This window comes from Neptuniibacter marinus (assembly GCF_001597725.1).
In the GTDB taxonomy this organism is placed as follows: Bacteria; Pseudomonadota; Gammaproteobacteria; order Pseudomonadales; family Balneatricaceae; genus Neptuniibacter; species Neptuniibacter marinus.
This window is the reverse complement of record NZ_LUTR01000001.1, coordinates 288358-346028: the sequence shown is the minus strand read 5'-3', so window position 1 is coordinate 346028 and position 57671 is coordinate 288358. Positions and strand designations below refer to the sequence as shown.

51 protein-coding genes (2 of these 51 only partly in view) are annotated in these 57671 nt (G+C 42.1%); 33 read left to right on the top strand and 18 right to left on the bottom strand.

Features of this window, described 5'->3' with window-relative positions:
* A protein-coding gene (cysK, locus tag A3774_RS01545) for a cysteine synthase A (protein WP_067862318.1) crosses the window boundary here: on the bottom strand, window positions 1–643 show its 5' portion. Its footprint begins 326 nt before the window's first position; only the first 643 of its 969 coding nucleotides appear in the window; the start codon lies at window positions 641–643; its stop codon lies off the left edge, out of view.
* A 205-nt stretch (window positions 644–848) separates the two neighbouring features.
* Here cysK and A3774_RS01540 point away from each other — a divergent pair, with 205 nt between their 5' ends.
* Window positions 849–1319, top strand: coding sequence for a tetratricopeptide repeat protein (locus tag A3774_RS01540; RefSeq protein ID WP_067862316.1), 471 nt, complete (start codon window positions 849–851; stop codon window positions 1317–1319).
* 15 nt (window positions 1320–1334) lie between these two features.
* Here the strand turns inward: A3774_RS01540 and A3774_RS01535 are convergent, their stop codons facing one another.
* The 5 genes from A3774_RS01535 to A3774_RS01515 all read right to left on the bottom strand — a co-directional run bounded on the left by A3774_RS01535 (window position 1335) and on the right by A3774_RS01515 (window position 7002).
* Window positions 1335–1922, bottom strand: coding sequence for a tRNA-uridine aminocarboxypropyltransferase (locus tag A3774_RS01535; RefSeq protein WP_067862314.1), 588 nt, complete (start codon window positions 1920–1922; stop codon window positions 1335–1337).
* Window positions 1923–1925: 3 nt separating this feature from the next.
* On the bottom strand, window positions 1926–3341 hold the full coding sequence (locus tag A3774_RS01530) for a DUF4139 domain-containing protein (RefSeq protein WP_067862312.1): 1416 nt from the start codon (window positions 3339–3341) through the stop codon (window positions 1926–1928).
* Between the two features lie 89 nt (window positions 3342–3430).
* Complete coding sequence (locus tag A3774_RS01525; protein WP_067862310.1) at window positions 3431–5452, bottom strand: SUMF1/EgtB/PvdO family nonheme iron enzyme; 2022 nt, start codon at window positions 5450–5452, stop codon at window positions 3431–3433.
* Window positions 5453–5652: 200 nt separating this feature from the next.
* The gene (gene kdsA / locus A3774_RS01520) at window positions 5653–6501 is read right to left on the bottom strand and encodes a 3-deoxy-8-phosphooctulonate synthase (protein WP_067862308.1); all 849 of its coding nucleotides are present in this window, start codon (window positions 6499–6501) and stop codon (window positions 5653–5655) included.
* Window positions 6502–6576: 75 nt separating this feature from the next.
* Window positions 6577–7002, bottom strand: a complete 426-nt coding sequence (locus A3774_RS01515) for a hypothetical protein (protein ID WP_067862306.1) — start codon at window positions 7000–7002, stop codon at window positions 6577–6579.
* Between the two features lie 230 nt (window positions 7003–7232).
* Between A3774_RS01515 and A3774_RS01510 the strand changes: the two genes are divergently transcribed.
* Window positions 7233–7748 carry a HugZ family pyridoxamine 5'-phosphate oxidase gene (locus A3774_RS01510; RefSeq protein WP_067862304.1) on the top strand — a complete coding sequence of 172 codons (516 nt, stop codon included), beginning with the start codon at window positions 7233–7235 and terminating at the stop codon, window positions 7746–7748.
* 52 nt (window positions 7749–7800) lie between these two features.
* Here the strand turns inward: A3774_RS01510 and A3774_RS01505 are convergent, their stop codons facing one another.
* Window positions 7801–8010, bottom strand: coding sequence for a DUF2788 domain-containing protein (locus A3774_RS01505; RefSeq protein ID WP_067862302.1), 210 nt, complete (start codon window positions 8008–8010; stop codon window positions 7801–7803).
* A 591-nt stretch (window positions 8011–8601) separates the two neighbouring features.
* Here A3774_RS01505 and nrdA point away from each other — a divergent pair.
* The 8 genes from nrdA (at window position 8602) to A3774_RS01470 (ending at window position 17853) form a co-directional block, all read left to right on the top strand.
* Window positions 8602–10866: a class 1a ribonucleoside-diphosphate reductase subunit alpha gene (gene nrdA, locus A3774_RS01500; RefSeq protein WP_067862300.1), complete on the top strand. Its 2265-nt coding sequence runs from the start codon at window positions 8602–8604 to the stop codon at window positions 10864–10866.
* A gap of 94 nt (window positions 10867–10960) precedes the next feature.
* Entirely contained in the window at window positions 10961–12091 is a 1131-nt protein-coding gene (gene nrdB, locus A3774_RS01495; RefSeq protein ID WP_067862298.1) for a class Ia ribonucleoside-diphosphate reductase subunit beta, read from the top strand.
* A gap of 11 nt (window positions 12092–12102) precedes the next feature.
* A complete protein-coding gene (gene yfaE / locus A3774_RS01490; protein ID WP_067862296.1) occupies window positions 12103–12369 on the top strand; it encodes a class I ribonucleotide reductase maintenance protein YfaE in 267 nt (88 codons plus the stop codon).
* Between the two features lie 105 nt (window positions 12370–12474).
* Window positions 12475–12648: a hypothetical protein gene (locus A3774_RS16720; protein WP_197467987.1), complete on the top strand. Its 174-nt coding sequence runs from the start codon at window positions 12475–12477 to the stop codon at window positions 12646–12648.
* A 702-nt stretch (window positions 12649–13350) separates the two neighbouring features.
* Window positions 13351–14577, top strand: a complete 1227-nt coding sequence (locus tag A3774_RS01485; protein ID WP_067862294.1) for a hypothetical protein — start codon at window positions 13351–13353, stop codon at window positions 14575–14577.
* A gap of 243 nt (window positions 14578–14820) precedes the next feature.
* Complete coding sequence (locus A3774_RS01480; protein WP_067862292.1) at window positions 14821–15789, top strand: alpha/beta hydrolase; 969 nt, start codon at window positions 14821–14823, stop codon at window positions 15787–15789.
* A 338-nt stretch (window positions 15790–16127) separates the two neighbouring features.
* The gene (locus A3774_RS01475; protein WP_067862290.1) at window positions 16128–17420 is read left to right on the top strand and encodes a DEAD/DEAH box helicase; all 1293 of its coding nucleotides are present in this window, start codon (window positions 16128–16130) and stop codon (window positions 17418–17420) included.
* Window positions 17421–17670: 250 nt separating this feature from the next.
* On the top strand, window positions 17671–17853 hold the full coding sequence (locus A3774_RS01470) for a PCP reductase family protein (RefSeq protein ID WP_067862288.1): 183 nt from the start codon (window positions 17671–17673) through the stop codon (window positions 17851–17853).
* A gap of 154 nt (window positions 17854–18007) precedes the next feature.
* Here A3774_RS01470 and cysG read toward each other — a convergent pair whose 3' ends face one another.
* The 5 genes from cysG to A3774_RS01445 all read right to left on the bottom strand — a co-directional run bounded on the left by cysG (window position 18008) and on the right by A3774_RS01445 (window position 23537).
* Complete coding sequence (cysG, locus tag A3774_RS01465; protein WP_067862286.1) at window positions 18008–19432, bottom strand: siroheme synthase CysG; 1425 nt, start codon at window positions 19430–19432, stop codon at window positions 18008–18010.
* 366 nt (window positions 19433–19798) lie between these two features.
* The gene (locus A3774_RS01460; RefSeq protein ID WP_067862284.1) at window positions 19799–20521 is read right to left on the bottom strand and encodes a phosphoadenylyl-sulfate reductase; all 723 of its coding nucleotides are present in this window, start codon (window positions 20519–20521) and stop codon (window positions 19799–19801) included.
* A gap of 38 nt (window positions 20522–20559) precedes the next feature.
* Window positions 20560–21048, bottom strand: a complete 489-nt coding sequence (locus A3774_RS01455; RefSeq protein ID WP_067862282.1) for a DUF934 domain-containing protein — start codon at window positions 21046–21048, stop codon at window positions 20560–20562.
* Window positions 21032–22690, bottom strand: coding sequence for a nitrite/sulfite reductase (locus A3774_RS01450; protein WP_067862280.1), 1659 nt, complete (start codon window positions 22688–22690; stop codon window positions 21032–21034). Before A3774_RS01450 ends, A3774_RS01455 begins: the two co-directional genes overlap by 17 nt.
* A 61-nt stretch (window positions 22691–22751) precedes the next feature.
* Window positions 22752–23537, bottom strand: a complete 786-nt coding sequence (locus tag A3774_RS01445) for a sulfite exporter TauE/SafE family protein (RefSeq protein WP_067862278.1) — start codon at window positions 23535–23537, stop codon at window positions 22752–22754.
* 292 nt (window positions 23538–23829) lie between these two features.
* Between A3774_RS01445 and cysD the strand changes: the two genes are divergently transcribed.
* From cysD to A3774_RS01385, 12 genes are all read left to right on the top strand, one after another.
* Window positions 23830–24747, top strand: a complete 918-nt coding sequence (gene cysD / locus A3774_RS01440) for a sulfate adenylyltransferase subunit CysD (RefSeq protein WP_067862276.1) — start codon at window positions 23830–23832, stop codon at window positions 24745–24747.
* Window positions 24748–24873: 126 nt separating this feature from the next.
* Entirely contained in the window at window positions 24874–26571 is a 1698-nt protein-coding gene (gene cysN / locus A3774_RS01435) for a sulfate adenylyltransferase subunit CysN (protein WP_067862274.1), read from the top strand.
* 181 nt (window positions 26572–26752) lie between these two features.
* Window positions 26753–27334, top strand: coding sequence for an electron transport complex subunit RsxA (gene rsxA / locus A3774_RS01430; protein WP_067862272.1), 582 nt, complete (start codon window positions 26753–26755; stop codon window positions 27332–27334).
* 10 nt (window positions 27335–27344) lie between these two features.
* Window positions 27345–27944 (top strand): electron transport complex subunit RsxB, encoded by a 600-nt coding sequence (rsxB, locus tag A3774_RS01425; protein ID WP_067862270.1) that lies wholly within the window; start codon window positions 27345–27347, stop codon window positions 27942–27944.
* Window positions 27941–30883, top strand: coding sequence for an electron transport complex subunit RsxC (gene rsxC / locus A3774_RS01420; RefSeq protein ID WP_067862268.1), 2943 nt, complete (start codon window positions 27941–27943; stop codon window positions 30881–30883). Before rsxB ends, rsxC begins: the two co-directional genes overlap by 4 nt.
* A 14-nt stretch (window positions 30884–30897) precedes the next feature.
* Window positions 30898–31959 carry an electron transport complex subunit RsxD gene (gene rsxD / locus A3774_RS01415; RefSeq protein ID WP_067862265.1) on the top strand — a complete coding sequence of 354 codons (1062 nt, stop codon included), beginning with the start codon at window positions 30898–30900 and terminating at the stop codon, window positions 31957–31959.
* Window positions 31959–32606 (top strand): electron transport complex subunit RsxG, encoded by a 648-nt coding sequence (gene rsxG / locus A3774_RS01410; RefSeq protein ID WP_067862263.1) that lies wholly within the window; start codon window positions 31959–31961, stop codon window positions 32604–32606. The genes rsxD and rsxG overlap by 1 nt, the downstream gene beginning before the upstream one ends.
* Window positions 32606–33307 carry an electron transport complex subunit E gene (locus A3774_RS01405; protein ID WP_067862261.1) on the top strand — a complete coding sequence of 234 codons (702 nt, stop codon included), beginning with the start codon at window positions 32606–32608 and terminating at the stop codon, window positions 33305–33307. The genes rsxG and A3774_RS01405 overlap by 1 nt, the downstream gene beginning before the upstream one ends.
* Window positions 33308–33436: 129 nt before the next feature.
* On the top strand, window positions 33437–34417 hold the full coding sequence (locus tag A3774_RS01400; RefSeq protein WP_067862259.1) for a response regulator: 981 nt from the start codon (window positions 33437–33439) through the stop codon (window positions 34415–34417).
* Entirely contained in the window at window positions 34414–35376 is a 963-nt protein-coding gene (locus tag A3774_RS01395; protein WP_067862257.1) for a sensor domain-containing diguanylate cyclase, read from the top strand. Before A3774_RS01400 ends, A3774_RS01395 begins: the two co-directional genes overlap by 4 nt.
* Before the next feature lie 25 nt (window positions 35377–35401).
* Window positions 35402–36037, top strand: a complete 636-nt coding sequence (nth, locus tag A3774_RS01390) for an endonuclease III (RefSeq protein ID WP_067862255.1) — start codon at window positions 35402–35404, stop codon at window positions 36035–36037.
* Between the two features lie 691 nt (window positions 36038–36728).
* Window positions 36729–36995, top strand: coding sequence for a GIY-YIG nuclease family protein (locus A3774_RS01385; RefSeq protein WP_067862253.1), 267 nt, complete (start codon window positions 36729–36731; stop codon window positions 36993–36995).
* Between the two features lie 98 nt (window positions 36996–37093).
* Here A3774_RS01385 and ccoG read toward each other — a convergent pair whose 3' ends face one another.
* Complete coding sequence (gene ccoG / locus A3774_RS01380; protein WP_067862251.1) at window positions 37094–38500, bottom strand: cytochrome c oxidase accessory protein CcoG; 1407 nt, start codon at window positions 38498–38500, stop codon at window positions 37094–37096.
* A 106-nt stretch (window positions 38501–38606) separates the two neighbouring features.
* On the opposite strand from ccoG, the gene A3774_RS01375 reads away from it, so the two are divergent.
* The 6 genes from A3774_RS01375 (at window position 38607) to A3774_RS01350 (ending at window position 44353) form a co-directional block, all read left to right on the top strand.
* Entirely contained in the window at window positions 38607–40052 is a 1446-nt protein-coding gene (locus A3774_RS01375; RefSeq protein ID WP_067862249.1) for an aminotransferase-like domain-containing protein, read from the top strand.
* A 143-nt stretch (window positions 40053–40195) separates the two neighbouring features.
* Entirely contained in the window at window positions 40196–40777 is a 582-nt protein-coding gene (locus A3774_RS01370; protein WP_067862247.1) for a DUF2796 domain-containing protein, read from the top strand.
* Window positions 40778–40804: 27 nt separating this feature from the next.
* Entirely contained in the window at window positions 40805–41509 is a 705-nt protein-coding gene (locus tag A3774_RS01365) for an ABC transporter ATP-binding protein (RefSeq protein ID WP_067862245.1), read from the top strand.
* Entirely contained in the window at window positions 41506–42765 is a 1260-nt protein-coding gene (locus A3774_RS01360) for an ABC transporter permease (protein WP_067862243.1), read from the top strand. The genes A3774_RS01365 and A3774_RS01360 overlap by 4 nt, the downstream gene beginning before the upstream one ends.
* A gap of 13 nt (window positions 42766–42778) precedes the next feature.
* Window positions 42779–43312 carry a DUF3299 domain-containing protein gene (locus tag A3774_RS01355; protein ID WP_067862241.1) on the top strand — a complete coding sequence of 178 codons (534 nt, stop codon included), beginning with the start codon at window positions 42779–42781 and terminating at the stop codon, window positions 43310–43312.
* 102 nt (window positions 43313–43414) lie between these two features.
* Window positions 43415–44353 (top strand): nucleoside recognition domain-containing protein, encoded by a 939-nt coding sequence (locus tag A3774_RS01350; RefSeq protein ID WP_067862239.1) that lies wholly within the window; start codon window positions 43415–43417, stop codon window positions 44351–44353.
* Here the strand turns inward: A3774_RS01350 and A3774_RS01345 are convergent.
* Together A3774_RS01345 and purT are read right to left on the bottom strand one after the other, a co-directional pair.
* Window positions 44350–44550 (bottom strand): transcriptional regulator, encoded by a 201-nt coding sequence (locus A3774_RS01345; RefSeq protein ID WP_067862236.1) that lies wholly within the window; start codon window positions 44548–44550, stop codon window positions 44350–44352. The genes A3774_RS01350 and A3774_RS01345 overlap by 4 nt on opposite strands.
* Window positions 44551–44669: 119 nt before the next feature.
* Window positions 44670–45851, bottom strand: coding sequence for a formate-dependent phosphoribosylglycinamide formyltransferase (purT, locus tag A3774_RS01340; RefSeq protein ID WP_067862234.1), 1182 nt, complete (start codon window positions 45849–45851; stop codon window positions 44670–44672).
* A gap of 610 nt (window positions 45852–46461) precedes the next feature.
* Here purT and A3774_RS01335 point away from each other — a divergent pair.
* The gene (locus tag A3774_RS01335; protein WP_067862232.1) at window positions 46462–46866 is read left to right on the top strand and encodes a phnA protein; all 405 of its coding nucleotides are present in this window, start codon (window positions 46462–46464) and stop codon (window positions 46864–46866) included.
* 9 nt (window positions 46867–46875) lie between these two features.
* Here A3774_RS01335 and A3774_RS01330 read toward each other — a convergent pair whose 3' ends face one another.
* From A3774_RS01330 to A3774_RS01320, 3 genes are all read right to left on the bottom strand, one after another.
* Window positions 46876–47889: an asparaginase domain-containing protein gene (locus tag A3774_RS01330; RefSeq protein ID WP_067862230.1), complete on the bottom strand. Its 1014-nt coding sequence runs from the start codon at window positions 47887–47889 to the stop codon at window positions 46876–46878.
* A 77-nt stretch (window positions 47890–47966) separates the two neighbouring features.
* On the bottom strand, window positions 47967–50417 hold the full coding sequence (locus tag A3774_RS01325; protein ID WP_067862228.1) for an EAL domain-containing protein: 2451 nt from the start codon (window positions 50415–50417) through the stop codon (window positions 47967–47969).
* Window positions 50418–50430: 13 nt separating this feature from the next.
* Window positions 50431–52080 carry a FecR domain-containing protein gene (locus A3774_RS01320; protein ID WP_067862226.1) on the bottom strand — a complete coding sequence of 550 codons (1650 nt, stop codon included), beginning with the start codon at window positions 52078–52080 and terminating at the stop codon, window positions 50431–50433.
* A gap of 271 nt (window positions 52081–52351) precedes the next feature.
* Between A3774_RS01320 and A3774_RS01315 the strand changes: the two genes are divergently transcribed.
* The 4 genes from A3774_RS01315 to A3774_RS01300 form a co-directional block, all read left to right on the top strand.
* Window positions 52352–53185: a hypothetical protein gene (locus A3774_RS01315; RefSeq protein WP_067862224.1), complete on the top strand. Its 834-nt coding sequence runs from the start codon at window positions 52352–52354 to the stop codon at window positions 53183–53185.
* Between the two features lie 257 nt (window positions 53186–53442).
* Complete coding sequence (locus A3774_RS01310) at window positions 53443–55848, top strand: putative bifunctional diguanylate cyclase/phosphodiesterase (RefSeq protein WP_156473639.1); 2406 nt, start codon at window positions 53443–53445, stop codon at window positions 55846–55848.
* A gap of 84 nt (window positions 55849–55932) precedes the next feature.
* Window positions 55933–56364, top strand: a complete 432-nt coding sequence (locus A3774_RS01305; protein WP_067862220.1) for a hypothetical protein — start codon at window positions 55933–55935, stop codon at window positions 56362–56364.
* A 70-nt stretch (window positions 56365–56434) separates the two neighbouring features.
* Window positions 56435–57671, top strand: the 5' portion of a protein-coding gene (locus A3774_RS01300) for a TolC family protein (protein ID WP_067862218.1). It continues 71 nt past the right edge of the window; 1237 of the gene's 1308 nt are visible here — the first part of the coding sequence; the start codon lies at window positions 56435–56437; the stop codon falls past the right edge of the window.

The window sequence follows — 57671 nt, the reverse complement described above, 5'->3', positions numbered from 1 at the left end:
TAAGTGTCTGCGAAATAACGGGTGAATCAACCGGCTCTACCGCAACAGAGGTGATTGCTTTACCTTGCTGGTTTTTAATATAACGAGAGATACCGGTAATGGTGCCGCCCGTACCTACACCTGCAACAACAACATCCACCGCACCATCGGTGTCGTTCCAGATTTCAGGACCTGTTGTTTTTTCGTGGATCTCTGGATTAGCTGGGTTCTCAAATTGTTGCAGCATGATATGAGTATCAGGGTTTTTATCTACAATCTCTTGTGCTTTATCAATAGCACCTTTCATGCCTTTTGCTGGTTCAGTTAAGACAATGTTGGCGCCGAGTGCCTTCATGATTTTACGGCGTTCAAGGCTCATGGAGGATGGCATCGTAAATATAATATCGTAACCACGGGAGGCTGCTACGAATGCCAGCGCGATACCGGTATTGCCGCTGGTGGGTTCAACCATAGTTATCCCTTGTTTAAGAACGCCGCTTTTTTCTGCAGACCAGATCATATTAGCGCCAATACGACATTTTACAGAACCTGCAGGGTTGCGGGACTCAATTTTACCGAAAATATTTAGCCCAGGAGCGAGGCGCTTAAGATGTACTAGCGGCGTATTACCAATGGTAAGGGAGTTATCTTCGTAAATTTTCATTTTGCTACCCTAGAATCCTTTTGATGGCCTATATATCTAAAATGAATATAAGCGCTGATTTTTATGTTTGATTGATAATATAAGTTTTAGCGTAGAAGCATATATTGTATCAAGTGGTTTTTAGATGAAGTTTTTCTCCATAAGATTACCGGTAGTTGATATTATGGCTTTTTAATTGCTGTGATAGTTGTAGTAGGAGAAGGTTATGCGCTTTATTTCGAGGCTGTTAGCGCCGCTTGTTTTTGTGGTCGCTTATGCTCTATTTCGTTCATCTATGCAGCAAAAGTCTCTTAAAAAGCATAACTTCGTTATGAAGCTGTTTCGTTTCTGTGCTGATAACGGCCATAAGAAAGCATTGAGCGTTTATGGCCATCTTTTGCACTTTAAAGGGGATGGTATACAAAACCGGATTCAGGGTGGCATATATTTGCAACAAGCTGCGGAAAAGGGTGATGAAAAAGCGCAGTATCAGATGGGGCGTATTTTTGAGAATGGGTATGAACATTATTTTCAGCCGAATGCTGAAAAATCGCTAAGTTTCTATACTAAAGCGGCAGAGCAGGGACACCAATTAGCGATTAAACGTTTAGTTGATACTTATGCTCAAGGAGAGCTAGAGCAGGTAGCTGATTCTCTTAAAGCTGATTATTGGCGAGCGAAGCAATCGCCGTTATAAGAGGCGGCTTTGCCATTAATGGCGCTTTGATTGTTTGTAGTGCGTGATAAATGCATCAAAGGCTTGAGTCAGTTGGGTGGCAGGACTAAGTTCATCGCACAGCTTTAGCAGTTCAATGACCGTTTCCGCTGTACATAAATGATCAGGGTCGGGATTTCGTCTTAGGTCATATCTGCTGGGCGTTTTTGGATCAAAGGCTAGAAGAGGTAATTGATCTAACCAAGGGCTTTTTCGGACAATTTTTCGAACCTCCTTCCATGTGCCATCGGGCACAATAATTAGGGTTTCATGCCCAGTATTCAGTTTGATTTCCTGCTGCCGGACTTTAAGTTCTTCCCTATCGGCGGGAAAGAGTAGCCAAGCATCAGTGTTTTTATCTTCGATCTGTTGAATTAGCTCGAGTGGTGGTTCATTTCGTTTCCACAGATAAGCTTGGGTGTTTTGAATGGTATTTAAGATGATCTTACTAGTGGTCGTAGGTCTTGAGGGTTCGTTCTCGTGGAGAAGGAGTGCAAGCTTTACGCGACTTGTTGTTGGAGTGCTCTGGCTGCAACAGCACCAGTTTGAGATAAGGCCGCAGCCAGAGCAATAATGAGTTAGCAAGGTTTACCGTTTCTCCATCTTAACGTGGAAGCGAAGAACCTTTTCTCCTTTTGCAGGGACTTTTATTTTCCATTGGGCACTGCCGCCAAGTACTTTTTCGAACTCGATGTTGCTGCTTTCCATCTCCCAAACGAGAGGGAAGTTTGCCGTCATAACTAAATCCGCAGGGGTGGAGCGGCTGTTAGTAATGCGAAGTTCTTGTCCCACTTTAAAACCATTAAACACTGTGCTGAAGTGGATCTGTTTACGGTGGATCGATAGGTCAAAGGCTTTGCCTTGAGTCACTTCGACTTCATCCCCTTCCCCGGTATGGTTGATACTGCTGCCGCCCATAAACTGAAGTTGGCCTTTGCTATCAGGGCTGAAGGTTCTGATTTTTCCTGCCGGTAGCGGCATACCTAAATGAGACTTTTGATCATTCAAAAATTTGAGGGTTAAGTTAGGTTTAACGCGATGCTGGTTACGTTCCAGTGTTGGGTAAACCAAAAATTCATAATCATAACTACGGCTGACGGGCACTTTTTCTGCGGTGAGGAAGGATACCTGTTTCACTTGGCCATTTAATAGATCTACTTTGCGCGGCAAACTAAACAGATGGAAATCGCCAATGCTTTCTCCACTTAGTGATTTAGGTGCGGCGGCTCCGCGAGCCATTACCATATTAGAGAAATCTTCTTGCAGTGCGGTTGCATGGCGTGCGCCTGGATTATTTAAGTCTCCTGCCACTAAAGAGATCTGAGCGTCTTTAAAATCAGCACCAGTGTTGTTTGTTAGGCTGGCTAAACCATCAAGAGTGACTTGTGTGCCCGCTTCGTTAAGCGTCATAACGTAATCCATGTCCCAACTTAATCCGCTCGTTAGGTAGCTTATACCTGTTAGTTGGGCTTTAGATGTGCCAGACGAACGGAAACTTACGCTTGGTTTAGCGAGCAGTTGGCTTGGCAGGTTTGGAAAAATAAAACGCCAGCCGTTATTTAGAGGGATGCTTTCAAAACTGTTATTACGTTTAATCAATGCGCGGCTGCCATCGATGCTCAGCAATTTCACTGAGCTGATAATCTCTTTTCCGGATACGGGATTTAAGCGTGCAAGTTTTAGCTCTTTGCCAACAAAATGTTGCAGTAAATTCTGTTGGTTAAGCAGGTTGGTATTCAGGTTTTGCTCAAGTATTTTACCGGCATTGTCTATGAGTAAGCTTTCGACTTGTAGCTGTTTGCTTACATCTTCAAGGGTCACCGATTGTCCGGTTTTTAAAGGGGGTAATTCGCGAGTTTCACGGACTAAACCTAAATTTTGGTTGTATAAGGTTAGGTCGATAGATTCTCTCTGTTCAGAGCTTATCTGTAATGTAGTGGCTTGCGCGGATAAAACGGTGAATCCCGCGAGGCAAAGAGCAAGACTGATTTTGTTAATTTGCATATGGAATATTCCCTGAGAACGAGTCCCTAATCTATCAATGTTAGAATGAACCTAGGCTTTCTGGTTGTTGCTCTAAAGCGTTCCGTTCTTTATTCAAAGTCTAGTGCGACTCTGAAGCCCCAGCTGTTACGTTTTGAGTCTACTGGATGCCGGTAGCGGCTGGCGGGTCGAATTAAACGATCAATCTCAAACCAAGAACCCCCTCGCATAACTCGGCTTTCACAAACTTTTTCCGTATAAGCTGAGCCATTTCTAGGTGTTGTTTTGTAGCTGTTGGTATAGCAGTCTGCCACCCATTCATCAACATTTCCTGTCATGTCATGTAGACCCCAATGGTTAGCGGGGAAGCTGCCAACGGGCATAGGCTTAACGCCATCAAATTCGCTACCGCATCCGGAACAGACTGCCATGTTAGGTTTGAGTTCATCGCCCCACCAGTAAGTGCTTAGGGTTCCAGCTCGTGCCGCGTATTCCCATTCTGCTTCGGTTGGTAGGCGATAAGGATGACCTGTCTCGTGGCTAAGCCATTCGACATAGGCAGAGGCGTCCCGCCAAGTTACATTGATTACTGGCTGGTTGCCTCGGCCCCAGCCTTCATCGTCAGGTAGAGGGCGTTTAGTTGCTTTGGCGAAGGTGTCGTATTCAGCAAAAGTCACTTCAAAGCGTGATAAAGCAAAAGGTTTACGGATTTTAACAAGATGCACAGGTTTTTCGTTATCGTCTCCAATCCCTGCTTGATCACCCATACGAAATTCGCCGGAGGGTAGTAATACCATCTCAGGGCCGTAGGTTGTGTTGTCGATCTGATCTTTAAAAATCTGTTGACCCGGTGTGTCAGGTTCTGCTGCCTTTAGCATTTTCCGAGCAGATAATAATTCTTGTTCAAGTAATGAGTTGTTTTGTAATGCGTCGTTTAGCTCTTGCTCGGCTCGGCTTTGTATCTCTTGTTGAGCTTGTAGAGAATCGTACATTTGCTGTAAAGCTTCTTGTTGTTTGGCAATTTGTAAAGTTTGGAAGTCTTTTTCTTTAAAGTTTATTAACTCTGAAACGGCCCAGCCCGATAGGTAACCAGCAATAAAAATACAGCAGCCGATCAGTGTGTAAATTACAATCTTGGGAGGTGCGGTTAGTAGCTTTTTTGATCGTTTAACTGTGCTTTTTAGCTTGTCTTTTATAGATGAGGGTGAGCTATTCTCGTCGTCTGTTTCACTTTCTATTCCTGCGTTAGGCTGCTCTTTTTCTGACTCATCGTTACTATCTTCTTCAGCTTTGGGCGGGAAGATAGCTTTCATTAACTCTGTGCAGCTAGCGAAACGTTCCTCTGTATCAGTGGAAAATGCTTTTTGGAGTTCTGCCCATTGTTCATCGTCTAAATCTGTTGGTTGTTCTAACTGCTTTCGTACCCGATCTGCTTCCGACTCATTTACATCAAAGGGTGGCTTGCCGGTAAATACTTCGTAAATGATAGCGGCAAAAGAATATACATCAGTTTTACGAGTCAGTTTGCCCGGATGGAAGGCTTCGGGAGATTGATAGGCTTTGTAGCTGGGTGGGGCTGTTAGTAGATCGGCAATTGATTCTAGTGTTTCTCTTAAGGCAGATAAGGTCAGTTTAACCCCGCCTTTTCGGTTTATATAAATAGCATCAGGTGATAAACAAGCGTGTGGACTGCGTAGTTTTTGGAAGTTCATGTCAACAGCATAAGCGACCTGTCGGAGTAGACCTAGCCGTTGAGCTATTTGAAGTTGCTGCCCCGCTTTAATGAATCCGCTAAGTGTTAGGCCATCCAGTTTTTCATAAGATAGGAGTAGTAGTCCGCCTTTGTGGGGGAAAAAACCATAACATTCTGCAATATGTTTATTTTGCAGTTGTTTGCTTAGGGCTGCATGTTTTTTAATCCCTTCTGCAAAACTGGTTTGTTTTAGGAGGGTGGGGTTGATAATCAAGAGGGTAACAAGCGGATTACCGGCAACATCAATATCCTTGGCCTGCCATAATTGGCCAACAAGGTGTGTTGAGCTATTACCTATCAGTTGAAAACGGTGATGCTCAGGCCCCAGTATAGCGCCTTCTTGTAACGACTGATAAATTGAATCTGCAGTATCACTCATGGAACATTAAAACCTATCCTTAGTTTGTATACGCTTATCATCGATAAGAGTGTAGCAATAAGTCAGTAGCTAATAGTCTGGTACTGAGTTGGATAAGAGGTTTATTAGCTAACCAATGAATTATAAAAGAGTAAGCCCATAGTTCAATAATGGGCTTATTTCTTTGTCATATATAGGACTTATAGCAAGGTCAGGCGCTTTTATATAGAGGTATCTAAGTGGGGGAAGCTTTTTACTAGTTCATCCACTGCTTTCATTTGCGCTAAATAAGGTTCAAGTGTGCTGAGAGGAAGAGCGCAAGGGCCGTCGCATTTAGCTTGATTTGGATCTGGGTGAGCTTCTAAAAAGAGCCCTGCAATACCTTGCGATAAACCTGCACGAGAAAGTTGCGCAACCAGTGCTCGGCGGCCACCGGCGGAATCGGCGCGCCCACCAGGCATTTGCAGTGCATGGGTAGCATCAAACATGACTGGATAGCCAAACTCTTTCATTATGGAAAAACCGAGCATATCCACTACTAAGTTGTTATAGCCAAAGCTTGAACCGCGCTCGCAGAGAATGAGTTGATCATTACCGGCTTCTTCGCATTTATGCAAAATGTGTTTCATCTCTTGAGGTGCGAGGAATTGTGCTTTTTTTATGTTGATTACTGCATTGGTTGTAGCCATTGCTTCAACAAGATCAGTCTGACGAGAGAGGAAGGCTGGTAGCTGGATAATATCGCACACTTCTGCAACAGGAGCGGCTTGATAGGGCTCATGTAGATCGGTAATTAAGGGAACGTCAAAGGTTTCCTTAATCTCTTGTAATATTTTTAGGCCTTCATCAAGGCCAGGGCCACGAAATGATGTGAGAGAGGAGCGGTTGGCTTTGTCGAAAGAGGCCTTAAAAACGTAAGGGATGTTGAGTTTTGTCGTAACTTCAACGTAGTGCTCGGCAATTTTCATTGCTAAATCACGGGATTCTAAAACATTCATACCACCAAATAGCACCATAGGTTTGTCATTGGCTATTTCAATGTTTGCGACCGTTATGGTTTTTTGCTGCATAGCTATCAATCGTCCATCATCACTGGAAAAGAAGCATTATAACCCTATCTATAATGACAACAACTGATCTAGTTGTTATGAGTCGACTGGATCTTCTACGCAGGGGAAAAGATGTGCATATTTTCCTATCCACTCCAAAGCTGCATCTTGATTGGAGATTGTGCGCCCCTCAACCTTGAGTACATGGTTGCGATAGCGTTGTATGTAGCATAGTTGTTCAAGCATGCGAATTCTATTTAGAGCATCAGAACCATTAAATGTGATGCCTAGTTCGTAGCCATTAGGTGTGTTTTCACAGCTATCAATTGTTCCACTTACTTCCAGTTGTGATGCAATGCTGGGTATTTTTATGGCGATAGCTTCACCTGAGTGGAAAGGTTTTTCTGAGTGGCAGACTAATTGGAGCTGAGATGTGCCAGATATAGTTTGATGTGACTCTTGTAAATCAAGTTCTATAGGAAACTCATCTGGATGGCGGATAAATATTTTTTGCTCGCCCATGACAAACACCTTGATCGACACTGTCTGCGTAGTTGTTGATATCAACCCTACGCGATTAATGAACCTGCGACTTCTAAAGGTTTAGACCGAAAGCAATGTAATCGTTCACAAACCTAGCAGGACTTCTTCATGTGTTCCACTTATAGTATCGACCATAATGGAGGAGTTTTAATAGTATATTCTTTTTTTATAAGAGATTTATGGTTTTAAGCTGAATTGGAGAACGGGTAATGAGCGATGTTGAGTCTGACAAATTAATGTTGCTGGAGACTAATTGTAGAAATTTACAGCAAGCAAGTAGTACCTTATTACTCTCAACTTTGGGGGAGGATTTTCCAGAAATTAGCTATGCGCCTTTTGTGCGTGATGAGGAGGGTGATTTTTATATTTTCATTAGCGAGCTAGCGGCCCATACACAAAATTTATTACGTAACCCTTTAGCTTCCGTAATGTTTATAGCGGATGAAGAAGGAAGCCGGAACTTATTTGCTCGCGAACGTCTGACGTTTAAATGTGAAGCCCATGAAGTGCTCTCGAGTGAGAGTCATTATCCATTGCTGCTCGATAAGTTAGAAAAAAAGTTTGGTAATGTCGTTGGTATGTTAAGAAGTTTGCCTGATTTTTACCTTTTTTGTCTCCGGCCTATTGAGGGGCGGTATGTGGTTGGCTTTGGTAGTGCTTATGTGGTTAAGCCGAAGACAGGTGAGCTGGAACATATATCAGAAGCTGTATTGAAAAAGTCTTAGCTGCCAGTGTTACAAGGATTCTTGGTTCTATCGCTCTATTGATAGCGATGTTTTAGAAGGAGCCGCCCTCCATCAATTCTACAATAATTGTTTTAACTAGGAAGGCTGCTAAGCCTAAACCCAGCGCAAAAAATAAGATGATGGTGCCAAACTTACCAGCTTTCGATTTTTTTGCTAAGTCGTAGATAATAAAAAAGATAAAGCCTGCAAAGACAACTAGACCTATGTTGAGTGCAATATTTTCAATTTCTGCCAAGCGCATATAGCCACCTCATTGCTTAAGCTAAAACGTGGGCCCAAATTATACAGTAAAGATAGTATGAAGGGTACTTGGGTTGACTTCAGTATCTAAATAGGATCAGTGCTATAAACCTGAATAAGTTGTGTTATCAAGGTTTAAATATGGTGGTTGCTCTGATAAATTACACTAAAAATAGTGCATAAGGATCCTGCGAAATGATGGGGGAATTACATTATTTTTTTGCTTGCTTTTGGCACGTATTTTGATGCTTCTTTTTTGATTAATTTTTTTTAAAAAAATGTCATCTAGGTGGTTATGTAATGGATTCGCTGTAAGCCCCGCTATATGGATGTTTTAGCATTTATTTAATGGTTCCTACACCCTCCAAAGTCCAAAATCAAGTGTTGCAATAAACACTGGGATCACTATATTTAGTGCCTTGAGTCATTGATGCTACTACATGTTGTGTCTGGCTGAATAAGTAGAGTAGATAAAGCTGAGAGCCGCACTATTATAGGTTCCGCTTTTTAAAGGGGTGTTCTTTTGCCCTATTATGAAGCGTAATACAGCGTACTAACTAACAATTATAAAGTCTTCAAATTGGAAGGTCGCATGCAGCAAGATCTGATGGTAACGAAAAGGGATGGACGCCAAGAACTGGTTGATCTGGAAAAGATTCATAAGGTTGTTATCTGGGCTGCGGAAGGATTAAATGCCGTATCACCTTCTGAAGTAGAATTAAAAGCACATTTGCAGTTTTTTGAAGGTATGCGTACTTTCGATATTCACGAGACACTTATTAAGTCCGCTGCGGATTTAATATCAGAAGACTCTCCCGATTATCAGTATTTAGCCGCACGTTTAGCTATTTTTCATCTGCGTAAACGTGCCTTTGGTCAGTATGAGCCTCCTCATCTTTATGCCCATGTTAAAAAGCAGGTTGAAGACGGGCGTTATGATAAGCATCTGTTAGAAGATTATTCAGAAGCAGATTGGGATGTTCTTAATGGCTACTTAAAACATAAGCGTGATATGAACTTTTCCTATTCAGCTGTTAAGCAGCTAGAAGGGAAGTATCTTGTACAAAACCGAGTTACCGGTGAAGTTTACGAAAGCCCACAGATTCTTTATATGCTGGTGGCGGCTTGTCTTTTTGCCGATTATCCGGCGGAGACACGTTTGGATTATGTCAAACGTTTCTATGATGCGACGTCCTTATTTAAAATCTCACTGCCTACTCCTATTATGGCTGGTGTGCGTACGCCAACACGTCAGTTTAGTTCTTGTGTTCTGATTGAATGTGGTGACAGCTTAGACTCAATTAATGCTACGTCTGCATCTATTGTTAAATATGTTTCTCAGCGTGCAGGTATTGGTATTAATGCCGGTCGTATTCGAGCTCTAGGTAGCCCGATTCGCAACGGTGAGGCCTATCACACGGGTTGTATTCCTTTTTACAAGCATTTCCAGACAGCGGTTAAATCCTGTTCACAGGGTGGTGTTCGTGGTGGGGCTGCGACGCTGTTTTACCCCATTTGGCATTTAGAAGTGGAATCACTTCTGGTATTGAAAAATAACAGAGGCGTTGAAGAAAACCGTGTTCGCCATTTAGATTACGGTGTGCAGATTAATAAATTGATGTACACCCGCTTGATCAAAGGCGGTGATATTACACTGTTTAGTCCCCATGAAGTGCCAGGTTTGTATGAAGCATTTTTTGCTGATCAAGATGAGTTTGAACGTTTGTATGTTAAGTATGAGAACGACCCATCGATCCGCAAAGAAACCATTAAAGCGGTTGAACTGTTTGGTATTTTAGCGGCGGAACGTGCACAAACGGGCCGTATCTACATTCAGAACGTGGACCACTGTAATACACATAGTCCGTTTGATCCTGCTGTCGCGCCGGTTAAACAATCTAACCTGTGTCTTGAGATCGCATTGCCAACTAAGCCTTTGCAGCATGTAAACGATCCAGAAGGTGAGATTGCGCTTTGTACTTTGTCTGCTTTTAACTTAGGTGCTCTTAATGACCTTAGTGAACTAGAGAACCTTGCTGATCTAGTGGTACGTGCCTTAGATAACTTATTGGATTATCAAGATTACCCGATTCCTGCGGCTCATACATCGACAATGAATCGCCGCCCTCTAGGTGTAGGTGTGACTAACTTTGCTTATTATTTAGCGAAGAACGGTGTTAAGTATTCAGATGGTTCAGCTAATGGTTTAGTGCACAAAACATTTGAAGCAGTGCAGTACTTCCTACTTAAGGCTTCAAATGCATTAGCTAAAGAACGTGGCCCATGTTCAAAATTTAATGAGACCGTTTACTCTAAGGGTATTCTTCCTATTGATACCTATAAGCGTGAAGTGGATGAGTTCTGTGAAGAGCCGTTACATTACTTCTGGGAAACTTTACGCGAAGATATACGTGAGTTTGGCCTGCGTAACAGTACTCTAACGGCGTTAATGCCATGTGAAACTTCCTCCCAGATTACTAATTCGACAAATGGTATCGAACCACCGCGTGGTTACGTTTCTGTGAAGGCAAGTAAAGATGGGATCATGAAACAGGTTGTTCCTGGATATACTGAGTTACGTGAACAGTATGAACTACTTTGGGATCTTCCTAATAATACAGGCTATCTACAGTTGGTGGGGATTATGCAGAAGTTTGTCGATCAATCGATCTCTGCTAATACCAACTATGATCCTGCCCGTTTCCCAAATGATAAAGTGCCGATGAAGCAGTTATTGCAGGATTTATTGACGGCTTATAAATACGGGGTTAAGACTTTGTATTATCACAACACGCGCGACGGTGCTTCAGATCAAGCGGATGATGCTGGGTGCGAAGGTGGAGCATGCAAGCTTTAATCTGCATGCATTTCCCGATTAGATAGGTAGAGCTTGCCTGTAATCCTTATATTACAGGCGTCATAATTATAAAATTTCAGGAACGAATATATCGATGGCGTACACCACGTTCAGTCACAGTACTCATGATGCAACTAAAGAACCGATGTTTTTTGGCCGAAGCGTCAACGTTGCTCGATATGACAAGCAGAAATATCCAATTTTTGAAAAGTTAATCGAAAAGCAGCTTTCATTTTTCTGGCGTCCTGAGGAGGTAGATCTATCTACTGACCGTAAAGACTTTATAAATATGCCGGAACATGAAAAGCATATCTTTTTGAGTAACTTAAAATATCAAACCTTGCTAGATTCTGTACAAGGGCGCTCACCTAATATTGCATTTTTGCCTGTTGTATCTTTGCCCGAGCTAGAGACATGGTTTGAAACATGGGCATTTAGTGAAACGATCCACAGTCGCTCTTATACTCACATAATCCGTAATATAATCACTGAGCCATCAGAGGTGTTTGATGAGATCGTAACGAATCCCGAAATTATTCGCCGCGCTGATTCCGTTACACGTTTATATGATGAGTTTATTAACCTTTCCAGTGCCTACAGCATTCATGGCGAAGGTTTGCACACCATTAATGGTAAAGTGTTTGACACCTCATTACGCAATTTGAAGAAAAAGCTTTACCTCACGTTGGTCTCTATCAATGTACTTGAAGCGATCCGTTTCTATGTCAGTTTTGCCTGCTCTTTTGCTTTTGCAGAGCGAGCTATTATGGAAGGTAACGCTAAAATTATTAAACTGATTGCTCGTGATGAAGCACTTCATCTAACGGGGACTCAGCATATGTTGAATATTATGGCATCTGGTGCAGATGATCCTGTGTTTAAAGAGATTGCGAAGGAATGCGAGCCTGAAGTTTATGGGATTTTTAAGGAAGCTGCCCAACAAGAGAAAGATTGGGCAACATACTTATTCCGTGAAGGTTCAATGATTGGTCTAAACGCTAAAATCTTATCGGACTATGTAGAGTACATTACAAATGTTCGTATGAAAGCGCTGAATTTAGAAGAGATCTTCCCTGCTTGTCAGAACCCACTCCCTTGGATGAATGCTTGGTTAGTGAGTGACAATGTTCAGGTTGCACCGCAGGAAGCAGAAATAAGCTCATACTTAGTTGGTCAAATTGACAACGAAATGGGCGATGATGATTTTGACGGCTTTGATCTTTAAGGACATATTATATGGCTGGCCCATCAAGGATCAAAGTTAATAACCACCATACCTTTTATTATCAGTATGAAACTACGTTGTTGGATGCGCTAGAGGTTCAAGAGATACCTGCACCTTACAACTGTCGTGGCGGTTATTGTGGTTGTTGCAAAGTGCGCTTAATCGAAGGTGAAGTTGAATATGTGCAAGAAAGCTTATTAGATCTTCAGGATGATGAAATTCTAACTTGCTGCTGTATTCCTAAAACACATATAGAGCTAGAACTGCCGGAAGAGTAGAAATTAAAAAGCCTTATAAGCTGGCACTTATAAGGCTTTGCATATCCTCCAAAGGAGCCCGAAGAACTATCTTTGGAGGGCCAGTATGGTTAACTGGACTCGCAGATGAATTATCTCGTTAGTCATGCTTGGTGTCTACAAGTTCTTCTCTTTTTTAGGAGTTTAGTCATGGCTAAAACTCAAAAAGGGAAAAAGAAGGTGCATGTACCGGGTCACACTCGAACTGTAAAAGGTAAGAAGGTGAAGGTTCCTGAGCATTACCGTTCTACTCCAAACTGATAATCACTGTTAAGTGAATTTAAAACGGTGTTGCTCTCGGGTTTCACCGTTTTTCTCGTTTCTTTTGCACAGGCTAAAAAATAAACTGTCAAGTGTGCAGGTCTTACTTTCAAAAAATAGATAAATTTTTATTGATTTGTTTAACTTATTGAAATTAAAGGTTTAATTTTTCTTGGATTAAAAATTAAACGATTGGCTAGAAACAAGGTAATTTGTGCGTTTGAGCAATCTACCCCAAAACTATGCACTAAGTTATCCACAGTATGTGTGGGTAAAAAAGTCATATAATAATTTATATATAACTTCCAAATTTATGGCTTTTTTGAAGATGAGTTGTGCGCAGTTCGGCTATTAATCTGAATTACAGCTAAGCCCCTAACTTCATATTTAATGAAGAAAACAGTTTAGAGGAAATAGCTATAAATGCTTTAGCCTATTATTTATAATGGTGCCCGCATTTAGATACGATATAACGCTTTTACAAGATCAATATGGAAGCGGTATATAAATCTGAGCTGAGAAAGCTCCGCGATTTTGATTTAAGAGGTGATTAGTGAGTATTTTTCATGCATAAATTTGCGTAATTAATTGAGTTTCTTAAGTAAAAGAGTACCCTGTACAATAAATGCTCAATACGAGCTCTGTTCGCTTTTAATCTTCGGATTTTTCAATCGATTATAACTGCCGCATAGGAATTTAAGGATGAAGTTCCCCTGTATTCAATACCGCCTATTTTTTGTCTTTTTTATGGGTTTGTTGGTTTATCCAACAGCCTCTAATGCTGAGATTATTACCCAAGGATTTACAAATCTTACGGGTACTGCAGAGCGAATGATCTCTTATCGCCATCAAGAACGGTTTTTTATTACTGATGATGGAACTCAGCATTTAATGCTTAATCTTGGTGATCGAGAGAGTGAATCTAAAGGTGCTCTTGCTTTAATGACTAAGCAGGCTGGTCAAACTGATTGGGAAGAGGCCGTTGATTTAAATTGCAGTAATAATGAGTCCACTGCTGATATGGTGTTGGAGAATAATCGACTTCATATTGTTTACAGTTGTAATAAAGAGATCTGGTATTCCCGTTTGAGCTACGACGCTTTGACGTCCACATGGTGGAATTTGAAGAAAAAAAGAATCTTTAGGAGCTTAACCCAAACGCCCAGTGCGCCTACGATTGCTATCACTTCAGATCAGAAACTACATGTTGTATTTACTCGGGCTACTTTAAATAAAGTTGTGCAGTTGGTTAGTTATTCAAGTAATAACCCTTTGTTTAGATGGACATCAAACGGTACCTTTGGCACTGAAAACAAACGCCCCGGCAAAGCTGGACGTCTTTTGAATATTGGGGAAGGTATCGCTTTAATTTATACCGATGTTTCAGATGTTAGTGGTGCTGCGCGTAGCACGTTGAACTTTACTCAGTTAGCTGAAAATGACGCTTGGAGTGATCCGGTAGTCTTGGAAGCAACTGATGCTGGTTTTCATGACCCTTACGGAAGCCACTATAGTGCCGCGGTTGACGATCAAGGAAATATCCATCTAGTTTGGCCGGTTGAGAAGCGCTTAGTGTATTACCGTTATGACCAAGGCAGCTCAACGTGGAGCGCAGATTATATTTTAGATAACCCTCATAATGCGGTATATAGCCAAGTTGCTAAACATATTGATGGCCGTATATTTCTAGTTTTCAATGTAGGTGAGCAGTTACAAGTGGTTGAAAGTGATGATTATGGTCTTACTTTTAGCCATACCGCTTTTTTAATTCATCCTACAGGTGATCCTGTTTATGATTGGGCGCAGCCACGCGTTGAAACCCCTGCTGTATTTTCTGGCGTATTAGATGTTTTACAACAGTTATCTACAGAGCCAACTGAAACTACAGAAGCGGTTGAGCGGTTGTATCTATTTTCACTAACACTGTAATTCATTGATTCACTCTTTATTCAGTTGATTAATCTGATACTGGTGGCGTTATTATGGTTTTTTGTAGTTGTAGACTCCATAAATAGAGAACTTTTAAGCCAAATTCATGTCTAACTAGTGTGGATTGGCTATGGTTTTGGGTTCTTCTTTAACATTAATTATTATTGGTATGCGCTTTATATTGGCCTATGTAGGGATGAAAATTCATTTTGGTACACAGGTTAAAAGATTAGGAGTTATTAGATGCTTTTCAAGAATATAGTAATCCAGCGATTGATCTTATTATTCAGTTTTCTCAGCTTGAGTGCTTGTGTGACTGGGCAAACATCTACAGATTATGGGGCAAGTGATATAAAAACATTTAAAAATATATCCTACGGTCCTGATCGAGCGAATAAATTTGATGTATATACACGTGATGGTTTAAGTAATGCCCCTGTTGTTTTTATGGTGCATGGTGGTGCATGGAAAATGGGCGATAAAGAATCAAAAAGCGTAATTCAGAATAAGTTAGAGCGTTGGCTTCCTGCTGGATTTATTTTTATTTCGGTGAACTATCGTTTATTACCTAGAGCTACTGATCCTGTGCAGCAGGCGGAAGATGTACGTAACGCGTTAATCTATGCTCAAAATAAAGCTAAAAGTTGGGGTGGAAATCCAGAAAAGTTCATCTTAATGGGTCATTCTGCCGGTGCTCACCTTCTTGGTTTAGTGTCATCTTCTATCAGTGCGCACAAAGCAATGGGTGGTCAGTCTTGGTTAGGCACCATTTTGTTGGATAGTGCTGTGTTAGATGTACCTACTATCATGGGTGCAAGACATTATGGCTTTTATGACGATGCCTTTGGTGCAAGTTCAGATTTTTGGGTTAAGGCATCGCCTTTACATCAGTTGAAATCAGATGCGCCACCTTTCTTAATTACTTGTTCTTCAACCCGTAAAGGTGCGTGCACCCAAGCTAACGCTTTTGCAGCTAAAGCTAGTTCGATAGGCGTTAAAGCAACGGTTGTGAGCAAGAAGCTTTCCCATAAAGAGATGAATGAGGCATTAGGTGGTAATAATGACTATACATCTAAGGTTGAAGCTTTTATGAGTGGCTTAGATGCTAATGCGAAGGCGATGATTATGAGTGAACCGGCGATTACTGCTGAAGAAGAACCGCGCAAAGGGTTGTTGCAGCGCTGGAGAGAGAAGCGTCAGGCTGCGCAATAATCTGTTTCTTTTTCGCATAATAAAAAACCAGACATCTGATGTCTGGTTTTTTGTTTTTGCGCTGTTGGTTCAATCTTTAGTTAGATATGTGACATGCCTCGAAAATAATATTGTTCCCTTCTGCTTGAATCGGTTGAATACCAGTATCTCTTTCTAGTTTTAAATCTTTTATGTTATCAGTGAGGTCATCATAAGCAGTGTCTATACAGGCTTTTTGTAATGAGAGTGACTAATAGATAAAGGTTGAGGTTTAATACATCGTAGTTAAAACGCTGCGTTGTTGAGAAGAGATAAGGTAAAATAAGATTCAAATGATTTTCTGGATGGTTTCTACCTGAATGAGCGATGTAGCCTTTTTTTCCGATTTAGCTTTGTGTCCTGAACTGCAATCAACCTTGCAGATGCTTGGTTATAAAAAGCCAACGCCGATTCAAGCAAAGGCGATCCCACTGGTTTTACGAGGTGAAGACCTTCTTGCTGAGGCACAAACGGGTACGGGGAAGACAGCTAGTTTTGCCTTACCTATTATTGAGATGCTTAGCAAGACGGCTCCGTCACCTGAATACAGGCATGTTAGAGCTTTAGTGCTTGCGCCTACACGAGAGCTCGCTATTCAGGTTGGTGATAGCACACTGGAATACGGGCAGGCTTTAGGCATGCGAGTGATCTCTATCTATGGTGGTGTGCGGGTTGATAATCAGATTCGAAAATTAAAACGTGGGGCGGATATACTGGTCGCAACTCCAGGTCGTTTATTGGATCTTATTCAGCAAAAGGTGATTAGCTTAGCTCATTTAGAGTTCCTAGTTTTAGATGAAGCGGATCGTATGTTGGATCTAGGCTTTATCGAACCGATTCAGAAAATCATGGAGTATGCGGCAGAGCCCCGCCAAACCTTGTTGTTTTCTGCCACCGCGGACGAAAGCATCGAAGTGCTGGCTGATTTTTATCTAAATAACCCCAAAAAAGTCAAAGTAAATCCCCGTAACTCGACGGCAAGTCAGATCAAGCAGTTTGCATATGCGGTTGATAATAGTGATAAAGCCGATGTGTTGAGTTACTTAATTAAAGAGGGGAAATGGGGACAGGCTTTAGTATTTGTTCGTACTAAAAAGCGGGTCGATGAAGTAACTGATTACCTGAAAAAAGAGGGAATCGATGCAGCGGCTATACATGGGGATAAAACTCAGCGGGAAAGAATCCGCATGTTGGGTGAATTTATCTCAGGGGAGCTGCAAATTTTAGTAGCTACAGATGTGGCTGCCCGTGGTCTTGATATCGAATCTCTGCCTCATGTAGTGAACTATGATCTACCTAATGTTCCTGAGGCTTATGTACATCGTATTGGCCGTACAGGACGAGCGGGGGAGAAGGGTGAAGCTATCTCCTTAGTGTCCCCAGCTGAGCGCGAATTTTTGAAACGAATAGAAGGGTTGATTAAGCAGAAAATAAAACTACGTCCAGTTCCTTATATAGAGAATGGAGCTTTTATCGAGTCCTCTGAAAGTTTAAGGCCTCCTAAGAAAAAGCGTTCGAAGCCGCAGCGCAATAAAGACAAATACCCGCCACAAGAGAAGTATGAAAGCACCTTATCTGTCAAAGCGGTAAGACCTTCCTTGTTTAAAAAATAGCCATCAATATCGGAGTGAATTTGCTCTTATTCACTGCTCTAGCGGGGATGTGTTAGATTGTGAACATATTCCTATAGCCCCTGTTAATAGGGCTTTTAAGCGTTATCCCCCCAAGCAATGCACAGAGTTATCAACAGAAAAAATGGATAACTCTTTATTGTTTCTTAGGGTTATTCTTCCGCTTGGTTTATCTTTATGTCGGCGTATAATGCAGGGCTTCGTAATATAGTTCTATAGAGTGGTGTAAAGAATGGCAGAAAAACTAGAGTGGGAACCGGCAGCCAAGGAGCGAGTTGATGCAGCGCCTTTTTTTGTACGAAAACTAATTCGCCACAAGGTTGAAAAAGCAGCACGTAATAATGGTTTAACTAAGGTAACGGTTGAGCTACTTGATCAAGTTAAACAAAAGCAGATGGATTCACAGAGTAAATAATCACCCCTAGTCAGATTTCTATTTTGCCCTAAATAGGGTGGCTAAGGGGTTCTATGGGCTTCTATCTGGTGGCTATGGCAATTTATTAAATAGATAGCCCCTATTAAGCAGCGTAGTGCATCCTTTAAGGCTGATCACTACGCGTTAGTGCTTATTACTCCTCTGCCTTTACAGGCGTGAGATTTTGCGCCAGTACCTCTTCTCCAAACCAGCTAAGGTTCTCATGAAGGGAAACAACTTCTCCTACAATAATTAATGCGGGAGCGGGTAATTGGGCTTTCTCTTGTAGCTCAGGTAATGTGTCTAACGTGCCTGTTAAAACCTTCTGATCTGCCAATGTCCCACGGGAAACAATTGCTGCTGGTGTATCTCCAGGCTTGCCATGTTCGATAAGTTTTTTGCTTAGAATCGGTAAGGTATGAAGACCCATATAGAAGACAACAGTTTGATTAGGATGAACCAGTTCGTGGAAGTTTAGATCGGTAGTGCGGTTTTTGAGCTGACCCGTAACAAACTTGACCGATTGCGCATAATTTCTATGGGTTAACGGAATGCCTGCGAAGGTGGAGCACGCGCTTGCTGCGGTTATACCGGGTACAACTTGGAAAGGGATGTTATTGGCTTTAAGGGTTTCTAGCTCTTCACCGCCGCGGCCAAAGATAAAGGGGTCTCCTCCCTTTAAGCGTACAACTCGTTTCCCTTGTTGTGCATGGTTTACCAATAGATCGTTGATACCTTCCTGAGGCAGGGCATGGTTATCACGTTTTTTACCAACAAAGATAAGATCAGCATCGCGTCGGCAGAGATCTAATACGGCCTCAGAGACAAGAGCATCGTAAAGCACTACATCGGCTTGCTGCATTAAACGTAAAGCTTTAAAGGTGAGCAGCTCAGGATCACCTGGACCTCCACCTACAAGATAAACTTCGCCGACTTGATGGTCAGGGTCATCATGTGCGATTTTATTTTCTATGAGCTCTATAGCTTCAGCATCGCGACCAGCAAATACCTTTTCAGCGATTTGTCCTTGTAGAACATTTTCCCAAAAGACGCGGCGATGATTAACAGTACTGAACTTTGCTTTTACACGATCCCGGAAATGATTGGCAATGCTTGCTAGTTTGCCGTAGGACTTAGGAATCCATGTTTCTAAGCGCGCTCTTAACAGTCTTGCAAGTACAGGAGCGCTACCCCCAGATGATATACCTATCACTACTGGAGAACGGTCAACGATCGCTGGGAATACAAATGTACATAGTTTTGGGCTGTCTACGACATTGACGGGTAGGTTGCGATCAATCGCATCAAAATGTACGCGCTCATTTAGTGTTTGATCATCGGTTGCGGCGATTACAAGAATTTTATCTTTAAGTAGATCTGCGTGGTATTCGCCTATAATGGATAGCCCTGAGGACTCATCCAATAGTTGTTGGAGCTCATCGCATACATGGTGGGCTATGACCGTTACACTCGCACCTGATCGACAAAGCAGGCGGGCTTTGCGTAAAGCTACATTGCCACCGCCGACGAGTAGTACATTTTGATCAGTGAGTTTGAAAAAAAGAGGTAAATAATCCACAAATGTTACTCCAGCATTAAAGCAGATTCTCAGTCTCTATAGTTTAACAGTAGATGCCAAATTAGGGGTTATCAAACTGAGAGATTAAAGGGAGAATACGAAAATATATAGTATAGGGAAGATGCTGCATGGGGTCTTTATATAATCTAATAAGATATTTGTTATTTTTACTGCTGTATTCATAGGAGCAGATGGGTTTATTAGATTTAAGCTGTTATTAGCGAACTGTAAGACATAAATCTGCAACCTATCTAATGGTAGAGCAACGTCTTTAAATTTAAAGGCGCTGCAACTTTGTGAGTTGTAAGATAGGTGCAGAATTGTGGTCTCCTGTCCAAGTCAAACTCCGTTTGACCTAGAGCCGGTTTAATTCTTAAAATTTAAGGGCGTGGCCGGATGTAAACCACATTCGCGATTTTCAGGGTTTTCCCACCACCAGCGACCCGAACGAACATCTTCACCCATAGATATGGCACGGGTGCAAGGTGCGCAACCAATACTCGGATAATGTTTATCGTGTAGTTCGTTGTAAGGAACGTTGTTGGCTTTTATATAGGCCCAAACTTCTTTTTCTGACCAATCAGCTAGAGGGTTGAGTTTGTGCATATTATTGCCTTCATCCCACTCTTCAAATTGAATCTCGTCACGGGTTACAGATTGCTCGCGGCGTAAACCTGTAATCCATGATTTTTTGTCTGCTAAAGCGCGTTTTAGCGGCTTGATTTTACGAACAAAGCAGCAGCCTTTACGCAGAGTTTGTGATTCATAAAAAGCATTGACTCCGTTTTCAGCAACAAAGCCTTCCACATCCGCAGATTCGGGGTAATACACATCAACCTTTAGGTTGGGGTAGTGGGCTTGAACATCCGTCAAAAGTTTAAGCGTTTCTTCAGGTAGGCGGCCTGTATCTAACACGAAGTTTCTGATGTTAGGGCAGTTTTTACTGATTAAATCAGCGATAACAACATCTTCGGCGCCAAGACTGTTAGCAAAGACAATTGAACCATCATAGTCGCTGAAGCCTTTGTTGAGTAAGGCCGCTGCTGCAATGACTTTGCTTTGTAATTCGGAACTAATTTGTTCACTCATGATAGGGACCCTCACCGTCACTATTATTCGGCCAATGCTTATTGGTGATATACCGCACGAATATTATCGGTAGCGCTCTGGTAAAAATTACTGATCTCACCAAATGCATCTAGCATCTCAGGTTTAAATTGATCATCAGCAACTTGTATAGCGGTAAAACCGCAGCGTTCCATATAAGCAAGTCGATCTCTGCCAATATCACCGGTCGCACGAATTTCACCTTTATAGCCCGCGCGAACGAGTATGCGAGCAATGCTAAAACCTCGGCCATCGCGGAAAATAGGAAAGTCGATAGCAATCATAGGAAATTGATCAAGGTTTTCCTGAAGCTCGGTTAGGTCGTCATCGCCATTTACTTGAAGTGCGATTTGTCCATTATGCTCGGCGAGTCGCGCTTTATGTTCTAAATACAAAGCATAAGGTACGATAATATCGCCTGAGCTTAGTGTTGCTTCTGGTGCGAAACTTTCTTCATTTAGTAAAGACCAGTTATCTGCAACTACTTCACGATTAATTAGCAGGGGCATATACGTACTCCTTAAATGGTGCCATTCCAATACGTTGGAATGTGTCGATAAAGCGTTCATTCTCAAAACGATTTTCAACGTAAACTTCAATTACTTTTTGGAGAGTATCTGCGACTTCGTCTGAGGCAACAGATTTACCCATTACTTTACCTAAGGCAGCATTGGAGCCATCGTCACCACCTAAGGTGATTTGATACCAATCTTCACCTTTTTTATCTACACCTAGAATGCCGATGTGGCCAACGTGGTGATGAGAACAGGCATTGATACAACCGGACATGTTAAGCTTCAGATCACCTAGATCGTGGACATAATCCATATCTTCAAATTTACGGTTGATCTGGTCTGCAATACCGAGTGTTTTAGCGTTAGCTAAGGCGCAGAAGTCACCCCCTGGGCAAACGGTCATATCGGTTAATGTGCCAATATTAGGTCGTGCAAGGTTGGCGTCTGTCAGTATTTGCCAAACTGCATATAACTCACTGTTTTTAACATCAGCCAAAACTAAGTTTTGGTTGTGTGTCGCACGAATTTCACCAAAGCTATATTTATCTGCTAAATCAGCAATAAGGTCTAACTGTTGGTCAGTGACATCGCCGGCTGGTTTTAGATAAGGTTTTAGCGATATATAAGTAATGCGGTAGCCCGTTACTTTATGGTTAACCGTATTACGTTCATACCAAGTCCGAAACGCATCATCCTCAACAAGCTTTTGCTCAAGTGTCGTATCGTCCTTAGCTGTTTGATCATACTCAAACGGAGTAAAGAACGTTTTTACCCGATCAATCTCTGTACTAGGTAGTTTTAAATCTGTATCACGTATCTGTTCCCATTCGGCGTCAACTAGCTCACGGAACTGATCAATCCCCATGCTCTGAACTAATATTTTGATACGGGCTTTATATTTGTTATCACGGCGACCGTTTAGGTTGTACACACGCACGATCGCTTCTAAGTATGACAGCAAATCTTCTTTCGCAAGGAACGGACGAATCTGTTTACCGATGACCGGTGTACGGCCTAAACCACCACCAACAAGGACTTCAAATCCTACTTCACCAGCTTCGTTTTTGACGATGTGTAAGCCGATGTCGTGTACTTGTGTCGCTGCTCGGTCAGTAGGGCTTGCTGATACCGCAATTTTGAATTTACGTGGTAGATAAGCAAACTCTGGATGTAGAGAAGACCACTGACGAATAATCTCACAGTAAGGGCGAGGGTCTTCAATCTCATCTTCAATTACGCCAGCAAATTGGTCTGTTGTTGTGTTACGGATACAGTTACCGGATGTTTGGATAGCGTGCATCTGTACGCTAGCTAATTCGGCTAGAATATCAGGCACTTCCTCTAATTTAGGCCAATTGAACTGAATATTGGTCCGTGTTGTGAAATGCGCATAACCTTTATCGTAAGTGCGGGCAATATGTGCCAGTTTACGTAGTTGGGTTGAGTTATACATGCCATATGGGCCTGCAACACGCAACATAGGTGCGTGGCGTTGCACGTACAGCCCATTCATTAGGCGAAGTGCTAAGAAGTCATCTTCTGATAGCTCTCCGGCCAAATAACGGCGGGTCTGATCTCTATATTGCTCAACGCGTTCATTAACCAATTGTTGGTCAACTTCGTTATACTGATACATAACTAACTATTTCCCTTGTTTAGCTGATTTATGAGCTAAACACCTCACTTTTAGGGTTTATTTAACCTGCAATTACGAAACGCAGGCCGATGGCGAACAAAACTGATCCCATAATAGGTTGTATAACCGTTGGAGATAGGCGAGTGCCAATATGGCTGCCTAAAAATACTCCAGGTAAAGAACCTAGTAATAGGTAAACCAGTAGGCTTAGATCTACACTGCCCATCTGGTAGTGACCTGCGCCCGCAATTGCTGTTAGTACAACTGCGTGAACGAGATCTGTACCCACAATGTTTTGCATGCTCATTCGTGGGTATAAAACGATTAATAATGCGGTGCCTAATGCGCCAGCGCCTACAGACGATAGCGTTACTAAGCAGCCTAAAATAAGACCCATTATTATTGTGAAAAAAGGGCGCCATTTTTTGGCATGTTTGGCCGCGGCGCTATGTTGCCACTTTATGGCTTGATTGCGAATCTTATTTCTTAAAAAAACGGCAATAGAGGTTAAGACAAGAGAGATTCCTAATGTCAGGTTCATTAGATGTTCTATCTTTTCTAGTCCGCCTAGCCCTTCTAAGTAATTTAATGTGAATAGGCTTCCTGGAATACTTCCCGCAAGTAAAAATAAGACAACTTTCCATGCAATTAGTTTCTTGCGGGCATAAGTTATTGCGCCACCAAATTTAGTCACGGCTGCGTAAAGTAAATCAGTGCTGACAGCTATAATTGGTGGAATGCCAAATACTACGATAAGTATAGGCGTCATTAGTGCGCCCCCACCAATACCGGTGAGTCCCACAATAAAGCCAACAACTAATCCAGCAAAGCTGTATGCAAGTTCCATGAGTATACCTATCCACAAATAACTGGCGGCATAATATAGTTGTTTTGTTATAACTCAAAATACTAATTAGAAATCTTGTTATATCAAAAAGGAATAAATGGTGTGGTGTGTAGATTGGTAGCATAAATAGGTTTGGTTAGTGTATTTTATATTCTTTTTGGTTATTAAAATGTAATTATATATTCTTTTGTGTTTTATGTGGGGAGCTGCCATAATGCGCCGCAACATTGGATAGCTATACCTGTGCATTCAGGTTCTAGCCCATACCGTTTAATAGAAAGAGTATTTACTGATGAGTGCCTTACCTGAACATCGCTTAACGCACCTGAAACAATTGGAAGCTGAGAGCATCCATATCATCCGTGAAGTAGCCGCAGAATTCGATAACCCAGTCATGCTTTATTCGGTTGGTAAGGATTCTGCTGTGATGCTGCATTTGGCGCGTAAAGCGTTTGCGCCAGGTAAACCTCCTTTTCCGCTTATGCATGTGGATACCACATGGAAATTCAGAGAGATGATTGAGTTTCGCGACAAAATGGCTGCGGAAGCGGGTATGGATTTGATTGTTCATATCAACCAGGAAGGGGTTGATATGGGTATTAACCCATTTGTACATGGCTCTTCTAAGCACACTGATATCATGAAGACTCAAGGCCTTAAGCAGGCTTTAGATAAGTATAAATTTGATGCTGCTTTTGGTGGTGCCCGTCGTGACGAAGAAAAGTCGAGAGCGAAAGAACGTGTATTCTCCTTTCGTGACCAAAACCACCGTTGGGACCCTAAAGTTCAGCGTCCAGAACTTTGGAATGTATTTAATACCCGTGTTGATAAAGGTGAAAGTATTCGCGTATTCCCTCTGTCGAACTGGACTGAACTAGATATTTGGCAGTACATCTATTTAGAAGATATCTCGATTGTTCCTCTTTATTACTCAGCAAAACGTCCTGTTGTTGAACGTGATGGCATGATGATTATGGTGGATGATGATCGCTTACCTTTAAAAGAGGGTGAAGTACCAGAGATGAAGAGCGTGCGTTTCCGTACATTGGGTTGTTACCCCCTAACCGGTGCCGTGGAATCAGAAGCTGTCACTTTGCCTGATATTATTCAAGAGATGCTACTAACGACTACCTCTGAGCGCCAAGGTCGTGCAATTGATCACGATAGTTCAGGTTCGATGGAGAAGAAAAAGATGGAAGGCTACTTCTAGGCTTTATCTTGATAACTTTGTGACGACTGGCGCTGTGTGTTTTTACCCGCGCTAGGGTGTTAATACTGAAATGATTATTTAGGCGTTATGTCTGTATAGGCATAGGGCTTCTCCGAGGAGAAAAAAATGAGTTACCACAGTGATCTGATTGCCACTGATATTCAAGAGTATCTGCATCAGCATGAAAATAAAGAACTGCTACGCTTTTTGACCTGCGGTAGTGTAGATGACGGTAAATCTACATTGATTGGACGTTTGCTGCATGATTCAAAAATGATCTACGAAGATCAACTTGCAGCGATCCAAAAAGATAATGAGCGAGTGGGTAATGCAGGTGAAGAGTTGGATTTAGCGCTCTTGGTTGATGGCCTTCAAGCGGAGCGTGAGCAAGGGATCACTATTGATGTAGCTTATCGTTATTTTTCTACCTCAAAACGTAAATTTATCATAGCGGATACACCGGGGCATGAGCAGTATACTCGTAATATGGCAACCGGTGCCTCTACTTGTGATCTGGCGATTATTTTGATTGACGCTCGTTACGGTGTGCAAGTCCAGACAAGACGTCATAGTTTTATTGTTTCTTTGTTAGGGCTTAAACATACCATTGTTGCTATCAACAAAATGGATCTAGTGGATTACAGCGAAGAGCGCTTTGAAGAGATTAAAGCCGAATATTTGGCATTTTCCGAGCAGCTTGATCTACCAGATATTCAATTTGTGCCAATTTCTGCACTTAAAGGTGATAACGTTGTGACTGCATCAGAGCCAATGAGTTGGTTTGATGGCAATCCTCTAATGGAAACCTTAGAGAATGTTGAGATTGCAAACGATAAAAACTTCGATGAACTTCGTTTCCCTGTACAGTTTGTCAACCGCCCTAACTTAGATTTTCGTGGTTATTGTGGTACGTTGACCTCTGGTATAGTGCGTCCAGGGGATGAAGTGACCGTTTTACCATCAGGTAAATCGAGCAAAGTGAAGTCGATTGTTACCTTTGAAGGTGAAATTGAAGAAGCTTTCCCACCAATGGCAGTAACACTGACATTGGAAGATGAAATTGATATATCACGTGGTGATATATTAGTTCATGCCGACGCAGTGCCAGGAAGTACGAATCGGTTTGATGCCATGGTTGTTTGGATGTCTGAAGAGGCGATGCAAGCAGGCCGTCAATATGAAGTTAAATTGAATACAACCCGTGTTGCGGGTGGTATTAGCAATGTTCATAACCGCATTGATGTTAATACGTTGGAAGAAAGTACTGTTAGTACCCTTGAGTTAAATGAAATTGGTCGGTGTGAAATTACGCTTGAGCGTCCAGTAGTTGCCGATGATTATCGCTCTCATCACGGCACCGGATCATTTATTATTGTTGATCGTTTAACCAATGCAACGGTTGCTGCGGGAATGATCATTAATGATGGTTCGCAGCAAGTGATAGATCTAGACAGTAACCTTGTTAGTGAGTCAAAAGTATCAGCTGCTGACCGCGTGATTCGTTTAGGCCAGCAGGCGGCTACTATTACTGTATCTGGTGGTACTGACGAACAGCGTCAAACGATACTATTTAGTTTAGAAGCGGTATTGTTTGAGCAAGGTCGTGCTGTTGTTGCCTTTAATCAAGCTCAATTATCGAGCTTGAATGGTAATCTATCGGCATTAGATGGGTTATTAAATAAAGCAGGTTTGATTTCAATACTTGAAACTGATGCAGGTATTGAGGGGGCACTTAACCTTCAATTAGATCAGTTAGCAGGTGATACAGCATCTGCTCAGTTGGAAGCTGCGATAGAGAAGCTAAAGCAGCAAGCATTGATCTAAATAGTGCATAAGGGAGGTCATTTGGCCTTCCTGTTCTTTGCGCTAAGTCAGGATTGCCCTATACCTAAACTTTATCAGAAGCGGTAAACTTTAGAGTATTCTGGTTTTATTTTAAGTGGTCGCTTTCGAGCGTGAGCTTTCGATCGCATTTCGTAAATGCTATTTAGTTAGTTATAGGTTTATGACAGATTATCTTCTGGTTGTTATCAGCACGGTACTGGTGAATAACTTCGTACTGGTTCAGTTTTTAGGGCTGTGTCCTTTTATGGGGGTTTCTAATAAGTTGGAGACTGCTATGGGCATGTCTCTGGCAACGACCTTCGTACTGACGCTGTCATCGGTATGTAGCTATTTGGCATTCACTTATTTGCTCCAGCCCTTAGACTTAGCGTTTCTGCAAACAATTACTTTTATTTTAGTGATAGCGGTTGTTGTGCAGTTCACTGAGATGGTTGTGCGTAAAACGAGCCCCTTACTCTATAAAGTATTGGGAATCTTTCTACCATTGATCACGACTAACTGTGCCGTTTTAGGGGTCGCTTTACTGAATATCAAGAAAGTGAATGGCTTTATTGATTCCATTGTTTATGGCTTTGGAGCAGCGGTTGGTTTTTCTTTAGCATTAATCCTATTTTCAGCGATGCGTGAACGTATCGCTGTAGCTGATGTGCCAGCACCCTTCCAAGGTGCTGCTATTGGTATGGTGACCGCGGGTCTAATGTCTTTAGCCTTTATGGGCTTCACTGGTCTGGTTCAGATTTAGGGAGCACATAATGGATTACATCTTAATTGCCGTTCTTGCTCTGTTGGGGCTGGCTTTAGCTTTCGGATTATTGCTTGGTTTTGCTTCGGTGCGTTTTCGTGTTGAAGGGAATCCTATTGTCGATCAAATTGATTCAATCCTGCCGCAGACGCAATGCGGCCAGTGCGGTTATCCAGGCTGCCGACCTTACGCAGAGGCAATTGCTAACGGAGATGCTATCAATAAATGTCCTCCCGGAGGGCAAAGTACAGTGGAAGCGCTGGCAGATCTACTTGATGTCGAAGCGATTCCTCTTGATGGTGGTGTCGAAGAAGAACCGATCAAAACGGTTGCTTATATTCGTGAAGATGAATGTATAGGTTGTACTAAGTGTATTCAGGCCTGCCCAGTAGACGCTATTTTAGGTGCGGCAAAACAGATGCATACCGTGATTGTCTCGGAATGTACGGGGTGTGATCTCTGTGTTGAGCCTTGTCCGGTAGATTGTATAGATATGTTGCCAGTTGAAACGACTCTGAATACTTGGAAGTGGGATATGCCTAAGCCGGGTGTACAGCTTATTGTAACCGACCTTCGTGGCGAAGTAGCAGAAGAGGGGGCGGTTCAATGAGCACTCAGTTCTCTTTTCATGGTGGTGTGCACCCGCCTGAAAATAAGCAGCGTAGCACAGGCTTGGCAATTCAAACTGCGCCAATCCCTGCTGAACTTGTTGTTCCACTGTCACAGCATATAGGTGCGCCATCTGAAGTTGTTGTTGCTGTCGGTGATCCTGTTCTAAAAGGGCAAGTGATTGCTGAAGCGGTCGGGCGTATCAGTGTTAATGTCCATGCGCCAAGTTCAGGTAAGGTTATCGCCATTGAAAAGCGGTCTGTTCCGCATATTTCAGGAATGCAGGCTCCCTGTATTGTGATTGAAGCGGATGGGAAAGATCAGTGGTGCGATCACCAGGGTTTAGATGATTATACGGCTATATCTAAGCAGGCGCTGATTGACTTTATTCGGCATCATGGCATAAGCGGTATGGGCGGTGCAGGCTTTCCGACTGATGTGAAACTGCATCTGGGTGATGATCATATTGTTAATACACTTGTGCTTAATGCCATGGAGTGTGAACCTTATATCACCGCTGATGATATGTTGCTGCGAGAGCATGCCGACAATGTAATTAAAGGTATTGAGATTATTGCTCATCTTCTAAACCCTCATCATGTGATGATTGGTATTGAAGATAATAAACCTCAAGCTATTCGCGCATTAGAGTTAGCGGCTAAAAATACCTCTTTGAATCTGGATATTATAGTTGTTCCTACTATCTATCCATCAGGTGGTGAAAAACAACTGATTAAACTGCTGACGGGTATTGAAGTACCTAGTGGCCGCATTCCTGCTGATGTAGGTATTGTTTGTCAAAATGTTGGTACTGCAGCAGCGATCTATGAAGCGGTATATGAAGGTATGCCGTTGATCTCTCGTATTGTGACGCTAACAGGAGAAGCCTTAGCCCATCCACACAATATGAGAGCGTTAATTGGCACGCCTTTAAAAACACTGCTTGACGCTGCAGGCGTGAATGAGCAAGCGCTGTATCGGATGGTTATTGGTGGGCCAATGATGGGGTTCACTGTAGATGATCAGTCTATACCCATGATTAAAACAACTAACTGTATTATCGCTGCCACTTATGCTGAGATGCCGCCAGCACCGCCAGCTAACCCATGTATCCGATGTGGTATGTGCGAACAGGTTTGCCCCGCTGAGTTATTGCCGCAGCAGCTCTATTGGTTTGCTAAAGGGAAAGAGTTTGAAAAAGCGAAGCATCACAATCTGTTTGATTGTATTGAATGCGGTGCTTGCTCTTATGTTTGCCCCAGTAATCTACCTTTGGTGCAATATTATCGTTTTGCAAAAGCAGAGATTCGTGAAGAGGAGTCTGAGCAGCGGAAAGCGGATCATGCAAGACAGCGCTTTGAGGCAAGGCAAGCCCGTCTAGAGCAAGAGAAGATAGAAAAAGAACTGCGCAGAAAACAGCGAGCAGAAGATGCGGCTAAAGCCCAAGCAGTGAAAAAAGATAAAGCTGAGCTGCATTCAGAATCTGAACAGGCGGTTTCAGCCGAGCCTGACCTTAAAACATTAAAAACGGCTGCAGCTGTTTCTCGAACTAAATTGAAGAAAGCGCAAAAAGCTTTACAAAATGCCGAAGAAAAAGGGCTTGAGGGTCAAGATAAGCTCAAAGTTACAGTGACTGAGCTAGAAGCAAAAGCGCAAGCCGCTCAAGAAGCTTATGATCAAGCGTTGAATGCCCCAGCCGTTTCCGAACCAGTAGTAGATATTAAACAGCTTAAGACCAATGCTGCGGTCGCACGGACAAAGTTAAAGCAAGCGGAAAAAGCGCTCGCGAAAGCTGAGGAAAGTGGTGAAGGTGATTTAGCTGATCTTAAAGCTAAACTAGTCGAGCAGAAAGCTAAAACTGAAACGGCTCAAGCGGCTTATGATGCAGCTGAATCAGGTGGCCAGTCGCCGGCTCAGGACAGTGCTAAGCTCGATGAGCTTAAAGCTGAAATGGAAGCTGCATTAGGTAAAGTTGAAAAAGCACGTAAAGCTCTTGATGTTGCCATTGCTGGAAGTAGCCCCGCTGTTGAAAAAATGAAGTTAGGGGTCGAAAAACTTCAGTCTAAATATGAAGCTTGTAAAGCGGAGTATGAGAAAGAGACGTCTCAAAATAGCTCAGTTACCATCAAGCCACTTTCTGCAGAACAGATTGCAGCGTTGAAAGTTGATGCGGAGGCATTACAGGCCAAAGTAGCTAAAGCTCAAACAGCCTTAGATCAAGCAGTAGCATCTTCTAGTCCAGCGGCAGACAAAATGAAAGCTGGAGTGGAAAAACTACAAGCTAAGTATGAAGAAGCTCAAGCCTGTTATGAACAAGCGCTAGCTCCTTCTACTGGGAGTAATACTTCCCAGTTAGACGAGCTAAAGGCAGAGATAGAAACACTCTCCACTAAAGTCAAGAAGGCTAAAAGTGCATTAGTTAATGCACAGGCGTCAAATAGTCCTGCAGCAGAAAAAATGCAGGCAGGTGTTGAAAAGCTTCAGTCAAAGTTGGATCAGTTAACGCAGGCGTTTGTACAGGCTGGTGGTGTGCCTGTTGAGCCAGAACCTATTGATCCTAAAGCGTTAAAACAGCAAGTCTCTATTATGAGAACTAAACTGAAGAAAGCACAAGCTGCTTTAGATGAAGCGGAAGATGATAATCAGTCTGAACTTAAAGCTGAAGTAGAGCGTCTTACTCTTGCGCATGAAGAGGCGAAAGTTAAGTTGGATGAATATGAGAAGATCCAGCTCGATAAAGCCGCTGCAGAAGGGGTTGATCTCAAACAGTTGAAAGTCGATGCCGCTATGGCGCGAGCAGCGGTGACTAAAGCTGAAAGAGCCGCAGAGAAAGCGCGAGAAGAACAAACGGATGATCTGACAGATATAGAGCAGCAGTTAATCGTTGCACAACAGAAATCTGAACAATTGAACCAGACACTAAGTCGTTTTACTGATTGAGGAAGATTTAACCAATGGCGCTGATACGTACCAGCTCACCTCATCTTCATAAAGCTGTTAACGCTACAGATGTGATGCGTTTAGTTGTGCTTGCTACTTTGCCAGGCTTGGCCGCAATGACCTTCTTTTTTGGCTGGGGTACCTTAATTAACGTCATTTGGGCTTGTTTGTTAGCGGTCGTATTTGAAGCTATTGTGGTTAAAATGCGTAAGCGCCCATTGGGTTTCTATCTTAAAGATTACAGTGCTGTAGTCACTGCGTTATTGCTAGGACTTGCTTTACCTCCTTTCCTGCCGTGGTGGGTGACGATGGTCGGGGTGTTTGTTGCTATTGTGATTGCTAAGCATTTGTATGGGGGGTTAGGGCAAAACCCTTTTAACCCCGCTATGGTTGCTTATGCGCTATTACTTATTTCCTTTCCTGTCTCTATGACCAGCTGGACTATGCCATTTTTGATGGTTGAGGATGGTCAAAGCTGGCATGTTATGGGATTTGTTGACACGTTTAAGCTTATCTTCTCAGGTATCGAACCCGCCATGATCGATAGTTATTCAGGGGCAACGCCTTTGGATGCCATGCGTCATCGAGGTGGACAAACTACAGAAGAGGTATGGGCGAATGCGCCTGTGTTAGCGCAAGGTATGGGCGCTTGGCATGCGGTTAGTGCGGCTTACTTTATGGGTGGGATATTTCTGATATACCGTAAAGTATTAACGATTCATACACCTTTAGCTATTCTTGCGACCTTAGGGCTTATAGCAGCAGTATTTTATGCTATCGATCCCTATCAATTTGCTGATCCATTTTTTCACCTTACCGCAGGCGCAACAATGCTGGGGGCTTTCTTTATTGCCACTGATCCTGTGACATCCGCTACAAGTAACAAAGGTAAGGTTGTCTATGGTATAGGCATAGGTCTTTTGATTTTTGTTATTCGTGATTGGGGAGGCTATCCAGATGCGGTTGCTTTTGCCGTATTGTTGATGAATCTTTCAGCTCCATTTATTGATCAATACACTCAGCCTCGTTCTTATGGGCATGCAAAAGCTAAACGCGGCATGAAAGGAGGTGCCTAATGCAGATGTTAAGCGCTCTCCGTACTAGCACTATCGCGATTAGTTTATTCGCTGTCGTTTGTGCTGCTGTTATAGCAACGACACAAGTAACAACCGTTGACCTTATTGCTCAAAATGAGAGAGAGCAGAAGGCGAAAGCACTATATGAGATTGTGCCTCGCTCATCTATAGATAATGATTTACTTGAAGATACGGTTGAAATAGTCTCGCCTACTTTGCAGGGCCATTCAGCCCCTGTAACTGTTTATCGAGCGCGTAAAAATGGTGTCGTTACCTCGGTTATTTTACCTTTAGTTGCCCCTGATGGTTATAGTGGAATCATTACGTTGATCGCAGGCATTAATGCAGATGGCTCTGTGGCGGGAGTTCGTGTATTAACCCATAAAGAAACACCCGGATTGGGTGATAAAGTTGATACTAAAAAATCTGATTGGGTGTATAGCTTTAACGGATTGTCTAAACAAGGTAGTAGTGACTCGCGTTGGGCCGTTAAGAAAGATGGTGGCGAATTTGATCAGTTTACGGGTGCAACGATTACACCGAGAGCGATTGTTGGCGCGGTATCGCGCGCACTTGATTATTTTGCCGAACACCGCACAGAGTTATTAGATCTAACTGAAGACAAAATTACAGAGGTCGCTCGCTAATGGCTACTGATTATAGAAAAATCACTCATGATGGATTGTGGGGCAATAACCCTGCACTGGTTCAGTTACTTGGCCTATGTCCGCTTTTAGCTGTAACCGGCTCTGTTGTTAATGCTATAGGTCTGGGGGTAGCAAGTACCTTGGTTTTGATGGGATCTAATCTAACGGTTTCTGCTTTCCGTAAATTTGTCCCGGATTCTGTTCGCTTGCCTATTTTTGTGATGATAATTGCTTCGTTTGTAACGGCGATTGAATTACTAATGAAGGCCTTTACTTATGAGCTCTATCTTATCTTAGGGATTTTTATTCCCCTGATTGTGACTAACTGCGCAATCATGGGGCGTGCGGATGCTTTTGCTTGTAAAAATCCAGTTAAGGCCTCACTGCTTGATGGCTTAATGATGGGGTTGGGGTTTACCGCAGTATTAGTACTACTGGGTGCAATGAGGGAAGCATTAGGCTTAGGAATGATTTTTAGTGACATGCATCTTCTTTTTGGCCCTATAGCTGAAAATTGGAAAATAATTTTAGTTGAAGACTATCCCGGTTTTCTTTTTGCTATTTTACCGCCCGGTGCTTTTGTTGGTATGGGGCTGATTATAGCGCTAAAAAATATTATTGATGCACGTATACAAGCACGTAAAGCTGAACGGGAAACTGGTCCAAGCCCGCGCCGTGAGCGTGTGCGTGTGACTGGATAATGTAATAAGTTATATATGCTATAATGATTGAGCGTTCAGTAATTATACGTAGAGTTAATTGTGTTCTTTTAGGCTATCCTTTAGGCTTACCTACTAAAGCATTTTCTTAAGTTGTATCTAAGGTGTAATGTGAACCAGCCTGTTCCGGTTGTAATTTGTGATGATTCGAGCTTAGCACGTAAGCAAATGGCTTCTGTCCTGAGTGGATGGAATGTTGAGGTGACGTTTGCTGAACATGGTTTGGCAGGGCTTGAAGCCGTTCGGGCAGGAAAAGGCGATATTCTATTTCTTGATTTAACTATGCCGCTTATGGATGGTTATCAGGTTTTAGAGCGGATCCGTAAAGATGACCTACCCACCATGGTTATCGTTATTTCTGGTGATGTCCAATCAGAAGCCAGAGAGCGTGTGCTGGCATTAGGTGCCCTTGAATTCATCAGTAAGCCAACAACCCCAGAGAAGATTGCTGAAGTTTTAAATCGTTTTGGGCTTCTGACTGAGTTAGAGCAGACAGCTGAGAGCTCCTCTGAAGAACCGTCTGAGATCGGACTACCTGAATATTATAAAGAGATAGCCAATATAGCGATGGGGCAAGCCGGAGAGATGCTTGCTAGGCTACTGAATACATTCGTCCATCTTCCAATTCCCGTTGTAGCTATGGTTGACCCGCAAAGCTTACAGAGCAGGCTTGTCACTGCTCAAGATAATGAGTATGAGCTGATTAGCCAAGGTTTTATCGGTGGCGGCGTTGCAGGAGAAGCATTTTTATTAATTGAAAAAAGTAATTTTGATAAAGTTGCTACACTTATGGATCTCCAAGATTCAGGGACGTTCCGAACGTCTGAGCTTCTTATGTCATTATCAAATGCCTTGATCGGTGCTTTCCTAACCAGTTTTGCAAAGCAGCTCGATATTGAATTTAGTAAAGCAACTCCTTATATCCTACGTGACTTTCTTGGGTTCGATGAGCAAGCAGAGAATTGGGATGAAAGCTTGATGATCACAATCGATTATCAGATGGATGAGCATGATACCCGCTGTGAGCTTATGTTAGTGTTTACACAGGACTCACTCGTTAAACTACAAACTATAGCGAGTTACTTCTCATGAATGGGACCGCCTTAAATGAGATTGACGATCTGCACTGGACTTTAGGTTTAATCCAGAATTTGGAGGTAGGTTTAGTTGTTATTGATCGTCAAGCCTGCATTAAATTGTGGAATGGCTTTATGGCAAACCATTCAGGTATCCCAGCTCAAAATGTTGCAGGTGAAAACCTTTTCAAAAGGTTTCCAGAATTGCCAGCGAATTGGTTAAATCAGAAACTCGAGTCAGTTTTTTTATTAAGAAATCCCGCTTATATTTCGTGGGAGCAGCGTCCTTATCTTTTTCATTTTAAGAATAACCGTCCTATTACAGGTTATTCTAAATTTATGTATCAAAATATTACCTTGATTCCGCTAACCTCTCCAACAGGCGATGTTGATCATATAGGTATTTTGATCTACGACGTAACAGATACCGCAACAGGGCAAATTGCATTAGAAGACGCTAACAAAAAGCTGAAAAAATTAAGCCGCGAAGACCGGCTAACCGGTTTATATAACCGTGGGTACTGGGAAGAGTGTTTAAACCAAGAGTATGCGCGTTATAGCCGAACAGAGTCTGTTAGCTCACTCGTTATGTTTGATATTGATCACTTTAAGAAAGTGAATGATACCTATGGCCATCAGGCGGGTGATGAGGTTATTCGCGTAATATCTCAGGCCTTACAGGCGCAGGCACGTAAGACTGATATTGCCGGACGTTATGGTGGTGAGGAATTTGGGGCTATCCTCACTGGTACTAACGGTATCAATGCGATGATCTTTGCGGAAAGGTTACGTGAAAATGTTGCGTCACTCTGCGTGCAATATGGTGAGCATCAGATTAACTGCTCTATTAGTTTAGGCGTGTCTGAAATTGATCTAGAAGTTCAGAGTGCTACTGCTTGGTTAGAGCAAGCAGATAAGGCCTTATATAAATCCAAACAAAATGGACGCAATAAGGTTACTCTTTTTGACTCATAAAATTTTTAATGCCTAATTACAAATAATGAACCAACAAAAGCGATACGAAATATTTTCTCGTTGGCGAGACGAGAACCCTCATCCCACCACTGAGCTAGAGTATAGCTCCCCTTTTGAGTTGCTGATTGCTGTTATTTTGTCTGCCCAATCCACCGATGTTGGGGTCAATAAAGCGACTCGAAAGTTGTATCCCGTTGCCAATACTCCCGAAGCAATCTATGCCTTAGGTGTTGATGGCTTAAAGGAATATATAAAAACCATTGGCTTATTTAATACCAAAGCTGAAAATGTAATCAAAACCTGCAAAATGCTGGTGGAGCTACATGATTCAGTTGTACCTGATACGCGTGAAGCCTTAGAGGCCTTGCCAGGTGTGGGGCGTAAAACCGCCAATGTCGTTTTAAATACTGCTTTTGGGCAGCCTGCGATGGCTGTTGATACGCATATCTTCCGGGTATCTAACCGCACTAAAATTGCACCGGGAAAAAATGTTAATGAAGTTGAGCAGAAGCTTATGCGTTTTATTCCTAAGGAGTTCCTGATTGATGCCCACCACTGGCTAATTCTTCATGGCCGTTATATTTGTGTGGCTAGAAAACCCAAATGCGGTGCCTGCCTTATTGAAGACCTCTGTGAGTATAAAGATAAAACTGATATCTAAGTCGGTATTTATTTTCAATAGATTTTCACCTTTAGCTCCGTACTCGTTTCTGTTTAGCTAACTCACTATTTAGTTGTTATAACCTCTTGATTTCATGGGAATGTAATAGTGCAGCTAAGTGGGTGTTAAAGTTACTCAGTTTATCTGTGCATAAGTTGTTGGATAAGTTTTGGGTAGATTGCTGGAAGCCTTGTTTTATAAGGCATTGAGCTTTTTGGTGTTTATCTGATCTTTTTAGAAAGTTTATTTTAATCAATAGGTTATGGTTTTTGTTGTTTGAATATAAAAGATGGCTTAGATTTTTATCCACACTATGTAGCTATTATATATAGGTGTGGACTTAATTTTTTATCTTGACTTTTTTAACCCTAGAAAACGCGGCCTTTTTAAGGAAAGTATGTCCTTACATTCCTTTTTAAAATATTTATATGCTTAGAAATGTAAATAAGATTTTGATCTAGATATCTAAGCTATTTCGGTAGCTCATCAGGTCATTTCAGGGAGCGTTGTCATAAAGCAGGGATCAGTATTGTCTAGTGTGGGTTGTGCGGCTTTTGACTCAAAGCCTTTACACAAATTGTGTCGGTTTATTTTCTGTTATCCTAAGGTTAGTTACTGTTAGAGAGATGGTCGATAGCATCAATTTTCATGTAAAATCCTACGAAACTTTAATGCGATGATTAGATAATAAATGGTTAAGGATACAGGCCTGAGTCGTTGGTATGTCTATATAGTGAAATGTGTTGATGGCACATTATATACAGGAGTAACAACTGATATAGAGCGCCGCTTACGTCAGCATAATGGTGATTTAGTGGGAGGGGCTAAATACACACGAGTGCGCCGACCGGTTCAGATGGTATGGCGTGAAGAGCAACCCGATCAATCATCAGCCTGTCAACGTGAAGCGGCGATCAAAAAGTTATCTAGGGCTGAAAAGCTGCGCCTTGTAGATTGATCGTTCGAGTTTTCCTCTTAGTTTATATTTGCTAAATCATAATTTTGATCGGTCTCTCTAGTATGTTTGTTAACTCTTCGCCTAGTGGTAAGGCCTAATTATCTAGGCGCTAAAAATGTACTATTTTTCGAAGCGCTGAAGGAATCTGATGTCAGCATAAAGGTAATATCTGTTTTCGCTGGTAGCATGTGATTTGGCGCACAAACTTTGTAAAGTGTTGTTGTACTTTGATCGATCAAATTCAGATGATTAGGGCCGATGAGTTGTAAAGGAATGGAAGAGCTTGGGGCGGTAATAGCAACGGAAATCTGCTTTATGCGAGAAGTGAAAGCTTCGAGTTCAAGATGGTAGTGATTACAGATTAGCCCTTCAGTGACTTGATAAAGTGAAGCTCTATCCCGAGCAATTTCTATGATCAATTCAGTCTTATTTTGTAGTGTATAAGTGACTCCCCAAGCTGTGGCAATACAGATGCTTAAGTAACCTAGTAGTCGTGGTCTTAGTAAAGAGCGGGTTTTATCTTTCTGAGACTCAATAAGGTTTGATGTTGAGAGTGCCTGTTCTGAATAAAAGTCAATCAGGCCCGTTTTTTTACCTAATTTAACCATTACAGAATCACAGGCATCAATACAAGCTGCACAATCGATACAAGCGGCTTGAAGGCCATTTCGTATATCAATTCCTGTAGGGCATACTTGGACGCAAATCCCACAATCTACGCAGTCCCCAGCGTTTTCTTCTTGGCCTCTTAAGTGCTGTCTAGGCTCCCCGCGAGCAGGGTTGTAGGCCACAGTGTAAGTTTTTTCATCAAACATAACCCCTTGAAAACGTGAATAGGGGCACATATGCAAACAAACCTTCTCTCTTACTAAGCCAGCATTAGCGTAGGTTAAGAGGGACATAATAATGATCCATGATAGACCGAAAAGGGAGAGATCAAAATGAAGCAGATCTTGGATTAATTGATCTATAGGTGTGAAGTAGCCGCAGAAGGTAATAGCCGTAATAAAGGATAGTATTAACCAAAGACTATGTTTGATAACCCGCCTAAAGAGCCTTTGGCTATTGAGTGATTGCTGATCTGATCGAGAGCGTTTTGCAGCACGGCCCTCAATTAAATCTTCGATACGAATAAATAACCAAGTCCATATTGATTGTGGGCAAGCAAATCCGCACCAAACACGTCCCCAACCGACCGCCATAAAGAATAGCAAACTGGCCCCGCAAATCATGATGCCCGCAAGCGCAGGTAGGTCATACCAAGATAGTTCAGTGCCAAACAGAAAAATGCGGTGTGCATCAAAGTCGAACATGATGAGCGGCTGCCCGTTTATACGTACCCATGCCAGGGTAAAAAATAGAGCCAGTAAAGGCCAGCTGGTTAAGCGTCGTAAATTTTGATAGAAGCCTTCAATAAGCTTTACATGGAACTTTCCATTTCCAGGCAGAGGAGCTGATTCACAAATGGAGGTTAAGGGGATTTGATTACTACTAGATGGTTTCATCAGGACGCACTTTTCTAATTACTGATAGCTGCACAATGTACAGAAATTAAAATATAGGAACAGGTATAGAAAAATAATTTATAATAGGTACAGATGAGGAGGCTAAATGAAATACCTATATCAAGAACTGGAACAAGAAATCGCTGAACACATACATTTAGGCCTGCTCCCATCGGGCGCTAAGCTGCCCTCTATCCGAGCTCAGTGTGAGGATAGGGGCCTTTCTAAAGCCACAGTGATTCATGCTTACCAGCGCTTAGAAGCTGCAGGTCTTGTGGAGGTAAGAACAAAGTCAGGCTATTTTGTCTCGGTTCAGCTGAATACCAAGGCAAAGATATCCTCACAAAGTCCCTCTTTAATGCAGATCACAGCGGAACCTCATCTGATTGATATGAGTGACGTGATGAGAGATATCATGACGCACAACGCTGCTTTTGATATAACGCCTCAAATTGATAAACGATCACAGCGTCCTGCAGGTATCACTGAGCTAAATCGTTGCTTATCAAGGGCCTTACGACAACAGGGGGGGGCTGAACATCAATACTATGATGAGCCAGCAGGCTCACTTTATTTACGTCAGCAAATTGCTAACCGGTATCAGCGTTTGGGTTGTAGGTTTGATGAGCCGGATGTCTTAATTACAGCGGGTTGCCAGCATGCATTATCTTTAGCATTACAATCCTGTTGTCAGGCAGGGGATATAGTCGCAGTTGAATCCCCCGGGTTTTATGGGGTGCTGCAGTTATTAGAAAGCCTTGGTTTACAAGTACTTGAAATCCCCGTTACGTCAACGGAGGGTATTTCTATAGATGCTTTAGCTGAGGCTTTATCTAAATGGAAAATAGCTGCTTGTGTAGTAACTCCTGCATTTGCAACGCCTTTAGGCTCAGTGATGCCTGATGCTGAACGTAAGCGGTTGATTCAATTAGCGGAACAGTTTGGCTTTACTATTGTTGAAGATGATATTTATGGGGATCTATCATTTGGTGCGCGTCTTCCCCCATTAAAACAGCTGGATCGGAATGATAATGTCATTTTATGTGGCTCTTACTCTAAATCACTTTCAAGAGAGTTGAGGCTAGGTTGGGTTGTTTCGAGTAGAGAGAAATCCTCTTTAATGTTTTTAAAAATGGTCAATATGCTTGCCTTAAGCCGTTTTACGCAGCAGGGATTAGTTGATTTTTTGGATGATGGTTCTTACGAAAAGCATCTGCGTAAATATAAGTACTTACTTAAAGAGCAGCGAGATCAGTTGATTGATCTACTGTTTTTATATTGGCGTGAACTTGGCGAGATAAGAGTGAGCCAGCCTCAGGGAGGGCTTGCGTTATGGGTTGAGCTTGAAGAGCACTATAAAGTAGATAACTGTTATTTGGATGCCCGTAGGGAAGGTATAGTGATCACTCCAGGTAACTTATTTACAGCACAAGATCAGTATCGAAATTGTTTACGTATTAGCTTTGCTCACCACTGGAATGCGTCGCGAAAGAATGCAATTAAACGGTTGGGTGAGATTCTATTGGATAAATGCAGCGCTGATAAACCATAAGAAGCTGGATTATCCCTCTTTAAAGCTATTTTTTGGCAGCGATCGATTATTCTTTGATCCTCAAGATAGCTTGAGCTTGTTGTCATAAGCCGGCGTAAAACTGTATAGTAATGTTATATTATATCATTTTATTGGAGGGCATCATGTTCCAGCGTGTCCATTACATTTCTATAGGTAGTGCTTTAATTTCATGCATGTTAAGCCCTATTGCTACAGCACTTGAAGCGCATGTGCATGGGGAAGCAGTGTTAAATATCGCAACAGATCAAGGTGATGTAGAAGCTGTGCTTCGCTCGCCAATGGCGAATATCGTAGGGTTTGAATACGAAGCAAAGTCGGCTGAAGATAAAGCGACTCAAGAGAAAGCCTTAAAGCTATTAAAAAATGCTAATAACATTTTGAAACTTTCTGCCTCTGCTAACTGTCTGACGGAGCATGTTGAGGTCGTTTGGGATGAAGAGCATGGGGATCATGATCACGAGGAACATGAAGGTCATGACCATCACGAAGAACATGCGGATCATGAAGAGCATGATCACGAAGGGCATGCTGATATTACAGCGACTTATCATTTTAAGTGTAGTAACCCTGAAGCATTGACAGATATGACATTGAGTTTGTTTGATTCGTTTAAAGGAGTAGAGAAGCTCCATGTGAATCTAATTACAGATAAGGGAGCTCAGCAGCTTGAGTTAACTCCTTCCTCTAAAGGCTTTAAATTCTAATGGCATTACTCGAGTTTGGTTTTTAAAATGAAAAAATTAGCCGTAACTATCGATGATCTTTTATTTAAGTGGGGTGATGGCACACCCTGCTTAACCATTCCTAAGTTTCAACTTTATCACGGTGAAAAAGTTTTCATAAAAGGCCCCTCGGGTAGCGGAAAAAGCACATTGCTTAATATCTTGGGTGGTGTGCTTGCCCCTGAAGATGGTGATATCAAAGTTTTAGGCCATGACTATGCCCTCATGAAAATGTCCCAGTTAGATAAGTTTAGAGCTGACCATATAGGTTTTATTTTTCAGCAGTTTAACCTACTACCGTTTTTGAGTTTATTAGAAAATGTTTGTCTACCTTGCCGTTTTTCGTCTACGCGAAGAGCACGTGCTATCGATGAGTTTGGTTCTGTAGAGCAGGGGGCTGAGGCGTTACTTAAGCGTTTAGGTTTGATGGATAAACATCTCTATCAACAAAATGCAGCGGCCCTTTCTGTAGGGCAGCAACAAAGGGTGAGTGCGGCAAGAGCGATTTTAGGTTCGCCGGAGATTATTATTGCAGATGAACCTACATCGGCACTTGATGTAGATGCGCGAGACCAGTTTTTAGCGTTGTTATTATCTCAATGTGAATTATCCGGCTCCACGTTAATTTTTGTGAGTCACGATAGCGCTTTAGAACATCACTTTTCGCAGAAATTGAGGCTAACCCCTTCATCTAATGGAGGATATAGCTTATGACTTTGTTTCATTTAACGTGGAAAAGCTTTTTAAATAGGAAGGCCACTCTATTAATGATGTTGCTATCTATTAGTATGAGTGTTGTGTTGCTGCTAGGTGTAGACATTATAAGGCAGCAAGCTAAAGAGGGGTTTTCATCGACTGTATCTTCTACTGACCTGATCGTAGGTGCGCGAAGTGGGCAGATAAATTTATTACTGTACTCTGTTTTTCATATTGGGAATGCTACCAATAATATAACGTGGAAAAGCTATGAAAATATTAGCCAAGATGCCAATGTTAAATGGAGTATTCCTCTATCACTAGGTGATTCTCATCGTGGGTTTAGGGTTTTAGGTACCTCCTCAGCGTATTTTGAACATTACCGATATGGTGCCAAACAGCCACTCGCCTTTTCTCAAGGTAGAGGCTTTGAAGGGCTTTTCGATGTGGTAATTGGTGCTGAGGTTGCTAAAAAACTAGGCTATAACTTAGGCTCTCCCGTTGTGATCGCCCATGGTATGGGGAGTGCCAGTTTGATGAAGCATGATGATAAGCCGTTTAATGTTGTAGGCATTTTAAAACCTACAGGTACGCCTGTTGATAATACGCTTATTGTTTCTTTGGAGGCGATTGAGGCTATCCATGTTGATTGGCAGTCTGGGGTGCAATTACCCGGCTCTAAAGTAACGGCAGAGCAAGTGCTTAAAATGAACCTTAAGCCTAAACAAATTACGGCGTTTATGCTTGGGCTTAACTCTCGCCTTTCTACATTTCATCTACAGCGGAAGATAAATCAGTATAGGAATGAGCCGTTAATGGCTATTTTACCAGGACTTGCTTTGCAGGAGCTGTGGGGTATGTTTTCCTTCGTTGAAAAAACACTGTTCGCTATTTCTGGTTTAGTGGTTGTTTCAGGAGTGCTTGGGTTGCTAGCCTTGCTGTTAAGTAGTTTAAATGAACGCCGCCGAGAAATGGCTATCTTGCGCTCTGTAGGTGCGCGTCCTATACATATATTGACACTACTTATATTAGAATCATTATTGGTTACATTATTGAGTGTTTTATTGGGTATTGGTGTACTTTATTTAGTAATGTTTTATGCCAGTCCGTTAATTCAGGATCAGTTTGGGGTACGATTAGCGGTACAAGGTTTAAGTTTATGGCAATGGCAGCTAGTAGGTATGGTGGTCGCGGCTGGAGCTTTAGCTGGATTAGTACCCGGTTATCGTGCTTACCGGCACTCGTTAGCTGATGGTATGTCGATTAAGTTATAACAAGAGATATTGAATGTTTAAACATATTATCGCCGTGTGGTTGATCGCTAGCTCAAGTTTTATTAGTGCAGGAGAGGTGATCAACGGTGAGTCAGTGAAGCCAGTAGAGTGGGAACAGTTGATGCCTGCTGATTTCTCTATGGATGCGATATTTAATAGTTCTGAGCAGTTGGCGGCTATTGATGATTTTGATCCTAAAGCACAACAGCTGCTGGATGAGATGATGGTAGCTATGCAATCTGCTCCGACTGTGCCTGATTTTGATGGTCAGATGATTAAAATTCCTGGCTATGTCGTACCGGTCGAATCGGATGGTACGCGTGTTACAGAGTTTTTTTTAGTTCCTTATTTTGGTGCATGTATCCATGTGCCTCCTCCGCCCTCCAACCAGATTATCTATGTTCGATTTGAGCCTGGAACTCATGTGGAAAATTTATATGATGCGGTATGGATTAGTGGTCGTATAAATACAGAAACGGTTGTGAATGAACTTGCGGCTTCCGGTTATACCATGGAAGCTTTTAAAATTGAGCCTTATGATTTGTGATACGAGCAGTCATCACTAATATCTGTATAGACTTATAAATAGCTGGTTTCACTTCTAGCCTCTGGTAAAATTGCCCCTTATTTCTAGCCAAGGCTATTTATCGTGGAACAGATCATTGCAGTTATCCTAGATTCCGGGCGAACCGGTTTGGACATGGGTTTATATATTCTTTTACCCATTATGGTTGTAATGTCTGCGTTTATGAAATTACTCGATGCTAAAGGCGTGCTAAGTTGGATCTCCAATTTATTGGCACCGGTGGCGCGTATTTTTGGTATTCCCGGCCTCGGTATTTTTGCCATGATTAAACTGCTTTTTGTTAGTTTTGCAGGCCCTATTGCTACTTTAGCTTTGATGGATAGGAATGGCACCTCACGCCGTTATATCGCGGCTACCTTAGCGATGGTCTTAGCTATGTCACAAGCCAATGCGACGTTCCCGTTAAGTGCAATGGGGCTTAATATAGGTGTAATTCTGATTACATCTATAATTGGTGGCTTAGCGGCAGCTTCTTTCACTTACTACGTGCTAACTCGTAACCTTGTTGATCCTGATACTACTGAAACTGTCGTCAAATCGACCTCGCCAGAAGAGGAGAAAAAAACGGTTATTCAGATCTTAGGTGATGGTGGTCAAGAGGGGATGAAGATCGTGTTCGGTATGCTGCCTATGCTAATACTGGCGATCTTTTTAGTGAATGTATTTGAAGCGACAGGGGTTATTAGTTTATTAAGCTCATTACTCGCCCCGTTACTGGCTCTAATTGGTTTACCTGAAGCAGCAGTGCTACCTATAGTGACTAAATTTATTGCAGGTGGAACCGCTTTTATGGGTATCACTATAGATCTGATGAACGAGGGGCTTATTAGTGTAAACGAGCTTAACCGTATGGCCGGTTTTGCCACTAATCCGCTGGATGTTGCTGGTATTGCGATCTTTGCCGCTGCGGGTAAGCGAATCAGCCAAGTGATTCGCTATGCTGTTTATGGTGGCTTGTTCGGTATGACAATAAGAGGCGTGTTACATCTATTTATTTTCTAACGATGTAAAACGAGTTGCGGCCCTTTTTTACCTGCTGGAATCGTGTGTTTGGCGAAAACGCCATAGATATGTCCACAGCCATTGCAATAAGCGATTTGGAACCAAGCTTGGCTATCACGTGCTCTTTCTTCGCTGTCTTTTGAAACGATGTGTTCAACCCCTGAGATTGAGCATTCTGGGCATTTAGGTTCAGCCATAGGTGACTCCGATTATTGTGTTTACTTTATTCTATCCTTAGTTGTTGGTAATCACTAAAGGTTCCCTAATATTTAGAGTAAAGCACTATTCCGGTTGGAGATAGTGCTTTGATTCTACGTTATAGTTCTACATTGACTGAGGTTGAGCCACGAATAGCTTTCTCTTTAGCGGCTTGTACAGTTTCATCTCGGGCTAATACAACACCCATACGTCGTTGCCCAGAAACTTCCGGTTTGCCGAATAATCTGATTTGAGTATTCGGCTCCGCAAGGACTTGTTGTAGATTACCAAATCGTACTTTATCTGATTCACCTTCTACTAAGATGACGCTCGATGCAGAGGGACCGTGGAAATGAATATTTGGAATAGGTAGGCCTAAAATAGCTCTAGCATGCAGTGCGAATTCCGATAAATCTTGGGAGATCATCGTCACCATGCCGGTATCATGGGGACGAGGTGATACTTCGCTAAAGTAAACCTTATCGCCTTTAATAAAGAGTTCAACGCCAAAGAGGCCTTGCCCACCTAGCGCTGATGTTACTTTGCTTGCGATCTCACGAGATTTTTCTAGTGCAACTGGGCTCATTGCTTGTGGTTGCCAGGATTGTCTGTAATCACCGCTTACCTGTATATGCCCTATAGGTTCGCAAAAGCTAGTGTTGCTATCGTGACGAACGGTAAGCAGTGTTATTTCATAGTCAAAGTCTACAAACCCTTCTACGATGACTTTTCCTTTTCCTGCGCGACCGCCATCTTGAGCATATTGCCAAGCTTGTTCAATTTGGTCAGTGGATTGGATGGTGCTTTGACCTTTACCTGATGAGCTCATAATTGGCTTTACAACACAGGGGATACCCACGGTTTCCACTGCGGCCATATACTCTTCATGTGTTTCGGCAAAACGGTAGTTAGAGGTGGGAATATTAAGCTCTTCTGCGGCTAAACGCCTAATTCCTTCGCGGTTCATCGTGAGTTGAGTTGCACGAGCTGTTGGAATTACGTTGAAGCCTTCATTCTCAAGATCAACTAAGGTTTCGGTCGCTATAGCTTCTATTTCAGGAACAATCAGGTGTGGTTTTTCTAGCTCGATTATTTCACGAAGCGCATCACCATCCAGCATTGAGACGATATGGCTTCTGTGAGCAACCTGCATGCCTGGGGCATTTTTGTAGCGATCGACAACAATGACCTCCGCGCCTAAGCGTTGTAATTCGATAACGACTTCTTTGCCCAGTTCTCCACCGCCGCACATCAATACACGTGTAGCTGACGGTGATAGAGGAGTCCCTATTTGTAGCATTGTCCAATCCTCAGCGTGAAAAAATTTCAAGCATTATACGGTGCGAATTATGGCAATCGCCAGCAGAATGGAAATTGTCTTCTATAATAAAAGTGTAACTTCGTGTTGAAGTCACGGTTGTATTTTTTGAAATATTGAATTGTCTTTGGTTTTTTATGTGTTTTATCATGACTAGAGATAGTTCTTCCTTTGAAACATTTTTTGAAATGAAATAAGGAGGATAAATAAAAATACATCGACTGGGAGATTGATTGTTGCGGTTTTTGTTAATGCTTTAGGCAGCAGCAATTAGTAGCATTTTTAAGTTGGTATTTTCAGAGTGGACGTCAAAGACTGCAGAGTGGTCATAACCACATTAGAAGCACTCTAGAACCTGCCCGCTTAAAAAATTCTGGTCGTTTACATTGCTTGTTTTTTGCCTGTAAAGGCTGATTAGTCGGAGTATCCATCCGGCAGGAGGGGATAGTATCTCTTATAGAGGCTATCCCCTCGTTAATTTTAGTCGCTCATGTTGCCCTCTAAGCGATATCACTTAGTCTTAGTTCCCCTTATATTTCTTCCATTCTAATGAGAATGTGCTATCCCTTAGAATAAACATGGGGACGTAACTATGTCTAAAGGTCATGATCGTTATCACGAGCGGAATTGTGGGCTGTCAATTTTTGGCAAGGATTTAGTGCGGCGTAGTGGGGCACATTGCGAACTATGCGGCGACCATGGTGTGAAGTTGCATATCTATGAGGTGGCAGCTGTTTCAAAACTACCTGATTTGAATCACTGTCTTATGGTCTGCGATGTGTGTTTTATGCAGATTGAAAAACCAAAATTACAAGATAACAACCATTGGCGTTGCTTGAATCATTCAATCTGGAGTGAAGTACCTGTGGTCAAAGTTCTTGCTGTAGCTATATTGAGGCGTGTTGCAGAGCAAGATTTTTGGGCTGTTCAGCTTTTAGAGCAAGTTTATTTAGAACCAGAAGAGCGGGAGTGGTTAGCTAAAGTGGAACTCCCTTAATTTGATGTTTTAGCGACTGATTTCCCCGGCCAAGCTTTTAGCAAAGTTATTTTTGATTATTGCCGTAGATGTCAGTGTTGCTAATAGAAAGTGAAGTTTGCAGAAGCAGGCTTCTAATGTCATTTCAGCCCCTGATATAACACCAATCTCATTTAAAATTGAGCTGCATGCGTATTGCCCCTGAAAGATCTCAGCTTGTAAGCACTGGCTGTTATTGACAAAAATTACGCCTCGTTGTGCAGCAGCCTTTAGTGCATCAATTAGTTCCTGATTTTGATCAGGCAAATTACCTACGCCGTAACTCCGCAAAATAATGGCTTTACAGTCTGGGTCTGAACTGAGTAATTCAACGTGCTTGCCATTAATTCCTGGATATATGGGCAGTATAACAACGGCATTTTTTTTAAACTCGGGGTTTAAAAAGCGAGGTTGTTTTTGGGGCAAAAAGAGGTTGGAGTGTAGCTCGACATTAAGCCCAACTTGGCCGAGCCAAGGGAAGTTCGGGCTGTTAAAAGCATCTAACCCTGTTGCTTTCACTTTACTCGATCTATTTCCTCTTAAAAGTCGTCCGCTAAAGTAAATGCAGACTTCATTTATTGAGTTATCAGTGGCCAGAAGTAGTGTTGTAATTAGATTATCGAGTGCATCGTTTCGCAGTTGTGATAAGGGAATCTGAGAGCCGGTGAAGATAACGGGTTTTGATAAACCTTGTAAGATGAAGGACAGCATTGAAGCACTGTAAGCCATAGTATCGGTACCATGAAGCACAATAAAGCCATCATAGTCCTCATATTTCCGGATAATAATGTCTGCCATTTCAGTCCAATGGCTAGGGATTAAATTGGCGCTATCTATTAACGGGTTTAGCTCCAGCATATCGAACTCTGGGAGCAGAGCGTGGTGTGAATGGGCTAAACGGCTTCTTATTAATGATTCAAACCCTGGGACAGAAGTGTAGCCGTTAGCGGATGATTCCATACCTATAGTTCCACCAGTATAGATCATCAGTATTTTAGTCGTCATAGGGCGCTCCCGCTTCAATTGAACATATATATACGTTGAACTAGGGGAGAAGTGAAGAGTTTATACATTTTTGCCTATTAAGCATTATTTATCGGAGAGCCTAGCCCTCTAGGGCTTTTTAATAGTTCGCTGATCTGTGCTTCAGGTAAAGGTTTGCTGAAGAGGAACCCTTGTAGCTCTTCACAGGTTTGCGTTAACAGGAAATTACGTTGCTGGGGAGTCTCTACACCCTCTGCAATCACTTGAAGATTAAGGCTGTGGGCCATTGTTATAATTGCTTGAGTGATTTCAGCACTTTCTACACTTTGCCCTAAATCACGCACAAAACTTTGGTCGATTTTTATACGATCTAACGGGAATTGCTTTAGGTAACTTAAAGAGGAATAGCCGGTACCAAAATCGTCTACGGCAATATTAATCCCAATATCTTTTAGCTCATGTAAAGTTTGAATGGTCGTCTCAAAGTTACTCATAAGAGCAGATTCTGTTAGCTCGAGCTCCAATAGGTGTGCAGGGAGCGCAGTGATATCCAATATTTGTTTTACACGCTCAACTATAAAATTATCATAAAATTGAATAGCTGAAATATTGATGGCTATACGTATCTCTTTTTTCAGGCCTTTGTTCCAAGTGACGGCTTGTTTACAGGCTGTTTCCAGTACCCAATCCCCTATAGACATAATTAGTCCAGTTTTCTCTGCAATAGGAATAAAAGATGCTGGGGATATGTTACCTCTTTCAGGATGTTTCCAGCGCAATAGTGCTTCTAGGCCGATTATTTCTCCGGTAGCGCTGATGACTTGAGGTTGATAATAGACTTCCAGTTGGTTCTGATTGAGGGCTAAGTGAAGGTCCCGCGTTAATGAGGATTCGTCGATAATTTCCTGTTTTAAATGCAACGAATAATAGTACAGCCCGCGCTTGTTGTTGGATTTTGCTTTATGCATGGCCGCATAGGCATTACTGATTAATATATCGGTACTGTCTCCATCTTGTGGGTAGGTACTGACACCAATTGAGGGTTTAAAGAAAAAATGATCGCCCTGTAATTCGCAAGGCAATTGTAGAAGTTGGATGAGACGGTGGCCGATTCTTGCAGTATCTGAAGGGGAGGACTGGTTGGTAATGATTGCAGCAAATTCGATTCCACTTAGTCGAGCGACTGGATGAGAAAACCCGACCGCTTTTTGTATTTGTTTTGCTGCCATGGCTAGAATTTCATCACCTGCATTGAGGCCTAAACGGTTATTAACTTCTTTGATGCCACTAAGTTGGATGATCAGCAGTGAAACATTTTGCGTGCTAGGTGTTTCTGTCAGTGTGCTCGCCAGTTGGTCCTTGAACATTGTTTTATTAGGTAGGTGCGTTATTGGATCAAAGTTAAGTTGCTGGTACACCTCGTTGTTAAGCTGCGTTAGTTTGTATTGGATTTCTAAGGAACGGCGCCAACTAAAGAGCGAGAAAACTAAAATCAGTACGAGCATAGTATTTGTTGGAGGAAGCCAAAGTTGAGCTTCACGTAAGAGAGTAAAGGATAAAACTAATGCTGCTAGCAATGTAAAAGGTAAGCTTATTGGAAAGTACCGTTTGGGGAGCACGATGGCAGCTAATACTAATAATGTAGTTAAAATGAGAGTGGATAAGTATTGTTGCCACGGTGTTATCTCAGTGATAAACCGGGATTCCAGTAATGCCGCCGCTATATTTGCATTGAGTTCTACGCCGGGCATCCGTTGATGGTGTCCAGAAACAGGGGTGCTTACGGCATCTCCCATTCCGGTCGCTGTCGCACCTACGAAGATTATTTTACCTTTTAAATGTTCTAGGCCTATCTTGCCACTCAAAACATCAATATATGAATAATGAGTGAAATGCCCTGGAGGGCCGTAAAAAGGGATTAGTAATGGAGTGCTACGGACCCAGCCGGTATCGCTGGATTGTGTTTTGTTTGGAGCGGGTATTAAAGGGTAATCGTGGATAGCTTGTTGAAGGGCAAGGCCTAATATAGGCCAATGAGCGTCACCTAAGCCAGCGTAGAGGTAAACCCGACGGCAGATGCCATCAATATCTAGCTCAGTATCAACATGAGCAAATCCGGCACTATACTCAGCAATGGTAGGGATGGGTAGTAGTTCGCTAATGTGTGAATTTACAGATTTCTCGGGTGCTACTGCCAGAAAAACGCGACCATTTTTTTCTATAGCTTCAGCAAATAAGCGGTCGTTCTCAAGGGATTCTTTTTCGGAAAATAAAATATCAAAGCCCACCGCTGTTGTTTGGGCTTGAGTTAGCCGATTAAGTAAATCTGCATGGACTGTTCGAGGCCATGGCCAGCGTCCCAGACGCGCAATGCTTTCTTCATCAATCGCAATAATAACGATCTCTTCAGGAGGCGGATGACTAGAGAAATTTAAAAAACTGTCGTAAATAATCAGATCTATGCGTTTAAGCACAGAACTGTTGAAGCTAACAACCAGCAATAACAACATTAAGCCTATAAGAAAAAGCTGGATACGGCGTTTATTCATAGTCTGTATATGTTCACAGCAACAATATAGTGGCTACAAAAGAACCAAAAACATAGATCCAGTTATCATTTGGTGGGGGTGTTAACTCTTGAGTAACACCCCAAGCACCGGCAAAACCATCTTCTGCTAGAGATCTAACGCGAACATATCTATATCCTTCAGGACGTTCCAGTGTAATCTCAGGTTTTGTTAGCTTTGAGTCTGTAATAATGGATTTAAATGCTGGATCTTTAGATATTTGTATTTGGTAGGATTCATCCGGTAAGCCTAAGGCCCATGAGAGTTTTATTTCACGTTCATTCTGGACGAGTGCGGGCTCGGGAGTCGCAGGAATTGGTTTTATGGTTAAACTACGTTGAGTGCTATAAGGCCCTAATTCTCCATCGCCAGCAAGACTGGCTACACGCCAGTAATAGGTGTTGGTGGGCAGTAGTTCGGATGCCGTAAATTGGTTGCTCGTTAATGAAGGGCGATCAAGTAATATGTTAGAAAACTGTTGATCGGACGCTATCTGTAATCGGTAGCTGACCGCTTCGCTGGATTGGGTCCATTCCAATACAGGGGCTTCCCCACGTATTGTAGCCTTATTATTTGGTGCCATAGGGAAAGGCGGTTGAGGGTGTGCATTGAGTGTGAATGTTTGTACGCGTTCTATACCCTCAATTCCATGCTTATCGACAGCACGCAGTTGTAGAAAGTATATATCATCACTTAGGTCAGGAAGGCTGATGGCATTTCGTTCACTGTCACTATCCCATAACACTGTACTAAACTCATTTGACTCTGCAATGATGAAACGATAACGCTGCGCACCCTCTATAGCTTCCCAGCGGATTTGAGAACCAATGGTTTCGATCGGCTGTGGGTAGGCTAATAGTTTAGGAGCGGGTAGGAGCTTTTTAGGTTTTAATGGCGCTTTATTTTTAACAACATGAGTCCCGTAGCCAGCACGAACTAAACGGGTAGTTTTAGCACCTCTTACAGCGACGCCACCTTCCAATACCTCAATATTTGAGCTCGTATCATCCGCCGTATAAGAGGTTCGAAAGCGAGTTCCCCTGACGGCAGAGATCGCAGCGGGTGTATGGATTTCGAAACGGGAAGCACTACCTTTTTGTGTTTCAGCATGACTCTCTACATCACCTGATATGAGGCGAATTCTTGAATCCACCATTCCAGTCTCACCATATTTCGTCATATGGTTAAAATCGATTTTAGAATTTTGCAATACTCGTATTTCACTACCATCAGCAAAGCGAATTAATACACTGCTTTGTGAATAGGTTTCTAAATGATCGCCAAGATTAAGCTGTTGGCCTACACTGACTTGTTGTGAATCCGTTCCCTCTTGGTTTCGGGTGACTACATCCCCTTCAAATTTGATGACTTGTGCTGATGCTGGCTGAGATTTTATCCAATGAATAGGGATACGTAATTTTGTGTTTTCAGGAATGCGTTTAGGGTCAGCGATATTATTAATCTTCTGAAGTTGTTTCCAGTAAGATGTTTTGTAAAGGTGTTTTTCACTGAATTCAGACAGTGTGTCTCCTTGAACGACACTGTAAATCCACTCTTGCGCTATAGCTGAAGGCGTGTTGAAGAGTAGGGTCAACAATACCACTGAAGCAGATTTTTTGTAAAAGTTGAGTATTGTTGTGTCCATGCGAGTACTCCAGAGATTACGTCCATTATTAATCCTAGTCGAGGAATCTTTTTAATGCCGCTCAAGTGATAGAATTAATCCCTCTATTTGCTATTTATATCAGCTTTTAGAGTTAGATGCTTTATCCTGTTAAGTATTTATTAAGGTGGGGGGGTAAATAGGCTTTTCGTTTTTATTTTGCGCTCTATCTCCCTGAAAAAAGTGAATCGCTTTTACTCCTTAATAAGTTTGATTATTCTGAGTTAAATAATATTGTTAGGAATGACCTTAGATGTCTGATAAATCACATCCACTTTCAACTTCAGCCCTTGCTAAGACGCTCGATAAAACGACTAAGCAGATGTTTACTGAGCTGGAATCACTCGGTTGGATCAAACGTGTAGATGATAGTTGGTTATTAACATCTAAAGGTGAGTTCGAAGGAGGGACTTACCGTGAAAGTGCCAAGTTTGGTCGTTACATTATTTGGCCAAGTGAGACTGTCACACATCGAGCTTTAGTGAGCGTTGATTCTCATCTATTATCTTTTGATTATTTGGCTACTCAACTGTTGTTATCTGATCGCACTATTGTATTACTTTTGCAAGAATTAGGTTGGATTAAGGCGGGTCGAAAGGGCTGGCTGTTAACCGCTTTAGGTGAAGCTGCGGGCGGTTTTCAGCGAGAAAATAGGTCTACAGGTATTCCTTATATCATGTGGCGAGAGGATGTTTTAGACAACAGCATATTAACTGCACGAGTGACCAGCTTCCAACAGGGTTCTGAGGGAAAAAACGATTATCTTTGTTGTGATGGCCATAATGTTACTTGTGAAGCGGAGAGGAAGATTGATAATTGGCTCTATCTGTCCGGCTTGTTGCATGCCTATCGGACAGGTTTGCCGTGCGAGGGAGATTTAGATGCCGATTTTTATCTACCTCAACATCAGCTTTATATTGAGTATTGGGGTAAAGAAACGCCTAAAAGTATGTTGTCAGCAAAGATCGAGAAAAAGGAGAAATTTATTAAAATGGGGGTCGATCTTATTGAATTGAATGACGAAGAGGTGGCAAATCTTGATGAGGCACTTCCTCGAATGTTATTGAAATATAACATAGAGGTATGATGTTCATTCAGGCTTAAGCGATAGCTTTATATTATATTGCTGAGTCTGAGGAAAAAAGCTGATTATTAGCTAGAATATAAGTACTCACAATAGGATATTAAGTGATAGGTCAGTAGCCAATAGAAACTTACTTTTATTACTTAAAGCGCTAAATGATTTATGAGATTACCACTGTTAATATCTGATTTAGGCAAGCGCCTAACATAATAGGAAGTGTTATCTACTTGAAGAACCAGAGCCCTAGAGTAAGAAATAGGTTGGCGATAAAGCTTGCCCAATATACAGTGTTGATGGCGTTTATTATTGGCTTCTTCTTGAGTGCGTTACATGTACTAGAAGACTATAGCACGCAAGGTAGCCGGTTAGATCAAACCGTCATTGATATACTGGATGCGAGTAAGCCTCCGGCTGCGCGCGCGGTCCATACTTTAGATCAGGCGCTTGCCCAAGAAGTTGTTAATGGGCTCATGAAATACCCCTTCATCTCCAAAGTGCAAATTAAAGATGAGTTAGGTGAGGTTTTAGCAGAGCAAGAAGCCACGCAGCAAAAGACTAAAACGCAATGGTTGACGGAAGTTATTTCAGCTAAATATAAAGATTATACTTTAGCACTTAGGGCCCCTGGATTTGCTAGCCTTGAGCCTGGTAGTCTTAAAATTGTTGTGGATCAAGATCTCGCGTTACAGCCCTTTTTTGAACGTGCTTCAACTGTGTTAGTCTCGGGTATCATTCGTAACATTCTCCTAGCGGTATTTTTAATAGCGCTTTTCCACGTATTTTTAACTAAGCCCTTAGCCTTGTTAGCTAAACAATTTGCTGAGTTTAGGTTAGAGGAAAGTGAGGGTAAATACCTTGAAGTACCCGAGCAGCATAAAGGTACTGAGTTAGGCCAACTTAGTGATGTCGGCAATGAGTTTATTCATACAGCGCAAAAACTTCTAAATGATAAAAAGAGTAGTAACTTAGCGCTTAGGCAAAGTGAAAGCCTGTTGAAGCAAGTTATCAATCAAGCTCCCCAGTTGATTGTGGCGCTGAATAGTAAAGGCCAAGTGTTATTTTGTAATCAACAGGTTGCTGAGTTTTATAACGTATCGGTAGAGTCTTTAGTGGGTGTCGCTATATCGGATTTCCACCCGTTTCAAGATGAAGTAGAGCGGATGCATGCTATCCGCCGTAGTGTTGAAGCCAATAATGCGCCGGTTGATATAACTGAGTTTTCTTGGTCTCGCGAAAATAGCGAACAATTACACTTCTCAATTCATGCCTCTCCATTCGAGTATTTTTCTGAGCCTGCAACGCTGGTTGTGGCGACTGATATAACGAGTCAGAAAGTAGTCCAAGATCATATTAGCCATATAGCTAACCACGATAATTTAACCGGATTACCCAATCGGGTATTACTAAACGACCGACTATCTAGATCAATTTTAAGTTGTGAGCGAAATGGCGTTTATAACGCACTGTTGTTTATTGATTTGGATCATTTTAAAACGATTAACGATTCACTTGGACATGGTATTGGTGATTTGTTACTCAAAGAGGTAGCGGAGATACTCAAAGGACAAGTGCGTGCAAATGATACAGTCGCTCGTTTGGGGGGGGATGAGTTCGTTATTTTGTTGGAGTTTCTTCATGACAACCAAGAACGAATCAAGACTGATGTTCAGATAATCTGCGATAAATTATTAGAAATACTCTCTCAGCCTATAGATATTAAACAGCATAAATTAAGAATAGGGGCGAGTATAGGTGTAGTTATCTTTCCAATCGAAGGGAAAGATATTGATGACTTAATGAGGTTTGCTGATACCGCTATGTATCATGCGAAAGAGAACGGTCGCAACGGTTATGCCTTTTATCATCGTTCCATGTCGTTAGCTGTTGAAAAACAACAGCATATGGAAAATGAGCTTCATCGAGCATTGGAGCAAGAGGAGTTTCGTATTCATTACCAGCCTCTAGTTAATGTTACAGGGGCCATTGTAGGGTTTGAGGCTTTAATTCGTTGGCAGCATCCAGAAAAAGGCTTAATGCCTCCAATCGAGTTTATTCCTAGTCTTGAAACAAGCGGCATGATTGTTCCGGTTAGTAATTGGTTATTAGCAAAATGCAGTCGTCAGATAGAAACGTGGAAAGCTGAGGGTTTTTGGCAGGATGGCTGGTACACCTCAATTAATATTAGCCCTTTACAGTTTTACCAAGCGGATATGGTGATTACCTTACAGCAACTCATTGTAGGTGGTGGGGCTAACCTCTCTGACATCTGTTTAGAAATTACCGAAACGGTTGCAGTCGAAAATATTGAATTTGCAAAGTCGCGCTTACAGAAAATTAGGAAACTTGGTATCACTATCGCGCTAGATGATTTTGGGACAGGCTATTCCTCATTAAGTTACCTTAAAAATCTACCCATCGATATAGTGAAGATAGATCGCTCTTTTATTCAGGAGCTAGATGCTCATAATAATAGCCGATCCATAGTCGAAGCTGTTGCCTCAATCGCTAAAGCCTATAATTTGGTGGTACTTGCTGAGGGTATAGAAACTAAAGAGCAATTAGAGATAGCACATGATATTGGATGTCATGTATTTCAGGGGTTCTATATTGAACGTCCACAGGCAGCGGAGCGACTGCAGAATGAATATCTCTCTAAAGGGGGGTAGGGAGCTTTTGTCTTGTTCGCTTTATCTATAGATTGAACATCTTTATTCAGGTAAAGTTTATACACCTTCCTAGGATATAGCTTAATGGGTTATTCAAACATACTGACAAAGCGTGGACGTGTTATAGCAGCTTTTAGCCTGCTATTTTTTATCGTCTATTGTTCGGCGGGTGTATGTACCAATCTACTAAGTGTTCCTGTTTCAGATGGCGTTGTTGTATCAAACGGTGTTGATCACAGTCAGCATATGTCCATAGACAGTAAGTTTAATGAGCATTGTGGCAATAGTGGTATTAGCTGCGAATGGAGTGTTAATCCTGTTGCTGATCCTATAGATGATGCTACACCTTTATCTAGTTTTTTCTTTCTTTTCGCTTTAGGGGTAACGGCCCTTCTATTTAATTTGCGGTCGGATTTTAGGCAGCGAATTGTCTTTCTGTTTGCGTTTGCTCGACAGCAATTCTTTCAACGAAGTTTCCCACGTCTACATATACAACAGGCTGTTTTCCTTAATTAAATCGCGTCTCGTTTTGATAAACAGTGCTCTTTATTTAGAGCGTTATTTTCATATCGTTTGAGACCGGTTTATGTATATATCTCCTTTTTTATTAATGGCGTTTTTAGCCGTTTTTTCGATCTCCGCTCATGCTGATTTAAGCCTAGAAAAGGCGCTCACTGAAGCTTTAGCTCATGATCATTGGCTTGTGAGTAACCAGTATCAGGAGCAAGCAATTCGTTCTAGTGCTATTGCTAGTGGACAATTACCTGATCCTAAGCTTCGTATAGCATTGGCTAACTTACCGATGGATAGCTTTGATTTTAATCAAGAAAATATGACCCAATTACAATTTGGTGTTTCTCAGCAATTTCCGCGAGGAGATAGCTTAGAGATTAAGCAACGTCAGTTAAATTTAATGGCAGATCAAAAGCAGTTGGAGCGTTATGAACGAAGGGCTCTGATCAAGAAAAAGGTCGGCCAGTTATGGGTACAACTTCATCAGTATCAAGAACAGATAAAGTTGTTGGTGGATAACCAACATATATTCAATGAGTTGTTGACTATTAGCCAAGCTAATTATCGTAGCGGGAAAATACAAGGTTACGAGTTGTTAGATGCTGAATTGAAACTTACTCAGTTGCAGGATCGTATTGCTAAATTAGAGCAACTTAAAAACCAAACGCACGGTCGCTTATCTGAATGGCTAACGGTTCACGGAAGGGTGGGGCCGCTTTCTTCTGAGTTACCTGAAATAAAAATGATACTGACTGACGAACAGTTAAACAGTGAAGATAAAGTCTATCAGGCATTATTGCGACATCCTGTATTACAACGCCTTGAGCAAGGTGTAGATATACAGCAGAAAGCGGTTGATTTAGCGGATGAAGCTTATGAACCAAGTTTTAAAATCGATGCTAATTATGGGTATAGAGATAATATGTCGATGGGCATAGAGAGATCTGACTTTTTTAGTATGGCGGTTACGTTTGATCTACCTATCTTTCCTGAAAAACGGCAAGACGCACATAGAAATGCAGCTATTAACCTGCGTGAAGCAGCAAAAGAGCAACGTTTACTTAATGCGCGTCAAATGAAGTCTACATTTGATTTTGAGCGGGCTAATTTAGCTGGGTTAGAGCAACGTATCATAATTTATAACCGTGGTTTTTTACGCCAATTAAAAGAAAAACGCATAGCTGCATTAAAGGCCTATGGGGCTTCGACTGCTCGGTTTGCTGATATTTCTGCCGCCGCGATCAGCGAACTGGAAGTTAAACTTCAGAAAGTCGCCTTACTTCATGAGCGAGCATCAACCCTATTTCGCC

What these genes read in the sequence shown, in the direction of transcription:
- kdsA (WP_067862308.1), bottom strand. Translation starts at nt 6,501, where the DNA reads ATGCAGCAAAAAACCATAACGGTCGCAAACATTGAAATAGCCAATGAC.
- rsxG (WP_067862263.1), top strand. Translation starts at nt 31,959, where the DNA reads ATGCAGATGTTAAGCGCTCTCCGTACTAGCACTATCGCGATTAGTTTA.
- A3774_RS01460 (WP_067862284.1), bottom strand. Translation starts at nt 20,521, where the DNA reads ATGAGTGAACAAATTAGTTCCGAATTACAAAGCAAAGTCATTGCAGCA.
- A3774_RS01445 (WP_067862278.1), bottom strand. Translation starts at nt 23,537, where the DNA reads ATGGAACTTGCATACAGCTTTGCTGGATTAGTTGTTGGCTTTATTGTG.
- purT (WP_067862234.1), bottom strand. Translation starts at nt 45,851, where the DNA reads ATGCTACAAATAGGGACTCCTCTATCACCGTCAGCTACACGTGTATTG.
- A3774_RS01335 (WP_067862232.1), top strand. Translation starts at nt 46,462, where the DNA reads ATGTCTAAAGGTCATGATCGTTATCACGAGCGGAATTGTGGGCTGTCA.
- A3774_RS01510 (WP_067862304.1), top strand. Translation starts at nt 7,233, where the DNA reads ATGAGCGATGTTGAGTCTGACAAATTAATGTTGCTGGAGACTAATTGT.
- A3774_RS16720 (WP_197467987.1), top strand. Translation starts at nt 12,475, where the DNA reads ATGAATTATCTCGTTAGTCATGCTTGGTGTCTACAAGTTCTTCTCTTT.
- A3774_RS01370 (WP_067862247.1), top strand. Translation starts at nt 40,196, where the DNA reads ATGTTCCAGCGTGTCCATTACATTTCTATAGGTAGTGCTTTAATTTCA.
- A3774_RS01315 (WP_067862224.1), top strand. Translation starts at nt 52,352, where the DNA reads ATGTCTGATAAATCACATCCACTTTCAACTTCAGCCCTTGCTAAGACG.
- cysN (WP_067862274.1), top strand. Translation starts at nt 24,874, where the DNA reads ATGAGTTACCACAGTGATCTGATTGCCACTGATATTCAAGAGTATCTG.
- A3774_RS01305 (WP_067862220.1), top strand. Translation starts at nt 55,933, where the DNA reads ATGGGTTATTCAAACATACTGACAAAGCGTGGACGTGTTATAGCAGCT.
- A3774_RS01525 (WP_067862310.1), bottom strand. Translation starts at nt 5,452, where the DNA reads ATGAGTGATACTGCAGATTCAATTTATCAGTCGTTACAAGAAGGCGCT.
- A3774_RS01355 (WP_067862241.1), top strand. Translation starts at nt 42,779, where the DNA reads ATGTTTAAACATATTATCGCCGTGTGGTTGATCGCTAGCTCAAGTTTT.
- yfaE (WP_067862296.1), top strand. Translation starts at nt 12,103, where the DNA reads ATGGCTGGCCCATCAAGGATCAAAGTTAATAACCACCATACCTTTTAT.
- rsxD (WP_067862265.1), top strand. Translation starts at nt 30,898, where the DNA reads ATGGCGCTGATACGTACCAGCTCACCTCATCTTCATAAAGCTGTTAAC.
- A3774_RS01385 (WP_067862253.1), top strand. Translation starts at nt 36,729, where the DNA reads ATGGTTAAGGATACAGGCCTGAGTCGTTGGTATGTCTATATAGTGAAA.
- nrdB (WP_067862298.1), top strand. Translation starts at nt 10,961, where the DNA reads ATGGCGTACACCACGTTCAGTCACAGTACTCATGATGCAACTAAAGAA.
- rsxA (WP_067862272.1), top strand. Translation starts at nt 26,753, where the DNA reads ATGACAGATTATCTTCTGGTTGTTATCAGCACGGTACTGGTGAATAAC.
- A3774_RS01470 (WP_067862288.1), top strand. Translation starts at nt 17,671, where the DNA reads ATGGCAGAAAAACTAGAGTGGGAACCGGCAGCCAAGGAGCGAGTTGAT.
- A3774_RS01330 (WP_067862230.1), bottom strand. Translation starts at nt 47,889, where the DNA reads ATGACGACTAAAATACTGATGATCTATACTGGTGGAACTATAGGTATG.
- rsxC (WP_067862268.1), top strand. Translation starts at nt 27,941, where the DNA reads ATGAGCACTCAGTTCTCTTTTCATGGTGGTGTGCACCCGCCTGAAAAT.
- A3774_RS01325 (WP_067862228.1), bottom strand. Translation starts at nt 50,417, where the DNA reads ATGAATAAACGCCGTATCCAGCTTTTTCTTATAGGCTTAATGTTGTTA.
- A3774_RS01395 (WP_067862257.1), top strand. Translation starts at nt 34,414, where the DNA reads ATGAATGGGACCGCCTTAAATGAGATTGACGATCTGCACTGGACTTTA.
- A3774_RS01540 (WP_067862316.1), top strand. Translation starts at nt 849, where the DNA reads ATGCGCTTTATTTCGAGGCTGTTAGCGCCGCTTGTTTTTGTGGTCGCT.
- ccoG (WP_067862251.1), bottom strand. Translation starts at nt 38,500, where the DNA reads ATGAAACCATCTAGTAGTAATCAAATCCCCTTAACCTCCATTTGTGAA.
- A3774_RS01480 (WP_067862292.1), top strand. Translation starts at nt 14,821, where the DNA reads ATGCTTTTCAAGAATATAGTAATCCAGCGATTGATCTTATTATTCAGT.
- A3774_RS01320 (WP_067862226.1), bottom strand. Translation starts at nt 52,080, where the DNA reads ATGGACACAACAATACTCAACTTTTACAAAAAATCTGCTTCAGTGGTA.
- A3774_RS01475 (WP_067862290.1), top strand. Translation starts at nt 16,128, where the DNA reads ATGAGCGATGTAGCCTTTTTTTCCGATTTAGCTTTGTGTCCTGAACTG.
- A3774_RS01375 (WP_067862249.1), top strand. Translation starts at nt 38,607, where the DNA reads ATGAAATACCTATATCAAGAACTGGAACAAGAAATCGCTGAACACATA.
- A3774_RS01455 (WP_067862282.1), bottom strand. Translation starts at nt 21,048, where the DNA reads ATGCCCCTGCTAATTAATCGTGAAGTAGTTGCAGATAACTGGTCTTTA.
- nrdA (WP_067862300.1), top strand. Translation starts at nt 8,602, where the DNA reads ATGCAGCAAGATCTGATGGTAACGAAAAGGGATGGACGCCAAGAACTG.
- nth (WP_067862255.1), top strand. Translation starts at nt 35,402, where the DNA reads ATGAACCAACAAAAGCGATACGAAATATTTTCTCGTTGGCGAGACGAG.
- A3774_RS01530 (WP_067862312.1), bottom strand. Translation starts at nt 3,341, where the DNA reads ATGCAAATTAACAAAATCAGTCTTGCTCTTTGCCTCGCGGGATTCACC.
- A3774_RS01515 (WP_067862306.1), bottom strand. Translation starts at nt 7,002, where the DNA reads ATGGGCGAGCAAAAAATATTTATCCGCCATCCAGATGAGTTTCCTATA.
- A3774_RS01365 (WP_067862245.1), top strand. Translation starts at nt 40,805, where the DNA reads ATGAAAAAATTAGCCGTAACTATCGATGATCTTTTATTTAAGTGGGGT.
- A3774_RS01405 (WP_067862261.1), top strand. Translation starts at nt 32,606, where the DNA reads ATGGCTACTGATTATAGAAAAATCACTCATGATGGATTGTGGGGCAAT.
- A3774_RS01485 (WP_067862294.1), top strand. Translation starts at nt 13,351, where the DNA reads ATGAAGTTCCCCTGTATTCAATACCGCCTATTTTTTGTCTTTTTTATG.
- rsxB (WP_067862270.1), top strand. Translation starts at nt 27,345, where the DNA reads ATGGATTACATCTTAATTGCCGTTCTTGCTCTGTTGGGGCTGGCTTTA.
- A3774_RS01345 (WP_067862236.1), bottom strand. Translation starts at nt 44,550, where the DNA reads ATGGCTGAACCTAAATGCCCAGAATGCTCAATCTCAGGGGTTGAACAC.
- A3774_RS01505 (WP_067862302.1), bottom strand. Translation starts at nt 8,010, where the DNA reads ATGCGCTTGGCAGAAATTGAAAATATTGCACTCAACATAGGTCTAGTT.
- A3774_RS01450 (WP_067862280.1), bottom strand. Translation starts at nt 22,690, where the DNA reads ATGTATCAGTATAACGAAGTTGACCAACAATTGGTTAATGAACGCGTT.
- A3774_RS01360 (WP_067862243.1), top strand. Translation starts at nt 41,506, where the DNA reads ATGACTTTGTTTCATTTAACGTGGAAAAGCTTTTTAAATAGGAAGGCC.
- cysD (WP_067862276.1), top strand. Translation starts at nt 23,830, where the DNA reads ATGAGTGCCTTACCTGAACATCGCTTAACGCACCTGAAACAATTGGAA.